Below are 54,633 nucleotides of genomic sequence, written 5' to 3' on the forward strand. Positions count from 1 at the left end.
CCCGGCGCTGCGGCCGCGCCGCTCACCGGAAGCGGTGCTGTCGCCGGTCGGCCCGCCGACCGCGTTGCCGCAGCCGGCTCGCCGGGGTGCCGGCTGCGCATGAGCGTCGACGATCTGGGCTGGCCCATCATGCTCCTCGGCGTGATCGGGGCGGACTTCGTCGTCGAGTCGCCTCCGGAACTGCACGACCGCCTGCGCGAAACGGCCGAGACTCTGCTGCGCGGCGCCGGGACGCCCTGATGCCGGACGCCTGATGCGGGACGACCTGACGTCTGGACGGATCGGCGCCCCCGTGGCGCCGATCCGCAGGGAAGAACCTAGCGGCACCCTCTGACATTTTTCGGGGCCCCGGACCCCACCGAAAAATCCACCGGCGATGTCGGAGGGTGGCGGCATACTGCCGGACGTGGAAGCCATGCCGCGTACCGTTCAGGACCTCATCACGCTCGGGCAGTCGGACGAGCGCGTGAAATACCTCTTCTTCTGGGGCCACCGGCCGCAGCGCGACGGCAGCATCGGCGCCGGATGCCTGAGCCAGTGGTGGCCGTCCACGTTCACCGCGGAGGGCGTCACGTTCGCCTCCGCCGAGCACTACATGATGTGGCGCAAGGCGCTGCTGTTCGGCGACGACGAGGCGGCCGGGCGCATCGTGGCGGCGAGCCATCCGCGACAGGCGAAGATGCTGGGCCGCCGCGTCCACGGCTTCGACGAGGAGGTGTGGGCCGCGCATCGCTACGGCATCGTCGTCGACGCGAGCGTGGCGAAGTTCGGCCAACATGCCGAGCTGCGCGACTTTCTCGTCGGCACGCGCCGGCGCGTCCTGGTGGAGGCGAGCCCGACCGACCGCGTGTGGGGCATCGGCCTCGCGGCCGCCGACGAACGCGCCGCCGACCCGGCCCGGTGGCGCGGGCTCAACCTGCTCGGTTTCGCCCTGATGGAAGCTCGCGACCGCCTCAGCCGATGAGCATCGCCGACGCCACCGACCGGTTCGGGCACCAGCGGCGCCGTCGTCCCGCCGGCCGGGCGCCGTCGTCCCGCCGGCCGGGCGCCGTCGTCCCGCCGGCCGGGCGCCGTCGTCCCGCCGGCCGGGCGCCGTCGGGGCGGGCTCACCCGCGGCGCGGCGACCTGCCTGCTCGCGGGACCGTGCGGGGCGGGCTCACCAGCGGGGCGGGCTCACCAGCGGCGTGGCCGTCCCGCCCGGTCGCGGACCGTCGCCCACACCATCTTTCCGTCCGTGACCGGGATCGAGCCCCACGCCGTCGAGTCGGCGTGCACGACCCGCAGCCCGCGTCCTCTCTCGTCGAGCGGCAGTCCCGGCTCGACCGGAGCCAGGTCGAGGATCCGGGGGAGCTGGCGGGTGTGATCGCGGACGACCAGGTGCAGCGCGGTCCCGCGCCGGGAGACCGAGATGTCCATGTCCGTACGCGCATGCTCGACCGCGTTGGCCACCAGTTCGGACATCACTGCCCGGCCGGGGTGCAGCAACGTGTGCAGATCCCATTCGTCGCACGCGTCGCCGACCAGGTTGCGCGCGGTGCACGGCGCCATGGGTGAGGGGGACAGGCTCAGCCGGATGACCTCAGCCGGCGGTGCCTTCTCGGTCAGTATCGCGCGGGCCTCCTCCGGCGTGTCCAGCACCGGCACCTGGCCGGTCGTCCGCAGTGCGGAGGCGAGTGCCGAGTCCGGCGGCAGGCAGAGCGCGAGGAGGACGGCCGGGGATGCCTCGACCGCGGTGCCGGCGGCGGAGACCCAGGTGGGGACGCTCGCGCCGGCCCGGTCCACCAGGCCGTGAAGGTCGATCACGATGCCGGCCGGGCGTTCGGCCAGGCACTTGCGAAGCGTACGGGCGACAGCCGCCTGAAGTGACGCCGTCCAGTGTCCCGTCACGGTGACGTCGACGAGGGAGCCGTCCCGGTCCGCGGTGACCGACAGGGGTGATTCGCCGGGCTCGATCAGGTACGGAGGTTCTTCCCCCATGACACGGCCTCCCGCCGTCGGAAACACCCGGAGTCTTCGTCCGCGGCCGCAACAGGTCAACGGGTACCTCACCCCATCGGATTAGCCCGTTCGGCGGCATTGACATGCAGGTAAATGACTGCATAACTTGGCGTATGGACCTGGTGTTCAAGGCGCTCGCCGACCCGACCCGCCGCTACCTGCTCGACCTGCTCCGCGAGCGGAACGGCCGCACACTCGGTGAGCTGTGCGAACGCCTCGACATGACCCGGCAGTCGGCGACCCAGCACCTCGCCGTCCTGGAGGCGGCCAACCTGATCAGCACGGTGCGGCGCGGCCGCGAGAAGGTCCACTACCTCAACCCGGTGCCGCTGCACGAGATGCAGGAGCGCTGGATCGACAAGTTCGAGCGCCCGCGGCTGCGGGCCCTCAGCGCCGTCAAACGCAGAGCGGAGAACGCCATGAGCGACCGGCCCACGTACGTCTACGTCACCTATATCGAGAGCACCCCGGAGCAGGTCTGGCACGCGCTGACCGACGCCGACCTCACCGCGAGCTACTGGGGGCACGCGAACGTCTCGGACTGGCGACCCGGTTCCCGCTGGGAGCATCGCCGCACGGACGGCTCCGGAGTGGCCGACGTCGTGGGCACGGTCGTGGAGAGCAGTCCGCCCGTACGCCTCGTCACGACCTGGTCCGACCCCGCCGACCTCGGCGAATCGTCGCAGGTCACCTTCGAGATCGAGCCGTTCCACGAGATCGTCCGGCTGACCGTGACCCACGAGAACCTGGCCGGCGAGCAGGACCACGCCGACGTCGCCTCCGGCTGGCCGGCCGTCCTGTCGAATCTCAAGACTCTGCTCGAGACCGGCCGGATTTTGTCACAGGCACCGTGGACGATGGACCGGTGACTGATCTCGGCGCGATCTTCCTGCCCCAGAACCCTCCCGAGCGGCTGCCCGAGGTGGCGCGCACGGCCGACGAAGCGGGCCTCGAGCAGCTGTGGCTGTGGGAGGACTCCTTCCTCGCCGGCGGCATCGCGGCGGCGTCCGCGGCGCTCGCCGTCACCACCCGGCTCAAGGTCGGCATCGGCATTCTCCCCGTACCGTTCCGCAACGTCGCCGTGACCGCGATGGAGGTCGCGACGCTGCACCGCATGTTCGGCGACCGCCCGATCGTCGGCCTCGGCCACGGCGTCCAGGAGTGGATGGGCCAGGTCGGCGCGCGTGCGGCGTCCCCGATGACGCTGCTGCGCGAGTACACGACAGCCCTGAGATCCCTGCTCCGCGGCGAGCCGGTCACCACGGAGGGCCGTTACGTTCAGCTCGACGCCGTCAAACTGGACTGGCCGCCGACCCCGGCGCCACGCCTGTTCATCGGCGCCACCGGCCCGAAGACGCTCCGGCTCGCCGGCGAGCTCGCCGACGGCACGATCCTCACCGGCGGCACCCCGCCGGACGCCCTCCGCGAGGCCCTCGAGCACATCCGCCCGCCCGAGCAGCACGAGGTCGTGGTCTTCATGCCGGCCGCGACCGGCCCCGACGCCGTCGACCGTCTCACCCGCGACCGCGAGCTGTACGGATCCCCCTGGCTGGGCGCCTCCGGCGACGCGGCAGCCATCGCCGCGGTGGTCCAGGAGCTGGCGGCCGCGGGCGCCGACACGGTGATCCTGCAGCCGACGGTGGACGAGCCGTCGCCCGCGGAGTTCGTCCGCTTCGTCGCGGAGGAGGTGCGCCCCCTGGTCAAGTGAGACGACCCGGGTGACTCACCCGCGACACGGCACGCCGGCGGGGCAGTGGGCGGCCCGGCGCCGCCTATCTTTCCGGCATGCCCATTTCGCCGTACCTGCACAGTCTGCGGGAGGTCGTCGGACAGCGGTTGCTGCTCCTGCCCGGCGTCACCGCCGTCGTCTTCGACGACGAGCAGCGGATCCTGCTCGGACAGCGCGCGGACAACGGCCGGTGGTCGCTCATCGCCGGGGTCATGGATCCGGGCGAGCAGCCGGCCGAGACGGTCGTCCGCGAGGTGTACGAGGAGACCGCCGTCCACGTGGTCCCCGAGCGGATCACGAGCGTGTTCACCCAGCCGCCGAACACCTACCCCAACGGCGACCGCACGGAGTACGTCGACATCACGTTCCGCTGCCGTGCGGTCGGCGGCGAGGCCCGGGTGAACGACGACGAGTCGCTGGCGGTGGGCTGGTTCCGGCTGGCGGACCTGCCCCCGATCGGCGACCTGACGCGCCGCCGCATCGAGTGCGCACTCCTGCCCGGCACGGCCGCGTGGTTCGGCGAACCGGCCGGCCACCTCCGCTGACCCGCGGGCGGGCCGGTGGGCCGCCTCCGCTGATCGCCGGCGAACCGGCCGGCCACGTCGGGTGACCGCCGGTGGGTCGGTCACCCGTCTCAGCCGGCCGCCGGCGGCTCGGCACGGCCGCCTCCGCTGACCGCCCGCTTGCGGAGGTCAGAGCCGCCGGGCGCGTACGTGGTCGTCGTGCCACACCTCACCGACGAGGAACCGCTTGGTCCCCACGATCTCGAACCCGTGCTTCGCGTAGAACTTCGCCGCCCGCACATTGCGCTGGTTGACCCCGAGCCAGCAGATCGCCGCCCCGGTCTCCGCGGCCGCCGCCAGGGTCGCAGTCATCAACGTCGACGCCACCCCGGTCCCGTGGCTGTCCGCCGCCACGTAGAACTTGCTGAGCTCGATGCTCGCCCCTTCGCCCGCCCCCGCCACGGTCGCCGCGAGGTCCGGGTCGGTGATCGTCCCGCCGACGAGCATCGCGTACCCGTGCGGTTTGCCGTCGGCCTCCTCCGCGACGAGCAGGATTCTGGCCGGGTCGGCGAGGTATCGCTCGAAGCTGTCGGGTGACAGATGCTGGGAGATGAAGGCATCGATGTCGCTCTGCAGCGTGCCGGGCGGGGTGGCAAGGCCGAAAGTGCGGGCCGCGAGGTCGTGCAGTGCCGAGGCGTCGGCCGGGCCGGCGCGGCGGGTGGTGATCGCCATGTCGTCACCCTAACGGCGGTGCTGTGAGGTGCGGCTCGGCGGAAGGGACGCGGATCGACCGGAAACTGGAAAGAGGGTTTAAAGTTTCCGGCGGGCCGGGGTCCGGCCCCTACGAGAAGGGCGTAGTGGTGACAAGAGAACTGGGCGATGTGATTCCCGCGCCGGGCGAGGTGCGGCCCGATGCGGCCGCGGCTTTCACGGTCGATGCGGGGACGGCTATCAGCGCGGCCCCCGGCACGGAGCAGGTGGCGGCGTACCTGGCCGACGTCCTGCGCCCGGCCACGGGGTTCGACCTGCCCGTCGGCGGTGACGGGGCGGTGGCGCTGAGCCTGGACGCCGGGCTGGCCGCGGAGGCGTACCGGCTGGAGATCGCGACGGACGGGGTCCGGCTCTCCGCCGGCGCGCCGGCCGGGCTGTTCAACGCCGTGCAGACCTTGCGCCAGTTGCTGCCGGCCGAGATCTGCGCCGGCACGCCCCAGCAGGCCGAATGGACCCTGCCGGGCGGGACGATCGTGGACGCGCCGCGGTTCGGCTACCGCGGGGCGATGCTCGACGTGGCGCGGCACTTCTTCACCGTCGCCGAGGTCAAGGCGTTCGTCGACGCGATCGTCCAGTTCAAGATCAACCACCTGCACCTGCACCTCACGGACGACCAGGGCTGGCGGATCGAGATCGACAGCTGGCCCAAGCTCACCGCGATCAGCGGCGGCGACGGCACCGGCGTGGACGGCGTGGGTCCCGGCTTCTACACGAAGGCCGACTACGCGGAGATCGTCGAGTACGCCGCCGCCCGCTTCGTCACGATCGTTCCCGAGATCGACATGCCGGGGCACGTGAACGCCGCGCAGGTCGCGTACCCGGAGCTGACGGCCGACGGGGTCGCCCCGCCGCAGCGTACGGACGTGGAAGTGGGCTACAGCTCGCTCGTGGCCGGCAAGGAGGAGACGTACGCGTTCGTCGCCGACGTGCTGCGCGAGGTCGCGGCGCTGACCCCTGGGCCGTACGTGCACATCGGCGGCGACGAGGCGCAGGCCACCACCGCGGAGGACTACCGCACGTTCATCGAGCGCGTGCTGCCGCTCGTCACCGCGTACGGGAAGAGCCCGATCGGCTGGCACGAGATGGCCTCGGTCGACCTGCCGCCGTCCGCGGTGACGCAGTACTGGCGCATCGAGGCCGCCGACGACGGCACCGCGCGCGCCGCCGCGACCGGGGGCAAGGTGCTGATGTCCCCGGCCGACCGCACCTACCTGGACATGAAGTACGCCGCGGACAGCCCGCTCGGCCTGGACTGGGCGGGCGTGCTCGGCGTCGAGAAGGCGTACGGCTGGGATCCGGCCGAGCGCCTGCCCGGGGTGGGGGAGAAGTCCCTGCTCGGCGTGGAGGCGCCGCTGTGGTCGGAGACGCTGCGGAGCCTGGCCGACGTGCTCACGATGACGTTCCCGCGGCTCCCGGCGATCGCGGAGATCGGCTGGTCGCCGCGGGAGACCCACGACTGGGAGTCCTTCCGCCGCCGCCTGGCCGCCTTCGGCCCGCGCTGGCGGCACCAGGGTGTGGCCTTCCACCCGTCCCCGGAGATCTCCTGGGAGAGCTGATCAGGGCACGACGATCCGGAACCCGCTCGCGACGCGGGCGGGTATCCGGCCCAGGTCGATGGTGAGGTCCTGCGGCGGCACGTAGTGGTCCAGCCGCGCGACCCGCTGCGCCAGCGTGCCCAGCAGCGCGATCGTCATCTTCTCGCCGGGGCAGCGGTGACCCGTGCGCGGCTCACCGCCGCCCTGCGGGATGAGGTCGAACTCACCCGGCTCACGCCCCAGGAACCGAACGCGGTGGTGTAGTCGTCGTCACCGGTCCGCAACGCGGTGCCCGTCGCCGGCCAGTGGTCCAGCGGCCCGCCGTCCTCCTCGAAGAACGCGATCCGCGCGAGGGCGGAGTCCGCCGCCACGGGGACGTGCTTCGCGCGTACCCCGGAGATCAGGCCGGCCAGCCACCGCTCCCGCCGGCGGCGGGCCGCCAGAGCGCGCCAGTGCCGCGGCCCCACGGTCGCGAAACCGTCCACCATCGCGACCAGGTCGGCCGCGAGGCCGTCCACCTCGTCGTCCGCGAGCGGTACGCCGGTCCAGCGCGTCACCGCCCGCGCGATCACCCGGGCCGATTCGTCGAAGAGGGCGACCGGTGGTCCGCCCCGCCACGCGTCCGCGGCCTCGTCGAACGCCTCGCCGGCGAGCTTGGCGACCGCGTCGATGCCGTCGTCCATCAGCAGCGACACGAACAGCGCCTTGCGGACCCGGTGGGCCTCGGCGTCGAGCGTGTGCACGGCGCCCTCGCCGAAGCGCGAGGCCACCACGAGGTGCGGCAGCGCGGTGTGCCGCACGAGGTGAGTGTCGCCGTAGAAGAACTCCGTGGCCCGAGTGCCGCAGATGCCGACCGCGCGCTGACCCATGACCCGCATGGGCACGGGACGCTCGCCGGCGGCCGGCGCAGGTCGGGCAGCCAGGCGTACCCCTTGATCGCAGCGGCGAGAGTCTGATCCAGCTCAACCATGCGGGTCTGCATCCCCGGGCGGGCCGGCCTGAAACGGCCCGCCGCCGGCCCGGCGAAAATCTTCCTTAAATATGTACGGCTTCCGCTGACGAGTTTGAGCACGTCAGCCACGGGTTCAGCGGTACGGCCGGGCGCGCCGGTGCGATGCTGCCCGCCGGGCTGTCGGAGGTCGCCCCTAGGCTTGCCCAGGTGCGGAACAGGGTGTGGGCCTCGACCGCCGCGCTGGCCGGGTTCCTGGCCGTCGCCGCGGCGCAGCTCGCGCTGGTCGTGGTGCCGGTGCTGCTGGTGCTGTCCATGCTGCCCGGCGCGGCGGCGCTGCGGATCGGGCTGCCGGTGTGCATGGCGACGGTCGGCGTCATGGCGTACGCGACCTGGCGGGCCCTGCACACCCGTCGCCCGCAGCCGGTCGGCATCCCGGTCACCCGCGACGACGCCCCGCGCCTGTGGGAGCTCGTCGACGGCGCCGCGGCCGCCGCGGGCACCCGCCCGCCCGAGCGGGTGACGATCGTGGCCGACGCCGCGGCGAAGCTGATCGAGCGCACCCGCCTGCTGGGCCTGGCGGGCGGCCGGCGCGATCTCTACCTGGGGCTCCCCCTCCTGCAGGCCTGGGACACCGCCGACCTCAAGGCGGTCGTGGCGCACGAGCTGGGCCACTTCTCGCCCCGGTTCGGCCGGCTGGCCCCGGTCGCCTACCGCGGCCGCACGGTGGTGGCCCGGGTGGTGCCGCGCATCTCGCGGCGCAACCCGGCGGGTCCGCTGCTGCGGGCGTACGCGACCCTCTACCGGCGGATCGACGCCCCGTTCAGCCGCGCCCAGGAGCTGCAGGCCGACCGCATCGCCGCCGAGTACGCAGGCCCCCGCGCCGCCGCGGCCGTCCTGCGGGATCTGCCGGCGCTGGACGCGCTGCTGCGGGTCTTCCACGCCGAGTACCTCGGCCCCGGCTGGCAGGCGGGCCGCGTGCCGGACGACATCTTCGGCGGTTTCCTGCGGGTCCTGGCGGCGCGCGCCGAGGAGATCGCCGTCCTGCGCACCCGCGAGCCCGGCCCACCGTCCACCTGGGACACCCACCCGCCCCTCCGGGACCGCCTCGCCGCCCTGACCGCCCCGGCCGACCCGGTCTCCGCAGTGAGCCCGGACGCCGCGACAGCCGACGCTGCCCCGGACGCCGCGACAGCCGACGCTGCCCCGGACGCCGCGACAGCCGACGCTGCGACGGGCGGTGGCGAGGCCGAAGCCGGTCCCGGCGCCGCTGGTCAACCCGCGCCGCGGACCGCCGACGGGCCCGTCGGCACCGCGCAAGCGGAGCCGGAGCTGATCCCCGACCTGCCCGGCTTGGGCCGCGCGCTGCAGACGGTCGCCTTCCCGCCGCAGGGCCGCACGAGCGTCGGGTGGGACGACTTCTTCGGCGCCGCGCGCACCGTCGAGATGCAGCGTGAGGCCGACGCCGCCCTCACCACCGTGTCGCGGGCCGCCGGGAGCGTCGTCGCGAACGCCGAGGACGTGCTCGAGCTCGCCGGGGACGGCCGGCTGCGCAAGATCGCCGAGACGGTCTTCCCGGGGCTGCCCGCCGACGAGACCGCGTACCGGGTGATCGACCTGGTCACGCTCCTGCTGGCCCTCGCGGCCCTGCGCAGCGGCGCGGCGCGGTGGCGGCACAGCTGGACGGGCACCGCCGAGCTCGTCGCGGCCGACGGCTCCCATCTGGACCTCGGCGGTCTCGCCGCGATGGCCGTGGACCCGGCGACCGTGGCGACCGCGCGCGAGAAGCTGGCGGCCCTGGGCATCGACGTGGCGGCCGCGCCGGCCGGGGACGGCGAGCAGGCCCGGCCCGAGGTGGTCGGCGGCGTCGTCAACCTCGTCGTGGACGGTGCGCGTACGGACGTGCTCGTGGTCGACACCGGGCTCTTCCTGCTGCCCGGGCTGCCCAGGTCGCAGAACGGCTCCGCGAAGCGGCGGCTGGCCGAGTTCGCCGCGGCCGACGGCGCGCAGCGGGAGTCCGCCGCCCCGGGCACCCGCTTCGTCCCGTACGCGGATGTGGCCAACGCCACCCAGGTGCGCCGCCGGAGCTGGGACCTCGCCCTGCGTGACGGCTCGACCATCGGAGTGCGTACGGCGCTGGACTCCGACGAGCTTCCGGGCGGCTGGACGGCGCTCGACGACGCCGTGGCGTTTCTGTCCCGTACCCGATAGTCACCCCCGGAGGGTGAACCGATCCGCCGCGAAAGGCGTGTAATCGGATGAGGGTCGAATTCCCGACGAAGGCGTAATGGCAAGGTCACTCGCCGTCACACTGGGATCGGCTGTCATTCGCTTACCGTTCGCCGAACTGGGTAGAAGAAGGCAACACGGATCGGCGATGATCGCCACGACAGGGGGGAGGGGCGCTGATGGAACGGGGACCCATGGCGCTCTTCGGGGCCATCGTCGCGGTGGGCCTCGGACCGGCGATGTGGCTGGGCGCGCAGTTCGGCCAGGCGACGCTGACGCCGTCGCGGCCACCCGCGGTGACCGTGCAGCAGAACGTGTCCACCGAGCCCAACGGCGGCTCCGGAGCGGGTGACGCGCCGACCGATCAGACGCAGATCATCCGTACGGAGCCGAAGGCGAAGACGGAGACCCTCCACACCGAGCCCCGGGCGAAGCGGCCGGCCGCGTCGCCGACGCCCTCGTCGCCGCCCGCCAAGGAGCCGGCGACCGACCCGGAGCCGACACCGCCTGCGGACGACGACACCGGCGAGCCGAGCACCCCGCCGGTGGAGGAATCGACCGGGCCGGCCACGCCGCCGACCGACGACGAGTCCGAGCCGCCGACGCCGCCGGACCCGCCGGCCACCGACTCCGCGACCGAGCAGCTCGCCGAGGCCTGACGCCGGTCACGCCCGGTGCAGCTCCACGATCGGGATGCGGCGGCCGCCGGCGCGGTGCTGGTGCTCGATGAAGAACGCGTACTGCTCGGTGATCCGCGCCCACTGCTGCTCGTAGTCCTCGCCGGACAGTGGCGTCGCCCGCGCCGCGAGAGTCTCACCCGGGAGCTCCACCGTGACGGCCGGGTCGGCCAGCAGGTTCCGGTACCACTGGGGGTCCTCGGTGGCCCCGGCGTTCGAGGCGACCACGAAGAGCCGCTCGCCGTCGCGGGCGTACATCATCGGGCTGGTGCGCGGCTCACCGCTGCGCCGGCCGCGCGTGGTGAGCAGCAGCAGCGGCCGGTCGCCCATGGCGGCGCCCCCGTCGGCGCGGAACGTCGCGATGAGGTCGCGGTTGTACGCGAGCACGTCGTCAGGCATGGTCATGACCCCGATCATGCCCCTGATCCGCGCCGTACGTCGCCATCAGGCCGCGAGCCGTCTCCGCGAAGCGTTCCCGCAGCTCCGGCGGCGTCAGCACCTCCGCGTCCGCCCCCAGCTTCAGCAGCTCGATGTGCCCGTGCCGGACCGACTCGATGGGCACGCGCGTCGTCACCCATCCGCTCGCGTCGGGTTCCGTCGCCTCGGCGCGGGCCACGCGGGACATCTCCGGCGGGAAGACGTACGCCATCCGGGCCAGCGCTTCGGTCGTCATCCGTACGGTCGCCGTGTCCGTGTAGACGCTGCTCTCGTACCGGTCGGTCCACTCGCGCCAGAACGCGGCCAGGTCGAAGCCTGCCGGCCGGGTCACCGGCTCGTCGCGGATCTCCGCGTCCAAGATGTTCGCCACCCGGTACGCCGTCACCCGCTCGCCCGCGCCCGCCACGAGATACCAGCGCCCGGCCTTGAGGACCACGCCGAGCGGCGACAGCGTACGGGTCACCTCGCGCGGAGCCTTCCACCTGCGGTAGCGCACCTCCAGCTGCCGCTCCCGCCACACCGCATCCGCCACGGTCGCCAGGAACGGGGTTGGTTCGTCGGCCCGGAACCAGCCCGGCGCGTCGAGGTGGAAGCGCTCGCGTACCCGATCCGCCCGGTCGGCCAGCTCACCCGGCAGCGAGGCGCGCAGCTTGAGCTCGGCGGCGGCCAGGACCGATCCCAGCCCCAGTTCCGCCGCGGGCCCCGGCACGCCGGCCAGGAACAGCGAACCCGCCTCGTCGCCGGTCAGCCCGGTGAGGCGGGTGCGGTAGCCGTCGAGCAGCTGGTATCCGCCCGCCGGGCCGCGGTCCGCGTAGACCGGCACGCCCGAGGCGCCCAGCGACTCGACGTCACGGTAGACGGTGCGTACGGAAACCTCGAGCTCCTCGGCGAGCTCCTGCGCGGTCATCCGGCCGCGCGTCTGCAACAGAAGCAGCAGGGAGACCAGGCGGGAGGCGCGCACCCGCCCAGTCTCCCAGCGTGTGAGTCCTCAGAGTCCGAGGATCCGGTTGAGGATGTCGCGGTAGCCGCGCAGCTGGACGCGCAGCGTCTCGGTGTCGTCGCCGTCGCCCGCGATGCCCGCCTTGCGGGAGCGCAGGCTCGCGGTCAGCCGGTCGACGGCCTCCTCGACGAGCTTGGCGGCCTCGTCGGTGGCCTCCTTGGGGCTGTCGACGAAGCGCAGCTGCACATCGCGCCACCGCTCCTTGAACCCCTGCGCGTCGGCGGCGTCGAAGAACCCCTCGGCCGGAGCCGATGCCGCCGGAGCCGATGCCGCCGGGGCCGGCGCGGCCGTGGTCGCCACGGGTGCGACCACCGCGGGGCTCTCCTGTTCGGCCGGGTTCTCGGCTTCGGCCTTGTCCAGCGGCTCGTCAGTCACCGGGTCCACCGCCTTCGGGTCCTCGAAGCCACCTTCGTCCTTCAGCGCCGGGTTGGCGTCCAGCGGTGCGCTCTGCGCGTCGGTGTCCGTCGAGGTCTCGGCGGGCTCGTCCGTGACCTTCGGGTCGTCGAACGTGCCGCGGTCGTCCAGCGCCACGTCCACCACGTCGTCCTGGCCGGCGACGGGTCCGGCCTGCGGGGTGTCCGGGCGCGTGTCGCCGGTCGCGGTGCTGCTCGCGTACGTGCGGGTGTTGTGCTCGGAAGGCGACTCCACCGACCCGTCGCCGGGGGCGACGCTGCGGTCGTCGCCGACGCCGGAGCCGGCGTCCGAGACGCGGTCGGTCGCATCCCGCCTGTCGTCGATCGGGTTGGCGACCGCCGATGCGGCGACGGCGCCCCCGACGGTCGACGCGCCGAAGGCGGTCGGCTGCGGGCCCGGCTCGTGGAACTCGGGCTGCTCCCGGTCGTCGCGGGCCGGCACGGCGCCGGTCGTCTCGCCCGCGTGCGCCTCGGCGGGCGCATTGGACCAGGGCGACGGCGGGCGCTGCCCCGGCACGGCCACCGGGTCGGACTGCACGCGGTCGGGACGCTCCTCGTGGGCCTGCTCGTCGGCGGAGTCCCGGGAGTCGTTGGAGAAGAAACGCATCGTCGTACTCCTCAGCGGCTCGTGGCGTCGGGACGCGAGCCCGCGACGTCGCTGTCGTGGTCGTCGATCTTCTGGGACGGCACCTTCGGCTCGGTGTCCGGGGTGACCGCACCCTCCGACTTGACCGGGTTCTCCCCGAGCAGGTCGGCGAAGAGCGCGCGGTAGTGCACGAGCGCCTGGCGCAGGTCCTCGGTGTCGGCCTGGCCGTTCTTGCTGCGCTCGCTGATGGCGTGGGCATCACGGTAGTGCCCGAGGGTCCGTGCGTGTGCCACCGACAGGTTGGCGAGTTGGTCGTCGTAGTCGCCGGTGGGGTAGCCGCGCTCCGCGATCAGGCGGGTGACCAGCTCGTCGGCGGTGGAGACGGCCCGCTCGGGGGCGTCCACGAATTGGATCTGCACTTCCTCCCAGGCGACCGAGTACTTGGCCTTCGACTCGGCCGACAGCGGCTTGAGCTCGAGCTCGGCGTGCCGCTTCTGGCGCTCCAGCAGCTCCCGCTCGCCCTCGGCGCGGCTGTCCGCGTCGCCTACCACCCGGTCGTACTCGGGCCCGAACGTCTTCTGCAGCTTCTTGCGGCGGCCGGCCCGGACGCCGAAGGCGATCGCGGCGGCCAGCAGCACCACGAGGACGATGAGAATGATCACGATTGTGGGGGACATCGGTCTCCTCCTTCTTCCCACGGAGGTATTCCCACGTCGGCGGGGTCGTCAATCCGGATCGGGGTACCGAGGTGAAAACCGGTTCTGTCCGGTGCCGGACTTTCGCGCGCTGCTCCGGCGCATGCCAATCTCCCGTACATAAAGGACATACAACGTTCTTACGGTACGGAGCGGAACTGGCCGCGATGGCCGCCATTACGTATTCTTCCCGCCAGGCGCGCAGCTCATCGACGGTCGTTGACGTGTCAAGCATCTTCCGGGGCTGCGCGCGCTGTCCTGCGTACCCCTCGGGCGGAGGCTGATGAGAACCCGCAACTGGTCGATCCGGTCGAAGATCATCGCGCTGGTCGCGGTGCCCCTCACCGCGCTCCTCGCGCTCTGGGCCTTCGCCACGGCCATCACCGCCGGCCCGGCGCTGAACCTGCTGTCGGCGCAGACGCTGCTCGACACGGTCGGCACCCCCGGCGAGGTCCTCATCGGCGAGATCCAGCGGGAGCGCCGGCTCTCCGTGGAGTTCCTCGCCGCCCCGGACGCCGCCGTCGACAAGCTCACCGCCCAGCGCGCCGCCACGGACCGCGCGGCCGCGGAATTCCGGCGCACCGCCGGTGGCAAGGACGCGCGCGACGCCGCCGGCGCGACGCTCGAGTCCCGCATCCGCCAGATCTTCAGCGACCTCGACAACCTGCCCACCGCCCGGGGCTACATCGACCGACGGGAGATCGACCTCGTCGGCACGCAGAACCTCTACAACGGCATCGTCGACTCCGGCTTCCAGATGTTCTCCGCCACCGCCACCTTCGGCGACGAGCGCGTCGACCGCGAGATCCGCGCGCTCACCACCGTGGGCCGCGGCCAGGAATACCTGAGCCGCACCGACTCGTTGCTCGCCGGCGCGCACGCGGCCGGCAAGCTCGGCGAGGCGAGCCGCACCGAGATGCTGCAGGCGATCGCCACCTCCCGGTTCCTGTTCGTCCAGGGCGTCAACGACCTGCCCGAACGCGACCGCTCGGCGTACCAGCGGCTCAGCCGGGGCGCCGCCTTCAACCGGCTGCAGGAACTGCAGGACCAGCTGCTCGCCTCGAGCCAGGTGGGAGTGGCCGCGCCGGTCAGCGCGGAGGCGTGGCAGCCGGCGTACGACACCACGTCGCAGCAGCTGCGCGCCTTCGAGATCAACGCCACCGACTCGCTCGCCGAGGACGCCCGGCCCGTGGCGGTCGACGTGCTGCTCCGGCTGGGCATCGCCGGTCTGCTCGGTCTGCTCGCGCTGGTAGCCACCGTGCTGGTGTCCGTACGGGTCGGCCGTTCCATCGTCGGCCGCCTGATCCGCCTGCGCCGCGAGGCGCTGGAGATGGCCGGCGAACGGCTCCCCACGGTCGTCAAGCGGCTGCAGCGCGGCGAGGCCGTCGACGTGGACGTGGAGACCCCGCCGCTGGAGTACGGCCGCGACGAGATCGGCCAGCTCGGCCGCGCCTTCAACGAGGTCCAGCGCACGGCGGTGCAGTCGGCGGTCGAGGAGGCCGGCGTCCGCCGCGGCATCAACGAGGTGTTCCTCAACATCGCGCGGCGCAGCCAGACGCTGCTCCACCGGCAGCTCGCCCTGCTGGACAAGATGGAGCGTCGCGAGACCGAGCCGCAGGAGCTCGAGGATCTCTACCGGGTCGACCACCTCGCCACCCGCATGCGCCGCCACGCCGAGGACCTGGTCATCCTGGCCGGCGCCGCCCCGGGCCGCGGCTGGCGCAACCCGGTGCCGCTGATCGACGTCGTCCGCGGCGCGATCAGCGAGGTCGAGGACTACAAACGCATCGACATCGTCTCCGTCGAGCCGTCGGCGGTGCTCGGCCGCGCCGTCGGCGACGTCATCCACCTGCTCGCCGAGCTGCTGGAGAACGCCGCGTCGTTCTCGCCGCCGCAGACCCGGGTCACCGTGGTGGGACAGATCCTGCCCAACGGGTACGCCGTCGAGATCGACGACCGCGGCCTCGGCATGTCCGCCGACGCGATCACCGAGGCCAACCGCAAGCTGCTGGAGCCGCCGGACTTCGACCCGGCCGACAGCGCCCGGCTCGGCCTCTTCGTGGTGGCCCAGCTCGCGGCCCGGCACAGCATCCGGGTGTCGCTGCGGGCCAGCGCGTACGGCGGCATCACCGCGATCGTGCTCATCCCCGGCGACCTCGTCACCACCGCGCCGCCCGGCCCCGGCGCCCCGGCCGCCCTGACCGCGGGACCGGCCACCCCGGACGAGTCCTGGGACCGTCCCGTCCTGGGCAGCGGCACCGACGACCCGTCCCGCAGCTCCCTCGCCGCGCTGCAGTGGCAGGGCACCGAGGAACTGCAGTCCATCCCGGTCGCCGGCCCGGCAGCGAAGATCAACGGCGCGGCCCTCGAGGGTACGGTCACCGCACCCGGCGACGGCCTCCCGAGGCCGGCCCACGCCCCGGCCGACCCGACCGGCCCGACCCCCAGCGCGGTCGTCGACGGCCTCAGCGCCGACGGCCTGGTCCAGCGCCGCCGCACGGTCCCGCGCCGCCGCAGGGACGCCCCGGCCGAACCCCCGGCCCAGCTCCCGCCGAACCTCACCGCACCGACCGGCCTGACCGGCATGCCCGGCGCCATCCCACCCGGCCCGACCGGCCCGACCGGCGCCATCTCACCCGGCCCGACCGCCCCGACCGGCCTGACCAGCCTGAGCGGCCCGGCGGGCCCGGCCGGCCCTGTCGAGGCCGGCGCGAACGGGCACCTCGGCAACGGCCGCGTCCTCGACGGCCGGTCCGGCCCCGGCCTGCTGCACGGTGACGCGCCGACGATCCTCCCCGGAGGCCCCGATCCCGGGCTGATCCCGCCGGGCACTCCGATCGGCCCGGCGCCGTCCCGCATCCCGTCACCCCGCAGAGCCCCGGACGCGTCACCCGCAGCTCCGGCCGCGCCACCCACGGCTCCCGCAGCCCCGGCCGTGCCGCCCGTGCCGCCCGCTGCTCCGGTCGCGTGGCCTGCGGCTCCCGTCACGCCAGCCGTGGGTGCGGGCGGCGTGCCGCTCAGCGGTCCCGGTGACGACCCGCAGGTCGCCGCCGAGGCGCTGCTGCCCCGCCGGGTCCGGCAGGCGAGCCTGGCGCCGCAACTCCGCGGGCCGGTCGTCGACCGGCCGGAGGCCGCGACGGTCCGGTCGCCGGACAAGGTCCGGAGCATGATGAGCGCGCTGCAGAGCGGCACCAACCGCGGCCGGCGGGAGGCCGCGGCGCTGGCCGCCGGCCCGCCGCCGGTGCCGCTGAGTGAAGGCATTGCTGCTGGTAGTGAACGTCGAGTAGGCGAGGAGGAGCGGTCGGCGATCAAAACTGACAAACAGCAGACGGCAGGGGGGCCGACGTGGTCCGAGGCGGCTACCGTCACCTTCCCGGCCGTGCAGGATCCCGTGGCCGGAATCGACGGCGGCACGGATCCCGCGCCCGACGACAAGCACCAGGACCACCGGCCGGAGAAGGACGCATAAGTGGCACAGACGACGAACCAGAGCGCCAACCTCACCTGGCTCCTCGACGACCTCGTCGAGCGGGTGCCGTCGGCGCAGCAGGCGGTGGTCCTCTCCGCCGACGGGCTCCTGCTCGGCGCGTCGGCCGGGATGACCCGGGAGGACGCCGAGCACCTCTCGGCGATGGCCGCCGGGTTCCAGAGCCTCGCCAAGGGCGCCAGCCGGCACTTCGACGCCGGCCCCGTACGCCAGACCGTCGTCGAGATGGAGGACGCGTTCCTCTTCGTCACCGCCGCCGGGCTGGGCGCCTGCCTCGCCGTCCTAGCCGCCAGCGACGCCGATCTGGGGCTCATCGCGTACGAGATGGCCATGCTGGTCACCCGGGTCGGCCAGACGATGGAGGCGCCGGAACGGCTCCCCGGGTCCGATGCCCGCTGACCCCATGCGTGCGCCGCACGACTGGCTGGACCACGACGCGGGCCCGGTCGTCCGCCCGTACGCGATGACCCAGGGCCGGGTGGCGCCCGCCGGCGGCGAGTTCGACCTGCTCGCGTTCGTGGTCGCGACGATGCCGGACGCGCCACCGGCGCCGTCGCTGCAACCGGAGCATCACGCTCTCGTCGGCGCGGCGTGGGAGCCCACGTCCGTTGTCGAACTAGCCTCCAAACTGGACCTCGCCATCGGGGTCGTCCGGGTCCTGCTGGGTGATCTACGCTCGGCGGGCCTCATTTCGCTCTACGAGCCACCCGCGGCCTCCCAGCCGCATGACGTCGACGTACTCAAGGCGGTTGTCAATGGACTCCGTGCGCTCTGACCGTGACGGCGCGCGCTCGCGCATCCCGGTCGCGCTCAAGATCCTCATCGCCGGCGGGTTCGGTGCGGGCAAGACCACCATGGTCGGCTCGGTCAGCGAGATCCGGCCGCTGCAGACCGAGGAAGTACTCACCGGTGCCGACGGCGCCGACGACACCTCGGGTGTGGAAAGCAAGCGCACCACGACGGTGACGATGGACTTCGGCCGCATCACCATCACCGAGGACTTGCAGCTCTACCTGTTCGGCACGCCCGGCCAGGACCGCTTCTGGTTCCTCTGGGACGAGCTCTCCCAGGGCGCGCTGGGCGCGGTGGTGCTGGCGGACACCCGCCGCCTCGCCGACTGCTTCCCGTCGATCGACTACTTCGAGCAGCGCGGCACCCCGTTCGTGGTGGCGGTCAACTGCTTCGACGACCGCCGCTTCGGCGCGGAGGCGATCAGCCGCGCCCTCGACCTCGACCCGGACGTCCCGGTCGTCGAGTTCGACGCCCGCGAGCCGGTCGCGGCCCGCAACGTGCTGATCGAGCTCGTGGAGTACGTAGCCCGCCGGCAACTCGCGGCCGCCGGGGCACGCTGAGCCGGACCCCGCCGAGCCGGCCCGGCGGGTGACAGCCGCCGGGCCGCATCGACACCGATCCGGGCAGGTCGGCCGCGCAGCGATCACCGCCGCGGACCCGTCCGCGCACAAACGCGGGCCGAGCCCGCGCACCGACCCGCGCCCGCGCACAAACGCGGGCCGCGCCCGCGCACAGATGTGGGCCGAGCCCGCGCACCGACCCGGATCGCGGCCGCGTGGGCCCGCCGCTCAGTGCTGCTGGTACTGCCCACTCCAAGGCGTCGCGACCGGTCCCGAAACCGGCGGCACACAGATCAACCGCGATCCGATCCGGTGCAGCGTCCGCGACGACAGCAGCCCGCGCACGATCAGTTCCTCCGGCTGCGCGTACGGCCGCTCGAACCGGGCGATCACGATCCGGTGCGCCGCGTCCGGGGTGACCCCGGGCAGCCGGACGAGCTCGTGGCCCGGGGCGTGGTTGAGGTCGACCAGCCCGCCGTCGTCGAAGTGGCGGACCAGGTCGGGCCGGCCGATGCCGAGCTGCCGGGCCCGGCCGGGGTCGAAGGCCGCGAACTGGCGGGCCTGTTCGCGCAGCGTGCGGTTGCGCGGGGTGTCGCCGGGGTGCGCGGCGACGATGCCGCCGTGGATGGCCGCCGCGACCGCGACGAGCGCGAAGAGGTCGAAGCCGATCCATTCGGCGGTGCTCAGGTCCGGGCTGTCGACCGGGGTCGGGTCGATCGCCGCGAAGACGAAGGCGGTCACGAAGAGCAGCGCGTAGCCGGCCGCATACGCGAACTGGCGGTTGTCGCGGCGGCGGACGCCGGCGTACACGAAGTACATCCAGCTGCCGAACGAGCAGACCAGGATCGGCAGCAGCGACGCGAACAAGACCTCGCCGACGGGAAATCGGTGCTTGGGCGGCGGCGGCAAGGGAGGCGGCGGCGAGAACGGCGACGCTGACGAGAACGGCGGCGGCGAGAAGGGTGGCGGCGAGGAAGGCGGCGGGCCCCAGGAGGAGGGCGGCGTCTGCACGGTGACGTCCGGCGGCACGTACTGCTGGATGAAGGAGACCGGCGCCGGGGAAGCCGGCGCGGGCTGCGCCGCGATGTCGTCGCTGTCGGCCCACGGGTCGACCGGTTCGGCGTAGAAGGCCTCGCCGCGCAGGATGCGCCGGTGGGTCTCCTGCATCTTCTCGCCGGGTTCGGCCCCGAACTGCTCGAGGAAGTATTCGCGCGCGTCGCGGAACGCGGCCAGCGCCTCGGCCTGCCGGCCGTCCTGGTGCAGGGCGATCATCAGTTGCGCGCGAAGGCCTTCGCGCAGCGGGAACTCCTCGACGAGGCGTACCAGATCGGGCATGACGCCGGTGTGGTTGCCGCGCGCGACCTCCATCTCGGCCCACTTCTCCCAGGCCGTGGCCTTGGCCTCGGTGAGCCGGGCGCGGGCCGCGTCGAAGACCGGGCCGGTCAGGCCCGCGAGCGCCTCGCCGCGCCAGAGCGCGAGCGACCGGCGCAGAGTCTCCGTCGCCTCGGCGATGTGACCAGCCTTGCGCTGCGCGGACGCCGTGGCGAGCCCGGTCTGGAACCGGTCGGCGTCGACCGCCTCCGGCTCGGTCCGCAGGACGTAGCCGCCGCCGGTGAGGGCGAGCAGCTCGCCCGGGGTGCGCGGGGAGCGGTCCGGGTCGAGTACGCGGCGCAGGCCGGCCACGTATTTCTGGACGACGTTCGCGCCGTTCTCCGGCGGCTCGTCGCCCCACACCGCGTCGACGATCTGGTGGACCGGTACGGGCCGCCCGGCGTTGAGCAGCAGCACGGCCAGCACCGCGCGCTGTTTGGCCGGCCCGAGGTCGAGCGCCTCCCGGCCGCGCAGGGCGCGCAGCTCGCCGAGGAGCTGGAACTCCAGCGTGGGGCCGGGCGGTGTCTCCACCCGCGGCACCCCCTTTGACCAGCGAAGACGTGAAACGGCAGCGAAACGGCAGCCGGCAGCAGCATAGCCACAGCCGTACGGCAGCACTGTCCCTCAGGCTTCAGTACGTCGAGCCCGGCAGGGCCGGCGTAACGGGGCCCTTGTGCGAGGGCTTCAGCACGTCGGACCCGGCAGGGCCGGCGGAACGGGGCCCTTGTGCGAGGGCTTCAGCACGTCGAGCCCGGCAGGGCCGGCGTAACAGGGCCCTCAGAAGAGCGATAGCGATAAGGACGAAGACGATGAACATTCGCAGGATGCGGCTGGCCGCCCCCGGTGCGCTGCTGGCCCTCGGCGTCGCGGTCATGGGCGGGTGCGGTGTCGCGGACGCGGTGCACGACGCCGCCTCGTCCACCCCGGCAACGCCGGAGGACAAGCTGCTGGACGCGCTGCCGGACTTCTCGACCGGCCCGTTCCACTTCACCGTGAAGGGCGGCACGCAGCCGATGACCGGCGTGCTGGACGCCGCGAAGAAGAGCTACCGGATCGACGTCAGCCAGAAGGATCCCGACCTGGGCTTCACCTTGACGATGAAGTTCCTGGTGGTGCGGGAGAAGTCCTGGATCAAGGTCGACTTCAAGGGTACGGAGGGCCTCACCGGTTTCCCGGAGCTGCCGAAGAAGTGGCTGCTCGTGGATCCGGCCAAGGTCGAGGACACCGAGGACGCCCCGCTGACGTACGACGACGAGACCGATCCGGGGGAGGCCGGCGCGGTCCTGCGGGCGATCGTGGACGTCAAGGAGACGGGCACGGGCACGTACGAGGGCACCACGGACCTGACGAAGCAGGGCGAGGCGGGGATCGTGGAGGATTCCACGCTGAAGGCACTCGGCGACAAGGCGAAGGCGGTGCCGTTCGAGGCCACCGTCGACGCCGAGGGCCGGCTGACCCGTACGGTCGTGAAGATCCCCGCGGCCGGCAAAGCGAAGGCCGCCCGGTACGAGGTCGTCTACGACGAGTACGGCAGCGCCGCGTCACCCGCCGAGCCGGCCGCCGCTGAGCAGCAGAAAGCTCCGAAGGCCGCGTACGAGATGCTCAACGCCTGATCGCCGGCGGTGGCCGCGCGGGTCTACGGGGGTCCGCGCGCCCGCCGCCGATCTCGTCGCGCGCGGCCGGGTCGGTGTGGTGGGATCGGGGCATGGGCGCGAACGACGAGTACGTATTCCTCGGCTGCTACACGGGTGAGAGCGGAGGCGAGGGGGAGGGCATCGTGCTGCTGCGGCGCGACGTGACCACCGGCTCGCTGACCCGGCTCGGGGTCGTGGCCCGTACGCCGTCGCCGTCCTTCCTGGCCCAGCACCCCACCCTCCCGGTGCTGTACGCGGTGAACGAGCTGACCGCGGGCACGGTGAGCGCGTTCGCGGTGGCCGAGGACGCCTCGCTGACCCCGCTCGCCGTGCAGCCGACCGGCGGTTCGGCGCCGTGCCACCTCGCGGTCACCGCGGACGGGCGGCACCTTGTGGTGGCCAACTATGTGAGCGGCGATGTGAGCGTGCACCCGCTGGACGCCGACGGTGCTCCCGGCGAGCGGTCGGATCTGCTGGGCCTGGACGGCGAGGGGCCGGTGGCGGACCGGCAGGAGGGTCCGCACGCGCACATGGTCGCGCCGGACCCGAACGGCGCTGACGTGCTCGTCAGCGACCTCGGCTCGGACCGGGTGTGGCGTACCCGGCTGGATCCGGTGTCCGGCCGGCTGACCCTGGTGGGCCCGGCGGTCGTCGCGGAGCCCGGCACCGGGCCGCGGCACCTGCTGCGGACGGCGGACGGCGCGTTGCTGCTCGTGGGCGAGCTCACCGGCGATCTCAGCTGGTACCGGCCGGGCGCCGGCGGCGAGCTGGAACGCGACGGCGGCGTGGTGGTGAGCGCGTCGCGGCCGAACCAGCCGTCGGAGGTGACGACCGGACGGGACGGTCGTTTCGTGTACGTCGCCAACCGCGGCCCGGACACCGTCACGGTGCTCGCGTGGGAGCCGGAGGGCGCAACGGTGGTCGCCGAGGTGGCCACCGGCGGCTCGTGGCCCCGGCACATGGCTTTGCTCTCGGATCACCTCTACGTAGCGAATGAACGTTCACATAGCGTCACAGTGTTCCGGGTGGATCCGGACACCGGGGTACCGACCGCCCAGGGTGAGCCGGTGGCGGAGAGCAGTCCGACCTGCCTCCTGTCCTGGGTGCCGAAGGCCGGCCGGGCGGTCTGACCAGCGAAGCCGGACACCGCCGGAGAGACGTGATCTTCGGCGGCAAACCGGCAAGGCGGTCATCGCGCCGGCCACGCAAAGAGATGACTCCATCACCTACGGTGAAATAAGTATGCGGAATTTCCAATCCGAGTAACTTTCGTCCGAACGTATATGGCATTCGGGTCTCGCGATGCGCAGTATGGAGCGCGTGTCAGGCCGCCATCGCAGAAACTTCAATCTCAGGGGAGCCGGCGTCGTCGCATCCGCGATGGCGATCGTGGTCGTCCTCGTCGGGTCCTGGCTCGGATACCAGCAACTCGCCGACAACGACTGCTCCGGTCAGATCAGGCTGAACGTCGCCGCGGCGACGGAGATAGCGCCCGCCGTCGACCGGGCAGCCCAGCAGTGGTCCTCGAAGGGTGCCGAGGTCAACGGCACCTGCGTCGCCGTCACGGTCACCGGGGTCAACCCGGCCGCGATGGCGTCCACCATCGCGCTCAAGCACGGCGTCACGCTGACCGGGCTCGGCGCGGCCAGCAAGTCGGGCACGATCCCGGACGTCTGGATCGCCGACTCGACCACCTGGCTGATGCGCCTGCGCTCGGAGGCGTCGGGCTTCGTGCCCACCGACGGCAAGTCGATCGCCACCAGCCCGGTCGTCGTCGCCATGCCGGAGCCGGTCGCGCAGAGCGTCGGGTGGCCCGATCGCAAGCTGGGCTGGGGTGACCTGCTCAAGCGGATGACCACCGGCAACTCGCTGCGCACGGGCATCGTCAACCCGACCCGCGACGCCGCGGGCCTGGCCGGCCTGCTCGCGCTCGGCAGCTCCGCCGGCGGCGGCCCGGAGGCCAAGGCCCAGCAGGTGGCCGCGCTGCGCGCGCTCGCCGCGGGCAGCTCCTCGCTGCGCGACGACCTCATGCAGAAGTTCCCGCGCTCCACCGACGCCGCCGACCTGGCGAGCGCGGTCAGCGCCGCGCCGCTGTCCGAGGAGGACGTCGTCGCGTACAACGCGGAGAAGCCGGTCGTGCCGCTCGCCGCGCTCTACCTGAACCCGCAGCCGCCGTCGCTCGACTACCCGTTCGCGGTCATGCCCGAGGTCGACCTGACCAAGTCGGCGGCCGCGACCGGCCTGCGCGAGGCGCTGCAGCAGCAGAGTTTCAAGGACGAGCTGGCCAAGGTGGGTCTGCGCGCTCCCGACGGCACGGTCGGTGCGGGCTTCGCCTCGCCGATCGGCGCGCCGAAGGCCACCCCGGCCGCCACCGGCACCCCGAACGGCACCCAGGGCACCGCCGCGGCGGGCCTCGACGCCGGTTCGATCAACCAGGCGCTCGGCAGCTGGGCGGCCATCACGCTGCCCGGTCGTGCGCTCGCGGTCTTCGACGTGTCCGGCTCGATGAAGACGAAGGTGCCGACCGCCGGCAACCTCAGCCGGGCGGAGGTGACCCGCCGGGCCGCCTCGCAGGGCCTCGCGCTCTTCGACGACCAGTGGGCCGTCGGCACGTGGATCTTCTCGACCGAGATGGACGGGAAGAAGCCGTACAAGCAGATCGTGCCGATCACGCCGCTCACCTCCGGCCGCAGCCAGCTGCAGGCCTCGATCTCGAAGATCGTGCCGAAGGACGGCGGTGACACCGGCCTGTACGACACCGCGCTGGCCGCGTACAAGTCCGTGCAGGACACGTGGCAGGCGGGCCGGGTCAACTCGGTCCTGCTCTTCACCGACGGCGTGAACGAGAACAAGGACGGCATCACCCGTCAGACGCTGATCAACGAGCTGAAGAAGACCGCCGACCCCAAGCGGCCGGTCCGCATGGTGATCATCGGTATCGGCACCGGCGTCGACCGCAACGAGCTCGAGGCGATCACGAACGCCACCAACGCGGGCGGCGTGTTCATCGCCCCCGACCCGGCGAAGATCTCCGACATCTTCCTCGAGGCCATCTCGTCCCGGTCCGGCGCCCGTTGACGCTGAGGCCCGCCGGCGCCCGTTGACGCCGACGGCCGACGGCGCCCGCTGACGCCGACGGCCGACGGCGCCCACTGACGCCGACGGCCGACGGCGCTCGCTGACGCCGGCCGCCACGACGGCAGGGAGGCCGCCCGGATCCGCTGGATCCGGGCGGCTTCTCAGTTTCCGGAGGGGGTCCAGTCCAGGCAGACGGCCACCGCGTCGTCCTCCAGGTCCGAGCTGACGAACGCCCGCAGATCCCCGAGCAGCGACCGTACGGCCTGCAGCGCCGCCTGGCCGCCGGTACGCCGCACGAACCGGTGCAGGGCCGCGTCGCCGTACCGCCCGGAGTGCCCGAGCGCGTCCGACACGCCGTCGCTGACGATGAAGAGGCGGTCGCCGGCCTGCAGCCGGAACGTCTGCGTCTCGTAGTCCGAGGTCTCGAACATGCCGAGTGGGAACTGCGACTCCAGCCGTTGCTCCACGACCTCCCCGGCGCGCAGCACCATCATCCGCGGCGAACCGGCGTCGACGACCTCCACCTCGCCGGTCTCCAGGTCCAGCCCGAGCAGCAGCGCCTCGACGTGCGAGCCGCCGCGGTGCTGGGCGAAGACGGCCTGGTCGGCGAGCGCCGCCTGGTCGGCGAGGCCGAGCCCGGCGCGGCGGGCGTTGCGCAGGGCGTGCACGGTCAGCGCCGTGAGCAGCGCTGCCGTCATGCCGTCGCCCATGCCGTTGAGCACGGTCACGGACAGCCGCCCGTCGTGCTCGGCCCAGTCGAAGCCGTCGCCGCGGATGCCGTACGCCGGCTCGAGCTGACCCGCGAGGCTGAAGCCTGGCCCGACCCGGCTGCGTCCCGGCAACAGCTCCCACTGCATCTCGGCGGCGAGCGTGAGCCGCTGGGCCCGAGCCGCCACCGTGTACCGGTCGGTTCCCGCGGAGGCCGCCTGCAGCTCGTGCCCGAGCAGGGTGGCGATCTCGGCCAGCTCGGCGCGCTCCACCTCAGACGGCGGCCGGGGGGTGAATCTCAGCACGCCCATCCGTTCCCCGCGCGCGGTCACCGGCAGGTACGTGACCTGCCCCGCGCCGACCTCGCTCTGGTGGTCGAAGCAGCGCCACGCGGGATCCCCGGGCCGGTTGACCGGCGGCCCGGTGAGCAGCGGGATGAGGGCGGACAGCCGGTAGTCGACGAGGAGCACGTCCAGGTCGGCGACGGCGTACTCCTTGGCCAGCGCCTCGGCCAGGCACTCCACGACGCGGTCGGCGGGCGCGTCGGCCAAGGCCCGGCGTACGGCGGTCAGCCGCTCCGACACGGTTTCCACCCCCTCGACAGCGAGCACCGTACGGGTAGTCTCTGCTGCACCATGGCCGAATACCATGGGCCGGAAGGGCCACACCTCGCCGCGGCGGTCGATGACGCCGCGCCTGCCCTGCTGGCCGCCTGGGACGCCGCCCGGGAGCGGGCCACGCCCCGGGTCTCCTGGCCACAGCTGAACGCGCTGCTGGTGGTCGAGCGCGAAGAGGGCATCAACCTGCGGGGGCTGGCCGGCCAGCTCAAGATGATCCTCTCGTCGGCGAGCCGGCTCTGCGACCGTCTCGTCGCTTCCGGCATGGTGGAGCGGGTGCCGGGCCGCGCCGACCGCCGCGAGATCGCGCTGTTCCTGACGCCGTCCTCCCGGCAGTTGCTGCACGACCTGCGCGCCACCCGGCGGGAGATCCTGGCCGAGGTGCTCGACCGCATGAGCCCGGCGGGCCGCTCGGCGTTGATCAGGGGGCTCGCGGAGTTCAGCGCGGCAGCGGCCGCGGAGACGGACGGCAACCAGGCCCGCACGGCTTAACGGCCGGCCCGGGAGCGCGCCAGCCACCCGGCGGGGTCGTCGAGCACCGTACGGATCACCGCGCCCGCCGCGCCCCGCATCGCCGCGTCCGGCCCGAACGTGGCGGCCCGCAGGGTGACCGGAGACCAGTCGGCGGTGAGCACCCGCCGTTCGATCTCCCCGGCGATCGCGTCGCGCAGCCGGGGGAGCAGCGGCGCGTAGATGCCGCCGAGCACCACCGTGTCGACGTCCAGCAGGTTCACGACCGTGGCGATCGCCGTGCCGAGCGCGCGCCCCGCGACGGTCAGGTCGGCGCCGGCCAGGTCCGTCACCGCGGCGACGCCGGCCGTGCGCAGCATCGCCTCCTGGCCGGCGTACTGCTCGAGGCAGCCGCGCGCGCCGCACCGGCAGGCGGGACCGTCGGGGTCGATGGCGATGTGCCCGATCTCGCCGCTCCAGCCGCGTACGCCCCGGAACAGCGCGCCGTCGAGCACGATGCCCGCGCCGATGCCGATCTCGCCGGAGATGTAGACGAAGCTCGGTGGAAGGCCGCCGCTGCCGAGCTCGCTGAGCGCGGCCAGGTTCGCCTCGTTGTCCACGGTGACGGGCAGGCCGTCCACGAGGTCGCCGACGGTGACGTCCTGCCAGCCGAGGTTGGGCGCGACCCGGACGATGCCGTCGGCGGCGACCAGGCCGGGGACCGCCAGCGCGGCCCCGGCGAGGGTGAGTCCTTCTCCCTCGGCCAGGTCACGGGCCCGGCGGGCGAGCCGGGCGAGGCCCGCCAGCGCGGTGGCGGTGTCGACGGGACGCTGGTCGCCCGGCTCGACGAGGCGGTGCCGGACGGCGCCGGTGAGGTCCACGACGCACGCCGCGCGGTAGTCGACGTTGATCTCCAGCCCGAGCCCGGCCGGGCCGTCGGGCGTGGTCCGCAGGCCCGCCGCCGGCCGCCCGGCGCCGTTGCGGGGCGCCGGGTCGACCTCGGTCAGCAGCGACCCGGCGATGAGGTCGTCGACCAGCGCGGAGACCGTGGCGCGGGTCAGTCCGGTCGCGGCGGCGACGGCGGCCCGAGATATCGGATCTGTGCTGTTCGCCACGGTTTGCAGCACCAGCGCGAGATTATGGGCGCGAACGCTCGCTTGCCGGACGGGGGCGCTGGAGGCAGTCATGAGCCGGGCCGTCACGCCCTTGACAATGCCACACCGCGCTCAAATAATTCAACCAATAAACAAATCCGTGCTGTTACGTGGAGGTAACCGTGTCGGTCCAACCCACGCGCGATGACAAGTTCTCCTTCGGCCTCTGGACGGTCGGCTGGACGGCCCGCGACCCGTTCGGCGAGGCCACCCGCGCCCCGCTCGACCCGGTCGAGGCGGTGCACAAGCTCTCCGAGCTCGGGGCGTACGGCATCACCTTCCACGACGACGACCTGGTGCCGTTCGGCTCCGACGCGCACACCCGCGACGGGATCATCGCCAACTTCAAGAAGGCGCTCGACGAGACCGGCATGATCGTGCCGATGGTGACCACCAACCTGTTCACCCACCCGGTGTTCAAGGACGGCGGCTTCACCAGCAACGACCGCACCGTCCGCCGGTACGCGCTGCGCAAGGTCCTGCGCAACATGGACCTCGCCGCCGAGCTGGGCGCCAAGACCCTCGTGCTCTGGGGCGGCCGGGAGGGCGCCGAGTACGACGCCGCCAAGGACATCCACGCCGCCCTCGACCGTTACCGCGAGGGCCTCAACCTCCTCGCGCAGTACTCCGAGGACAAGGGCTACGGCCTGCGCTTCGCCATCGAGCCGAAGCCGAACGAGCCCCGCGGCGACATTCTGCTGCCCACCGCCGGGCACGCCATCGCGTTCATCAAGGACCTCGAGCGTCCCGAGCTGTTCGGCATCAACCCCGAGGTCGGCCACGAGCAGATGTCGAACCTCAACTTCACCCAGGGCATCGCCCAGGCGCTGTGGCACGGCAAGCTCTTCCACATCGACCTGAACGGCCAGCACGGCCCCAAGTTCGACCAGGACCTCGTGTTCGGCCACGGCGACCTGCTCAGCGCATTCGCCACGGTGGACCTGCTCGAGCACGGCTCGCCCGGCGGCGGCCCCGCCTACGACGGCCCCCGGCACTTCGACTACAAGCCGTCGCGCACCGAGGACTACGCGGGCGTGTGGGAGTCGGCCAAGGCCAACATGCGCATGTACCTGCTGCTCAAGGAGCGGGCGCAGGCGTTCCGGGCCGACCCGGAGGTGCAGGCCGCGCTGGCCGAGTCGAAGGTGCTGGAGCTGTCGCAGCCCACGCTCGCCGACGGCGAGACCTACCAGGACCTGCTCAACGACAAGAGCGCCTTCGAGGAGTACGACGTCGACGCGGCCGGCGCCCAGGGCTACCACTTCGTGAAGCTGCACCAGCTCGCCATCGACCACGTGCTCCGCGCACGCTGATCAAGCAAGCGGACCGGGAGAGGATGAGGGCATGACACTGGTCGCCGGGATCGACAGCTCCACGCAGTCCTGCAAGGTCGTCATCCGCGACGCGGAGACGGGAAAGCTGGTCCGGGAGGGCCGGGCGAGCCATCCCGACGGCACGGAGGTCCATCCCGACGCCTGGTGGTCGGCGCTGCAGCAGGCCATCGAGGAGGCGGGCGGCCTCGACGACGTCGCCGCCGCCTCGGTGGCCGGGCAGCAGCACGGCATGGTCGTGCTCGACGAGAACGGCGAGGTGGTCCGCCCGGCGCTGCTGTGGAACGACACCCGCAGCGCCGGCGCGGCCGCCGACCTCATCGAGGACCTCGGCGGCGGCGACGCGGGCCGGCGGGCCTGGGTGGACGCGGTCGGCATCGTCCCGGTCGCCAGCTTCACCCTCACCAAGCTGCGCTGGCTCGCCCGCAACGAGCCGGAGAACGCGGCCCGCGTGGCGGCGGTCTGCCTGCCGCACGACTGGCTGACCTGGAAGCTGTCGGGCGCCCGCGGCCTCGGCACGCTGCGGACCGACCGCAGCGACGCCAGCGGCACCCTCTACTGGTCCGCGGCGACCAACGAATACCGGCCGGACCTGCTCGAGCTCGGCTTCGGCCGGCGCATCCTCGTTCCCGAGGTGCTCGGCCCCACCGGCATCGCCGGGCACCTGCCCAACGGCGCCCCGCTCGGGCCGGGCGCCGGGGACAACGCGGCCGCGGGGCTCGGCGCCGGCGCGCTGCCGGGAGACGTGGTCGTGTCCATCGGTACGTCGGGCACGGTCTTCGTCTCCTCCGACGTCGCGCCGGACGACCCGAGCGGGACGGTCGCCGGGTTCGCCGACACCACCGGGCGCTTCCTGCCGATCGTGGTGACGCTCAACGCCGCCCGGGTCCTCGACGCCGCCACCAAGCTGCTCGGCGTCGACCACGCGGAGCTGTCCCGGCTCGCGCTGTCCGCGCCCGCGGGGGCCGACGGGCTGGTGCTCATCCCGTACCTGGAAGGGGAGCGCACCCCCAACCGGCCGAACGCGACCGGGGCCGTCCACGGCCTGACGCTGCGCACGTCCGACCCGGCGCACCTGGCACGCGCGGCGGTCGAGGGCATGCTGTGCGCCCTCGCCGACGGGCTCGACGCGCTGATCCAGCAGGGCGCCACCGCCAACCGGATCGTGCTCGTGGGCGGCGGCGCGCGCAGCGAGGCCGTCCGGCGCATCGCACCCGCGCTGTTCGGGCTGCCGGTCCTCGTCCCGCCGCCCGGCGAGTACGTCGCCGACGGCGCCGCCCGGCAGGCCGCGTGGGTCCTCGCGGGCGGCGACCTCCCGCCCACATGGACCGCGGAAACCCCCGAGGTGTACGAGGACACGAGCGTGCCCCTGATCCGCGAGCAGTACGCGGCCGCCCGTGACAGGGTCGTCGACCGGGGCGCCCGCTAACCTTTGGCGCGTGAGCAAGGGCGGCCCGGCGCACCGCGCCTACAGCGTGGTCGTCTTCGTCGTCCTCGCCTCGCTCGACAACGTCGCCATCGGCCTCGTCCCACCCCTGTACGGCAGCATCGGCGCCGACCTGGGGGTGGGCGAGGGCCACATCGCGCTGGCCACCACGGTCATGTTCCTGTTCAGCGCGGTGGCGGCGGTCGGGTTCGCGTACGCGGGTGACCGCACCGACCGCAAGCCGATCCTCCTGCTCGGCACCGCGATCTGGGTGGTCGGCACCGCGTGGTCGGGGCTGGCCGGCAGTTACCCGTCGTTCCTGCTGTCGCAGGTGCTCGCCTCGATCGGCCTGGGCGGGGTGGCCAGCGTCAGCTTCGCCGTGGTCAGCGATCTGATCTCGCCGCGGCGCCGGGGCCTCGCGATGAGCTTCTGGGGGCTGTCCCAGGGCGTCGGCACGCTGGCCGGGACGATGGTCGGCGGGCTGCTCGGCTCCGCCGACTGGCGGCGGCCGTTCCTGGTGGTCTCCGCCGCCGGCGTGATCGCGGGCATCGCCTATCTGCTCACGTACGACGTCCCGCGCGGCGACAGCGAGCCGGAGCTGGCCGAGGTCGAGTACGACGAGCGCATCCACCACGACGACCTGCCGAAGATCCTCGCCCGGCGTACGAACGTCTGGCTGATCCTGCAGGGCTTCTCCGCGCAGGTGGCGTTCGGCTCGCTGGTGTGGCTGCCGGTGCTGTTCCGCGCCCGGGCCGAGGCCCAGGGCTACTCCACGGCGACCGCGATCGTGGTGGGCAGTGTGTTCGCCACCCTGTTCCAGGCCGGCGGCGCGCTGTCGATCCTCGGCGGGCTGGCCGGAGACAGGTTGCAGCGGCGTACGCCCAGAGGCCGCGCCCTCGTCGCGGCGGTCGGCGTGCTCGCGGCCGTACCGTTCTATGTCGTGCTGTATTTCGTGCCGTTCCGCATCGACGTGCCGGACGGCGGCAGCACGGGTGCGGTCATCCGGGCGATCCTCGCCGACGTCGTGACCGAGCCGTCGGTGGGCCTGAGCCTCGCCACGGCGATCTTCGCGCTCGCGCTGACCTCGGCGAACTCGCCGAACTGGTACGCCCTCATCGCCGACGTCAACCCGCCGGAGCACCGCGGCACCGTCTACAGCCTCGGCAACCTGGTCAACGGGGTGGGCCGCGCCGGCGGGAACGCGCTCGTGGGGGTCGCGTTCCGCAGCCTCTCCGGCGCCTTCCCGCCCCCGCTGAACTACGCCGTGGGGCTGGCCGCGTTCCAGTTCTTCTTCATCCCGACCGGCGTCATGTACTGGCTGGCCAGCCGGACGGTGGCCAGGGACATGGCGGACACCCATGCGGCCCTGGCCACCTACGCGGACCACGAGCAGGAGGCTATCCGCGCGCCCAGACCGTGACGTCCTGCGGCACCCGGCCGTCGCCGGTCAGCGGCTCGCTGGTCAGCAGCACCTCCGCGCCGGCCGGCAGCTCGGCCGGCGAATCACCGAAGTTCGTCACCACCAGCACGCCGCCGTTGCGGAACGCCAGCACGTCGGGCCCGCTCTCCAGCCACTCGAGCGAGCCGTCGCCGAGGTGGTGCTCGCGGCGCAGGCGCAGCGCCGAGCGGTACAGCTCGTACGTCGAGCCCGGCACGTCGCGCTGGCGGTCGAGCGCGTACTCCGCCCAGGACGACGGTTGCGGCAGCCAGCTGGCGTCCGTGGGGCCGAAGCCGTACGACGGCGCGTCGGCCTCCCACGGGATCGGCACCCGGCACCCGTCCCGGCCGCGCTCGGCGTGCCCGGACCGCTCCCACGCCGGGTCCTGCCGGTACTCGTCGGGCATCGTCGTGTGCTCGGGAAGCCCCAATTCCTCGCCCTGATACAGGTACGCCGACCCGGGCAGCCCCAGCATCTGCAGCGAGGCGGCCCGCGCCCGGCGCAGCCCCAGCGGCGCGTCCGGCTGCGGGTCGTCGGCGCCGATGCCGGGCCGGCGGCGCTCACCGACCGGGTAGCCGAGCCGGGTGGCGTGCCGCACGACGTCGTGGTTGGACAGCACCCAGGTCGTGGGCGCTCCGACGGCGGCGTTCGCGGCGGTGGTCGAGTCGATGACCTTGCGCAGCCGCTCCGCGATCCAGGGCGTGTCGAGGTACTCGAAGTTGAACGCCTGGTGCATCTCGTCCGGGCGGACGTACCGGGCGAGCCGGTCGGCGGGCTGCACCCACGCCTCCGCGACGAGGATCCGCTCACCCTCGTACGCGTCCAGCACCGCCCGCCATTCCCGGTAGACCTCGTGCACCCCGTCCTGGTCCCACATCGGCGGGGGCGGGGCGCCTTCCGGGGCCATGCCGCCGAGGATCTCCCCGGCGTACTGGTAGTCGCTGAGCGTGGCCTCCTTGATGAGGCCGTGGGCGACGTCGACCCGGAAGCCGTCCACCCCGCGGTCCAGCCAGAACCGCAGGATGTCCGCGAACTCGGCCCGCACCTCCGGGTTGCCCCAGTTGAGGTCGGGCTGGGAGACGTCGAACAGGTGCAGGTACCACTGGCCGTCGGCCACCCGCTGCCACGCGGGACCGCCGAAGACGCTCTGCCAGTCGTTCGGCGGCTCGCTGCCGTCGGCGCCGCGGCCGTCGCGGAACACGTAGCGTTCCCGCTCCGGGCCGCCGGGCGCGGCCTGCAGCGCCGCGCGGAACCAGGCGTGCTCGTTCGACGTGTGGTTGGGCACGAGGTCGACGATGACCCGCAGGCCGAGCGCCTTCGCCTCGGCGATCATCTTGTCGGCGTCGCCGAGGTCGCCGAAGCGCGGGTCCACCGAGCGGTAATCGGCCACGTCGTAGCCGGCGTCGTGCTGCGGAGAGGGATAGAACGGGGACAGCCACACGGCGTCCACGCCCAGGTCACGCAGGCCGCTCAGCCGCGCGGTGAGGCCGGGCAGGTCGCCCATGCCGTCGCCGTTGCCGTCGGCGAAGGAGCGCGGATAGATCTGGTAGATGACGGCGCTGCGCCACCAGTCAGTGGGGGAGGGCATGCCCCCAGGCTATCCGTCGAGGATCGCGGCGAACCGCTCCTCCGCGAGGTCCAGCTGATCGAGGATGTGGTCCTTGGCGGTCACCGACAGCGGGGTGTCCGGGCGCCCGATGAGCTCGCGCAGCTTCGGCACCAGCGGGCGGTACTTGATCGCCGAGCTGCGCGCCTTGTCGTACGTGGTGTGGATGACGCCCACGCCGTTGTCGGTGAAGTCGCTCACCTTGATCACCCGGGCCCACGGGTCGCGGTCGAGGCTGTCCGCCACGTGGGCCCGGTACTGCTCGTGCCGGTCGCGTTCCGGGTCGTACTCGGGGTTGGTGACCGAGCGGACCAGCTCGGCGACCCGCGGGTTGAACCGCCGGGCCAGCTCGGCGATGGCCGCGTCGGTCAGCTCCCGGTGCCCCAGGCCGGCGGGCAGGCCGGCCAGCTCGGCGGGATGGTCCTCGACCGCGTCGTGCAGCAGGGCGGCGGTCAGGACGTCGACGTCCCGGATCCCGTAGTAGCGCAGGATCCGGATCGCGACCCGCAACAGATGATTCAGGTACGGCTCCCGCACCCGCCGGTCGTCGGCGTGCAGGCGCGAGGCGAGCTCCAGCGCCTCCTCCAGCTGCTGCCGGTCGGCGGGCGGGAGCGCCTGCAGCTCCAGCCGGAACCTGTCCCGCAGGCCCGCCTCGCCGTACACCTCGGTGATCGCGTGCAGCGGCATCGACAGCAGCATCCTTGGCGCCATGCCGAACAGGTATACCGGACCGGGCCGCCGCGCGCGCCCGTGATCAGGATCGGGCGTCGATCAGTGGCTCATCCGTGACCGTGGTGGCGGGCCGGGGCGGCACGGGACGCGGCGACGGCCGGTTGCCGGACGTCCGCCGGCCCGCCGACAGCGACGCCTGCTTGAGCGACCACGGGTGGGGATTCTCGGCGTGCACGCCCCGCTTCGGGATGCCGGCGCCGTCGGTGAACTCCTCCTCGGTCATCGCCTGCAGCGCGCTGAGCGCGACGCCGAGGATCGTCGCGGCGCTGAGCAGCGTGAGCGGCACGATCATCAGCAGCGGCCGCAGGCCGGTGAGCCCGGTGCGCACCGGGTTGCTGAGCTCCACGGACATCGCGGCCATGCCGGTGTAGTGCATGCCGCAGACCGCGACTCCCATGATGGCTGCCGCGCCGACCATGGGCAGCAGGCCGCGGACCGACACGGTGAACCACAGCGCCGCCGTCGACGCCACGACGGCGATCAACGCCGACGCGATCACCAGCGGCAGGTTGTAGTGGATGGTGCCGGACAGGTGCATGGCGGCCATGCCCGTGTAGTGCATCGCCAGCACGCCGGCGCCGGTCAGCACGCCGGCCACGACGACCCGGGGAAGGCTGCGCCGGCCGTGCCCGACGGCCATCAGCCCGGCGCCGACCGCCACCACGGCGAGTCCGAGGCTGATCATCGTCATGCCGGGGCTGTACCGCACCGGGCTCTGCGGCACATCGAAGCCGAGCATCGCGGTGAAGTGCATCAGCCAGATGGCGCCGCCGATCGAGAAGGAGCCGATGATCAGCCAGCGGTTGCGCCGTCCGCGGGACCGGGCGCTGCGTGCCCGTCCGGTGGAGAGCAGTCCGAGGAACGAGCCGAGGACGGCCACCAGGTAGGAGGCGACGGGATTGAACGCACCGTAGGTGAAGTGATGGACCTCGGCCACAGCCGGACACCTCGCGAGGATCGGGGGGATCGATTCGCTGAGGATTCAGCCAGAAGTCCGATCTAGGACATCGCACCTCGTGTGCGGGTCACTACATAGAGAACCGGGGCCACCGTATCGCTGCCTGCGAGAGGTAGCGATACGGCAGCCCCGGTGCGGTCGTAGGAGACCGGTCAGGTAACTGCCGGGGGGATGTGGGCTAGACGTTGAAGATGCTGACGCCACCGGGCCCCACGAGGAGACCGACGACGATCAGCACGACGCCCCAGAGGATCTGCCGCCGGAACAGCGCGAGGATGCCGGCGACCACCAGTACGACTGCGAGAATCCAGAGCAAGAAAGCCATGCACAGCTCGTACCCGACCGCGCGAAATCGAAAACCTGTGATCCGGCCGCCGGCGCCGGGAAATGTCCACGAACGAGCGAGACCCCGTCACCCACCTGGGGATGACGGGGTCTCGCGCGAGACGGTACGCCGCTCAGGCGTTGACGAGCCCGGCCCCGGCCTCCTCGGACAGCAGCTGGTACACGTTGTACGCCTGCTTGATGACGGGATGCGCGACGTTGCGCACCGGCACGCCGCCGGGCGTACGCCCCCGCTCGGAACCGTGGTGCGCGTGCCCGTGCAGGGCCAGCGCCGTGGGCGCCGAGTCGATCGCCTGACCCAGCAGGTACGACCCCAGGAACGGATAGATCTCCAGCGGCTCCCCGGTCAGCGTCTCCGGTACGGGCGCGTAGTGCGTGAGCGCCACCAGCGCGTCGCACTCCAGCCCGCGCAGCGCGGCGCCGAGCTTGTCCGCGATCGCCTCGGTGGTGCCCACGAAGTTCTTCATCTCGCGTTCGCCGAAGGAGCTCGCGCACGCCCCGGCGAACCCGCCGCCGAAGCCCTTGGCGCCGGCGACCCCGAGCCGGTGCCCGTTGAGCGTGAGCACCGTCCCCTCGCCCTCCAGCACCGTCATCCCGGCGTCCCGGAGCACGTCCATGACCTGCAGCTCCTGGTCGCTCTGGTGGTCGTGGTTGCCGAGCACGACGACCACCGGTACGGCCAGCCCTCCGAACTCCTGCGCCATGCACTTGGCCTCGTCGACCGTGCCGTGCCGGGTGAGGTCGCCGGCGATCAGCAGCACGTCGGCGACGTCCGGCAGCTGCTCCAGCGCCGGCCGGTAGCGGCCGAGCACGTCCTTGTCCACGTGGACGTCGCCCACGGCGGCGATCCGGATCATGAAATCTCCTCCACCTCGCTGGGCGCCGCGGCGCGCACGATGCCGATGTCGCAGGCGATCTCCACCTCGGGGAACCGGGTGGTGATCTGCCGGCAGATCTCGTCGCGGCGCTGTGCGCTCTCCACCTCGCCGCCGAGGACCAGCAGGTGGTCCCGGCGCTGCAGGGTGATGCCCTGCTCGGCGACCGCGCCGTTCTCGGTGAGGAGGCGCTGGATCTCCGCCTCCACGTACTCGTCGAGCTGTGCCATCTCATCCCCCCACGGTCAGGTGCGCACCGGGCTCCGGGACCACCTCGAGGCGGTCCAGCAGCATCAGGAACGCCTCGGCGTACGGCGACCGCGCGGTCTCCTTGCGGACCCGGTCCCAGTCGATCTGCTCGCGCAGCGAGCGGGCGACCGGCAGGCCGGTGGCGAAGTCGCAGTAGTGCTGGGTGTAGCTGAGCAGTTTGTGGATCATCAACTGGGTGGCCGAGAGCACCGGCATGTTGATCGCCTCGACCGGGCGCATCACGGTGTCGCGCAGCGTCTCGTCGGTCACCGGTGACTCGACCGGGCGGTAGATGAGGTCCACCATCCGGCCCTCGTCGAAGACCTTGACCAGCCAGTCCTCCGGCGGCTGCTCGACCTCGAAGCCGACCGCGGACAGCTCGGCCAGCGCCCGCTCCCGGTCCTGCTCCCGGATCAGGAAGTCCACGTCGTGGTCACTGGAGTGCCCGCCGTGCGCGTACACCGCGAAGCTGCCGCCGAGCGCGAACGGGATCTCGGCCTGCTTCAGCACGGCGGCCACCCGCTTGAGCGTGTTGACCAGGCCCTCGTCCACCCGGTACGGCATGGCGTCCCCCTGTGTCGGTGTGATGTCCGTTTTCCCGTCGGAACGACTACCCCTCCGGCCTGCGCTTGTAACGCGAGGGGCTCCGGGCGCAACGGCAATACGACCCATTTTGTACGGGTCCAGCCGCGCGGTGGGGTGGAACGGTCCGTGACAGCTCCCGTTACCGTCGGTGGGTATGGTCCCCGGCCTCGCCCCGCGTCCCGCGCCCGCCCTCCGCCGCCGTCCCCGCACCATCGCCCTCGTCGGCATCGACGGCTCCGGCAAGACGACTCAGGCGCACCTGCTGGCCTCGGCCCTCGCCGATCGTGGTGTCCCCGCGCGTTACCGCCGCAACGCCGGCGGCCGGCGGTGGTTCGGCCGGCTCGCCACCGCCCTGGGCCGTGGTGACGGGGAGCAGCTGCTGGGCCGCAGGGCGATGCTGTTCGTCGAGTCCGTGCTGCGCTGGCTGGCGATCCTGCGCACCCTGCTGCGCCGGGTCCTCACCCGTGAGACCGCCGTCATGGACCGCTACGCCGTGTGCCAGTACGCCAGCATCCGAGCGCACGCCGAGAACCCGCGGCCGGAACGGATCAACCGGGCCGAACGCCGGGCCCGCCTGGCGTACCGGATCTTCCCGGAGCCGGACGTGACGTTCCTGCTCGACGTCACGCCCGAGGTGGCGTACGACCGCATCGAGCGGCGCGGCTACGACCACGAGGAGATGTCGTACCTGCGCGCGGCGGCCGCGGCGTACCGGGCGCTGCCCGAGCACGCCGGCTTCGTCGTGATCGACGCGAACGGCGCCCCGGAACAGGTGCAGGCGGCCCTGCTCGCCCACCTGAAGTCTCCTGAGCGGCTCCGGGCGCCGCGGCCGGTCGCTGCGGTGGTCACGCACGCCCGAGCGCTCGTGGTGACGGTGGCCACGCTGGTCGCCGCGGCCACCGCGCTCACCCTGCAGTGGGCGGAGGTCTTCTAGGCCCGCCCATAGACCGGGATGCTCGCCCCGCTGGTGGGCGCGGACGCGTCCCCCACGAGGAACGAGATCACCCGGGCGATCTCCTCCGGCGTGACCCAGCGGGAATGGTCGGCGTCCGGCTGCTCGCGGCGGTTGGCCGGGGTGTCGATCACGCTGGGCAGCACGGTGTTCGCCCGTACGCCCTGCTTGCGGTACTCGACCGCGACCGCGCCGGCGAACGCGAGCACCGCCGCCTTCGCGGTCGCGTACCCGGCCGCGCCGGGGAACGGGGCCACCGCCGCCCGGGAGGACACGCACACCACCGAGCCGCCGCCGGCCGCGACGAGATGCGGCAGCGCTGCCGCCGTCACCAGGTACGTCGGCCGCAGGTTCAGCCGCAGAATCGCCTCGAAGTCGGCCACGGGGGTCTCGTGCACCAGCCCGCCCATCGCGAAGCCGCCGACCAGGTTCACCACGGCCCGCAACGGCGCGGACGGCTCCCGAGCGGCGAGCGTCACAGCGTGTTCGACGTCCTCGGCGACTGTGACGTCCGCCTCGATCCCGACCGCACCTTCGGGCAGCCGCTCAAGGCCTCCAGCCCGTACGGGCGCCACCACCCGCCATCCCTCGTCCAGCAGGCTGCGGGCGACCGCTCCACCCAGCCCACCGGTCCCACCGGTCACAATCGCGCTGCGCTCCACCATGCCGTCACCGTAGTGCTGTGTTTTCTGTCACTGCAGGCGACGGTTCAGCGGATCATCCGAATGTCCGACAGTCACCCGGACGGGCTAGTGATCTGCGGCTGGATCTGCCGCAAGGTGACAGGGTGTCCGGCGCCACGAGTGTGCCGGATCTTTGCCGTGGCGTTTGTTTCAAGCCTGGCGGGAACCTGTCGATGCAGGGCATGAACCCAAGTGGCTGCCCGGCCGTACTGGGTAGTGACGAGCATCGCACGGCTGGCCGTGATGCCCGTCGCTGTGACGGATGAGGGGCTGATGGTGTCATTGCAGCAGGCGACGGGTATGCGTCACAGGACGCATCCACCGCCGGGTGCGGCTCCGAATGCCTACCCAGAGAGCCTCTTCAGAAAGTATCCACTCGGCTCTCAGGTGACGCTCAGGCATACGTGACACTTTCGACCCACCAGCCGGAATCAGCGCAGTGCGCCACTTGTTGTGTAGGTGCAGCACCGCAATGCATGAACTGCGGACGTTACGGGGAGGGCCGATGGACGCAGGAATTACCCGTAACAGGGTTAGTGAAGGCAATGAGGGGACCGTGGGCAACGTGGAGAAGAACACCGTGATGCGGACGGACGAAGTCGCCGAAGAGCGCGACCTTGTCGGCGTCTACCTGCACGAGATCTCCCGCACGCCGCTGCTGGACGCCGCCAGGGAGGTCGACCTCTCCAAGGCAATCGAGGCCGGCCTCTATGCCGAGCACCTGCTCGAGAACGGTGACGTCCGACGCGGCGTGAGCCGGGAGGAACTGGAGCGGCTGGTCATCGAGGGCGAGCGGGCCAAGGACCTGTTCATCCGCGCCAACCTCCGCCTGGTCGTCTCGATCGCACGCCGGTACGTGCGCTCGGGCATGCCGATGCTCGACCTGATCCAGGAGGGCAACACCGGCCTGGTCCGCGCCGTGGAGAAGTTCGACTACGAGCGGGGCTACAAGTTCTCGACGTACGCGACGTGGTGGATCCGTCAGGCGATCAGCCGGGCGATCGCGCAGCAGGAGCGCACCGTGCGCCTGCCCGTGCACCTCGTCGAGGACGTCAACCGGATGCGCAACGTCACCCGCCAGCTCGTGCGCGAGCTCGGCGCCGACCCGGAGCCGGAGCAGATCGCGACCGCGCTGGGCGTGACGGTGGAGCGCGTGAACGAGCTGACCCGCTGGGCCCAGGACACCGTGTCGCTGGACACCCCGGTGGGCGACGACGGCGACACCAACCTCGGTGACCTGGTCGCCGACAGCGACGCGCCGTCGCCCGAGGAGATCGTGCTGACCGCCCTCGAGCGGCAGCGCATCGAAGGCCTGCTCAACCACCTCGACGACCGGTCGGCGGGCATCATGCGCGCCCGCTACGGCCTCGAGGACGGCCGCGAGCACTCGCTGACCGAGGTGGCGTCGCGGTTCTCGCTCTCCCGCGAGCGCATCCGTCAGCTCGAGATCCAGGCGCTCGGCCGGCTCCGCGAGCTGGCCCGCGCCGAGGGCCTGCAGGCCGCGTAACAGCGTTCGGAACGCGAAGAGGGCCGGTACCCGTGCGGGGTACCGGCCCTCTTTCGTGTCGCCGGACGGCGGCTCAGGTCACGTCACGCGGCCGTAGCCGTACGGGGTCATGATGTCGATCGTGCGATGCTTCACGGGCTCACCGGCGCGGGAGGCGTCGATGATCTTGCCGTCGCCGACGTACAGGGCGACGTGGCCCAGGCTGCGGTAGAACACCAGGTCGCCGGGTTCGAGCTGGGATCGGCTGATCCGCTTGGTCGCGCTGTACTGGGCCGCCGCGTTGTGCGGCAGTGACTTGCCGGCCTGACTCCAGGCGCGGGAGGTCAGCCCGGAACAGTCATAGGTGGAGAGGCCGTCGGCGCCGAACTCGTACATCTTGCCGACCTGGGCGAACGCGAATCGGACGACCACCCCGGCGCTGCCGGAGACCGACGGGACGGTGCCGGTGTACTTCGAGCCGGGTTCGGTGGCGCGGCCGTATGCGGCGGTGCGCATCGCGTACAGCTTCTTGAGGTCCGCCTGGATCTTCTTCTTGCGGGCCTCGAGTTCCTTCACCTCGGCGGTCTGCTTGTCCTGCGTGGCCTTGAGGGCGGCCTGGCGCTCGGTGTAGTTCTGCGTCGTCGCCGTGTACGTGTCGATGTCACGCTGCCGGCTGCGGGAGAGCTGCTCCAGGATGGACATCCGGTCCATCAGGTTGTTGCTGCCCTCGAGCACCACGTTGACGGCGCCGATCTTGCCCGTCTTGTACGCGGACTGGGCCAGCAGCTGCATCTGCGAGCCGGCGACCTTCAGCGCCTCCCGGGCCGGCCCGATCGACTCGGCGAGCTTCTTCTCGTCCGCCTTCGTCTTGTTCAGGCTCAGCTTCATCTTGTTGTACGACTCGACGACGTCCTCGAGCTCGTCGGACGCCTTCTGGATCTTCTTGTTGAGCTCACTCGTCGAGGGTGCCGCGTGCGCGGCCGGCGCGACGGCGCCGGTGATCGCGATCGCGAGGGCGGCGACCACCAGGGCGCGGAGCCTCGTGCGGGGGTGTGGCAACGGTACGTGCCCTTTCTTCCGCTGCGCCGCCTACCGGGTTAGCTGACGGATTCGGGCGGGAAGAAGGCCCTACCGCTCGCGCGGATTCACCCCGGATGCTGATTCGGTGGTTCCCCGGTTCACCGTGGCGCCCGCGCCGGGCCCGGGGGAGGGGCTCGCCGTGCGCGCCGCCGGAGATTCGGCGGCGTTGGCCGGTGCCACCGAGTCGTGGCTGCCTACCGGACCAACCGCATCAACTTATCGGCGATCTCGGCGAAAACAAGAGCCAGAAGAGTGACGTGGGCCGATTATCACATTTATGCGAATGATCCCGATAACGGAAAGCTATTCACCGGGTGCGGCGCGTCACTGTCCTCATTACTCCGCCATCGCGGCCGGAGTGTCCATCGGCTGCACGGCCCATTTGCGGGTGACCGTACGCTCCGCCCAGAAGGAGAGGAATGGAATGGTGCCGGCGAGCATCACGAGCAGCATCCGGCCCAGCGGCCACCGCGCGCGGCGGCTCAGGTCGTAGCTGGCGGCCAGATAGACCATGTAGAGGAAGCCGTGGAACGGGCCGACCGCCGCGACCACGCTGTCGTTGTCACCGGCGTACTTGAGCGGCATGCCCACCGCCACGAGCACGATGAGGACCACGCCGACGATCCACGCGATGATCCGGTAGCGGGTGAGGGCTCCCTGCACGATGCACGTCCTTACTGAGTCTTGCTCTGCCGTCCGGGGTAGTCGCCGGGCCGCGCCCCGGGATGGGCGTTCAGCCAGGCCAGGTAGTCGTTGTACGCGTCCAGCTCGGGATCCTCGCCCGCGGGTACAGCCGGCGTGGAGGCGGGCACCCGGACGGGGCGGCGTACGGTCACCGCGGCCGGGTCCTGGGTCGCCGGCTCCTCCGCCGGGGCGGGCTTCTCGGAGCTCTTGCGTTCCTGCTGGACCTCGCGGAACCAGATGAACGCGACGAACGCCGCGAAGACCGGCCACTCGAAGGTGTAGCCCCAGCTCAGCGTGTTGCCGCCGGTGGCCCGGCTGAACTGCCACCAGCCCAGGCCGAGAAAACCGGTGATGAGGACCAGCGCGACCACGTGACGCGCGATCCACGCCGGGGTCCACAGCCCTTTCATGTCGTCGAGCGTACCGGCGCGGGTTTGACGCCCAGGCGCACGGGCAACCCGTTGCGTGCAACGACGATAAGGAGGAGAGCCATGAGCGACTCCGAGGTCGACGCTCCCGTCGGCACCGAGAACGGGATCGACCCCGCCGCGCTCGCCGATGAGGACCTCATCCGAGAGCTCGGCAGCCTGCACCGTACGCGGCTGCAGACGCTGCGGCACGGTCCCGACGCGGCGCTCGCCAACCACCTGCGGCGCACCGCGGAGCTGGAGACGGAGTACCTCGCCCGCCACCCCGGCCGCGAGGTCGACCCGCACCGGCTCACCCAGGACTTCTGAGAGGACCTTCGCGCATGACCCCCTCGGTACGCGGGCGGCTCGACCGGCTGCGACGGCAGTACGCGCCCCACGAACACCGGCCGCTCGACGGGTACGCGGTGACGATGGGCGCCTTCGGCGTGCTCGCCGGCAGCCTCGCGGCGGTCGCCAAGCTCACCGGGCGTGAGGTGCCGGAGCGCCCGGCCGTCCAGGACGTGGTGCTGATCTCGCTGGCCACGCACAAGCTCAGCCGGCTGATCGCCAAGGACTCGATCACCAGTCCGCTGCGCGCGCCCTTCACCCGCTACGCCGAGCCCGCGGGCAGCGCGGAGCTCAACGAGGAGGTACGCGACGAGGGCAGCACGATCCGGCACTCGATCGGCGAGCTGATCAGCTGCCCGTTCTGCCTCGCGGTGTGGGTGGCGACCGGGCTCACGAGCGGCCTGGTGTTCGCGCCCCGGCTGACCCGGCTCGTCGCCACGGTCTTCACGGCGACGGCGGCGTCGGACTTCCTGCAGATGGCGTACTCGATCTCCAAGGAGGCCGCCGAGGGCGACCCGCAGGTCGACGAGGAACCCGCAGTCAACGGTCGCGCGGTCGCACAGGCCTGAGACGGACGACGACGGCCCCGGCATGTCGATGCCGGGGCCGCGGTCGGGTGTGCCGCGGTGCTACACCGGGCCGTCCTTCTCCATGCCGGACCAGCCGCGCGGGCTCTCCCGCTCGCCGCTGTCGCTGTCGTCGATCACCTCGGGCGAGACCGCGGTGTCGCCGTGCTCGTTCGCGAAGTCCGGCTGGTCCTGCGGGTCGAGCTCCGAGTTGCCGAAGGCCGGAAGGCGCTCGTTCTGCTGGGTCATGTCAGTGCTCCTCAGACATCGAGAGTGCGGAGGGCCTCGGCGGCCTCGTCCTGGGCGTACTCGCCCTCGGGCAGGGCGTCGATGCGGGTCAGCGCGGACGCCGGCAGCTCGGCTGCCACGGCCCCGCGCTGCAGGTCGGCGCTGCTGAGCCGCTCCTGCGCGGCGTACGCGTCGTCCAGATACTCGTCCAGCACGCGGAATTCATCGCTCACGGCAGTCGTCTACCCGGTCCGCGGCCCGGCAAACGGTGTGGTCCAGGTCACAATTCCTGCCGGAATGGGGCGGGGCGGCCGACGGTTGAGGACAGATGTCGGTGTGCCCAGTGTCCCCGGGCCTCACCCTTTGCCTTCGCGGAATACCGTTCGGCTGGAGCCGCGTTGAGCCTTTCGCCGCGAGGCGACCTGCACACCGGCACCTACGTCCGCCGCCCCCGGCCTCGCCGGGGGCGGCGTTTGTCTGCGCGGCCCGCCGGTCCGCGCACCCGCCGCTCCCGGCCTCCGCGTGTGTCTGCGCGGCCCGCCGGTCCGCGCACCCGCCGCTCCCGGCCTCGCCGGGGCGGCGTTTGTTTTCGATCCCCGACTCGCCGGGTACTCCCCGATCATGAGTGATGATCGCGTCGAGCGGCGCGCCGCCGATCTGCTGCCCGAGGAGCGCGCCGCGGGCAGTGCCGACCCGGAGCTGCAGGCCGAGGCCATCCTCGCCGAGTCGGACGAGCGGGAGCACGTACCCGACGGCGCGCCGAGCACATTCCTGGAACATCGTCCGGCGGACCGCACGGTTACGCCCGCGGACGGCACCCGATAGAGGACACCACTTTCGTGTTCGCCGCCACGCATGGCAATATCGGGCAAATGTCTGCCCCGCAACGGAGCACCGGGCGGCGGGTGGTCAACACCTCGGAGATCACGATCTCCGTCGCGTCGCCGTCCGACCCCAGTGGCTCCCCGCGTACCGCCGCACCCGGTGACGTCGCCTCCGCCGATTCGCCGGTGGGGGAGGGACGGCGCCGCCGAGGCCGTCGCGGACGTAAGAACCGCAGGCCCGTACGGGCGAAGGGCGGCCGCGAGGGCGCCGGCAGACCCGCATCCGGCCGCGATGAGCCGCCGGACGGGCCGCACCCGGTCGAGGTGGCGGGGCTGCTGCACGAGCTGTCGGCGCGCCTGCTCAGCGCCGACGATCTCAAGCAGGCCCTGGACCGCCTGGCCGTCTTCGCCGCCTCGGCGGTGCCGGGCACGCTGCGCTGCTCGGTCGCGCTCATCGGCGAGGGTGGTCCGCTGACCCTGGCCGCCTCCGGGCCGCGGGCGCAGGCCCTCGACGACGTCCAGTACGCGTCCGGCGACGGGCCCGGGCTGGAGGCCGCCCGTACGCGCGCGGTCGTCAGCGTGGACGACCTGCCCGGCGACACCCGGTGGCCCGAGCTCGCCGAATGTGCCGGTGAGGAGGGTGTACACGGGGTCGTGTCGATCCCGGTGGACGTGCAGCGTTCGGCGGTCGGCTCGGTCAGCTTCTTCGTCGGCCCGCCGGGTGGCGTCGGGGCGGAGCGGCTGCTCACCGCCATGGCCCTGGTGAACCAGGCCGAGATCCTGCTGGGCGAGATGTGCCGCCGCGAGGGCCTGAGTCAGGGCGCGATCGTGGACCGGGCGGCCGGCGTCATCATCGCGCAGCGCGGGTGCGGCGTGCGGGAGGCGTACGACGTGCTGCGGGACACCGCGCAGCGGCTCGGCATGCCCTGGGAGGACGTCGCCGAGCGGCTCATCGCGGCCGCCGCGCGCAACGCCGACGCCTGAGACGCCACAGGGGTACGAGCGCGTGCTGCGCCCGTACCCCTGTGTGGTTCGTCCGTCAGGAACGGCCCGGCGCCGCCGGAGCCTCCTGGGCCGTGCCGGCAACCGGCTCGCCGGCGGGTGCGGCCGCCGCCGCGGCGTCCTCGGCGCGCTGTGCCTGCGCCGAGCGCTGCGAGAGCGGGATCTCCGGCAGGAAGAAGACCACGATCAGGCCGATCACCATGACGGCGAGCGCCAGCAGGTAGACGACCTGGATGCCGTCGGAGAAGCCGACCTTGAACGGGTGGGCGAGCGCCTCCGGCAGCTTGTTGATGAACGACGTGTCGCTGAGGTCGCCGCCGCCGGACTGGCCGGGCGGGAGCTGGACCCCGGCGTCGGCGTACGCCCCGGAGATCTTGCCCGGCAGCACGTTGAACAGCACCGACAGGAAGATCGCGGTGCCCAGCGTGCCGCCCATCGAGCGGAAGAACGTCACCGAGCTGGTGGCCACGCCGATCTCGCGCGGGGAGACCGCGTTCTGCACCGCCGTGATCATCGGCTGCATGTTGCCGCCCAGGCCGAGGCCCATCAGCACCATGATCAGCATCGTGCGCCACAGCGGGGTGTCCGCGCTGACCAGCGAGAACAGCGCCAGCGCGGCGGCCATCAGGATGCTGCCGACGATCGGGAAGATCCGGTAGCGGCCGGTCCGGGCGATGAGCTGGCCGGCGACGATCGAGCCGGTCATGATGCCGACCACGAACGGGATCATCTGCAGGCCGGCGACCGTGGGCGAGCTGCCCTTGACGATCTGCAGGTACAGCGGGACGGTCATCAGGCCGCCGAACATCGCCATGCCCAGGATCGTGCTGGAGGTCGCGCCGACCGCCACCGTTCGGTTGCGGAACAGCCGCAGCGGCAGCAGCGCCTCGTCCTTGTACGCCCGCTCCGCCAGCACGAAGGCGACGAGGCCGACGGCGCCGATGACGTAGCAGGCGACGGCACGCCCGGAGTCCCAGCCCCAGTCGCGGCCCTGCTCGGCCACGGTCAGCAGCGGCACGAGGCCGACGATCAGCGCGACGGCGCCCGGCCAGTCGATGCGGTGGTCGGTGCGCTGGTGCGGCAGGTGCAGCACCCGCGCGACCACGATCATCGCCGCGATGCCGATCGGCACGTTGAGGTAGAACACCCAGCGCCAGCCGTCGACCCACAGGATGCGGTCCGCGCCGGCGAAGAAGCCGCCGAGGATCGGGCCGATGACGCTGGCGGTGCCGAAGACGGCGAGGAAGAAGCCCTGGTACTTGGCGCGCTCGCGGGGCGGCACGATGTCACCGATGATCGCGAGCGCCAGCGACATCAGGCCGCCGGCGCCGACGCCCTGGATGGCGCGGAACGCGGCCAGCTCGTACATGTTCTGGGAGAGGCCGCAGAGCATGGAGCCGACGATGAACACGCCGATCGCGAAGAGGAAGAACGGCCGCCGCCCGTAGATGTCGGACAGCTTGCCGTACAGCGGGGTGGAGATGGTCGACGTGATGAGGAACGCCGTCGTCGCCCACGCCTGCAGGTTGAAGCCGTCCAGGTCGTCGGCGATGGTCCGGGTCGCCGTTGCCATGATCGTCTGATCCAGGGCAGCCAGGAACATGCCCATCATCAAGCCGATCAAGACCGTGATGATCTGCCGGTGGGTGAAGTCCGCGGAGGCCTGCGGGCCTCGGGCGCCGCCCCCCGGACCGGCCTCCGCCGGTGCTGTGGTGCTCGAGTTACTCACGCGTTCTCCCGTGCTGGTACGGCTGGGTCGCTGCGCAGGAGCGCCTCGACGGAGCTGTTGAATTCTTCGAAGAGGCCGGCGAACGCGGCGACGCGCTCGGCCGGCCAGTCGCTCAGCGCCTCGCTGAGCAGCGCGTGCCGCGCCTCGTGCAGGCGGGCACAGGCCGTGTGGCCCGACTCGGTGATGGCCAGGCGTGAGGCGCGGCCGTCGGCCGGATCGGCCTCGCGGCGGGCGAGCCCGGCCTTGACGAGCTGGGCCGCCTGGCGGCTGATCGTCGAGGGGTCCGCGTGCTTGACCTCCGCCAGGTCGGTGACCCGCAGGGGGCCGAGGTGACGCAACGGGAACAGCAGCATCAGCGCGGAGGTCTCGGCGCCGAGATCTCCGGCATTGAGCATGCCCTTGATGCGAGCGCCCACGCGGAAGAACCGCATGAGTTCGTCGGCCAGCCGGCCGGTCGCGTCCGATGTCACGCTGCACCCCTCTCAGATGCATGCAGCGTACAACTGGTTGGTTGGTGAAAGCATTTCTATTCGGTTAACGGAGCGTGAGTGTGGCGCGCATCTCCCACACGCCGGTCACCAGCGACTCCGTCTCCTCCAGGGAGGCGGGCACCGGCACCGTGTATTCGGCGCGCCGGACGAAGAACCGCTCCGGGAAATACCCGCGGCCGGGGTCGCCAACCAGGATCGCCGCGCCCTCGGCGGCGGCTCTGCGCAGCCCGGCGGTCATCCGGTCGGCCACGCTGCGGGTGTAGAAGACGTCCCCGGCCAGGATGACGTCCGCCGGCCCGGCGTCGCCGACGTCCGCGGCGCGGGCGTGCACGGTCACCCCGTTGGCCTCGGCGTTGCGGGCCGTCGCGGCCGCTGCGGCGGGGTCCAGGTCGAGGGCTTCGACCCGCGCGGCGCCGGCCCGGGCCGCTGCGATCGCCGCCACCCCGGAACCGGAGGCGGCGTCGAGGACGTGCCGTCCCCGGACCACCTCCGGATGATCGAGCACGTACCGCGCGAGCGCCTGGCCGCCGGCCCAGACGAAGGCCCAGAACGGCGGCGGGACGTCGCTGCGGAACTCCCCGTCGGTCGCGTCGAACAAGCCGACGCGATCCCCGGCCAGGTGCAGCGAGATCTCGGGAGCCAGGGGTACGGGCAGCAGCGCGGTTCGCACAGCCCCGATTCTTCGTCGCCGTCCTGCGGGCCGCCGCCTATTTACCTCGCGTCTCGCGGCTTATGCGGCGAATTCGGCTGCTCGTAGGAACAGAGCGTGACGAGCCTCACCGTGAACGTCCTGCGTCAGCTCGGCCGCTTTCCGGCGGATCGCCGCCAGTCGCTCGCGATGATGCGCGCGGGCCCGGTCCGCCCACTCCGGCCCGGTCACATCCTCCAGTAGCGGGCGCGCGGCCAGGTGCGCCGCCGCCGTGAGGGGGCGCAGCGCGCTGCGGGCGGGCCGGCCCGCGGCGGCGGCCACGAGCTCCTCGAAGCGAGCCACGTCCACCCGGACGCGGTCGGCCATGAGGACGAATTCGTCCTTGCTCCTCGTGATGGGAGAGTCACCGACGTCGGTGCCGAGGGTCAGCCGACGGCACAAAAGGGACAGTTGACCCTCCATGATGGTCAGATGTCCGGCCGGCGGCCGGCCCGGCCACAACAGCTCGGCCAGCTCGGCCTTCCGGACCTTCCCGCGCAGCGCCAGCAATGCCAGGATGTGCCGGGGCGCGTCGCCACCGAAGTCGGCGCCGGAGAGGCGTACTCCGCGCGTACGGACCTCGAGCGGGCCGAAGAGCTGGATTTCGTACATGGGTTAAGACCTTGGACGGGGGACGGTCGCGCGACAAGCCCCCGGCGCGACGGTCGGCACCCCGAAAGCGAGGGGGCGGACCGGCCGAAGATACGAGTCACGCCGAGCCGCTCGGCCTCATCCGCCCGGCGGGTGGCCACAGCGATCGGCTTGGCTTGGATGCGCTGTCAGACTGTTGGTACGCCTTGGCTTCGCTCGAGGGACACATAGACTTCCAGCGCTGGCGGATCAGGAGGCGTGAATGGTGGGCGAGGCGATCACGGTGCTCGTGGTGGACGGGCATCAGACGTTCGCCGAGTTGCTCGGCGTGGCGCTGGCCGGGCAACCGGAGCTGCGGTACGTGGGACAGGCGCGCACGGGCGAGCAGGCCATCCGGATGGTGCAGGAGCTGCGCCCGAACGTCGTGCTGCTCGACCCGGACCTGCCGGACGCGGACGGCATCGCGATCGCGGAGCTGCTGCGGCACCGCCTGCCCGACACCCGGTTCGTGATCCTCACCGCGAACAACGAGTCCGCGCTCGTCGGCCGGGCCACCGCGGCGGGCGCCTCCGGCTTCCTGTCGAAGAACGGGCCCCTCGGCGACGTGATGAACGCGATCCGTACGGCCCACGGCGGCGGCATGACCGTCTCCACCGACATCCTCGCCCGGCTCCTGCGCAGCACCGCCCCGGTGGTCGGTCCGCGCGCCGGTGGGCTCACCGCCCGCGAGCACGAGGTCCTCGTGCTCATGGGCTCCGGGCTCGACCCGCGCGCCATCGCCCGGAGGCTGGGCATCAGCGTGCACACGTGCCGCGGATATGTGAAGGCTGTGCTGGGCAAACTCGGCGCGCACAGCCAGCTGGAGGCGGTCGCGGTCGCCACCCGTCGAGGCCTGCTGCGCCCCGACGGACATAACGCAGAGTAATTCACGTCTGCACTCATCCGCTACGGCGCGGGATCCGTACCACTCGCCGGAACGCCGGAGGTTTACCGGTGCCGGCGCGAGTGGGAAGGACTTCGCGTGGAACCGCCATTCGCTGATTCGTCCGATGTGTCCCTCGCACTCGTCGGCCCGTCGAACTCCGGCACCGATTGGGCGAACCGGGACCGGGAATCGCTCTACCGCCGGCCGGGCGCGTCCTCGGCCCCCTACCGGCGGCCGCCCGCGGCGACCCCGTTGCGCGACGAGAAGGAAGACATGTCCGACACCGGAAGCTGGAACGCCTTCGCCGCACCGTCCACGGGCAGACGCGAGCCGGCGCCGGACGTGTCCCGGCCCGGCTGGGAGACGGAGCGGGACCGGTCTCAGCCGGACCGCTCTCCGCTCGACTTCTCGCAGGCGGACCGCTCTCCGCTCGACTTCTCGCGGCCGGACCGTTCGCAGGCGGACCGTTCGCAGGCGGACCGTTCGCAGGCGGACCGCTCGCCGGCGGACCGCTCGCAGCCTGTGCGGGAGCCCGAGTTCGGTCCCGCTCCGCCGGCCACCGGCGGGCGGACGGCGTTCGGCGTCAGCGCGGGACCCATCAGCGGCAACTGGCGCAACGAGGCTCCGGCGTCCCCGGCCGGCGGCGGTCTGCCCATCCGGAGCACCCCTGCTGCTGAGGCGGGCCATGCAAGCCGGACCGTCCCGGCGGCCGACGCCGGTTACCCCGGCTGGACCACGGCGAGCCACGCCGCCGGTGCTGGACGGCCCACCTCGGGTCACCCGTACGGGGCCGAGGCGGCACCCGAGCGGTCCCGGCACTCCCGGCCCGCGCCGCCCGCCGAGCACGACGACGGCGTGGGCGACTTCATCGGAGGGCCGGGACGCGAGATCCGGCCGCACCGGGCCGCCAAGCACCCCGCCCCGCCCGCCGCCCCCGCCGGACTCGAGCCTCCCCGGCGCAGCCGCGGCGTCATGCTCGCCGGTCTCGCGCTGACCACCGCCGTCCTCCTCGGCGCGACGGTTGCGGGCGTGGCGTACTTCTCCGGGCCGGACAAGGACCTCACGTCCGTGCTGGAGCTGGGCGCGGGCGACAAGACGGACAAGCGTACGGCCAGCGCCGCGGTCGAGGGCCGTACGGCGGCCGGCTTCGACCTCGTGAGCGCCGTGACGCGGGTGACCGTACGCAGCGAGGACCTCGGCGACCGGCTCTTCAGCGTCACCACCGCGGACGACTCGGGGATCCTTCCGAAGCCGGTGCTCGCGCAGGACAAGGTGCAGCTCTACCTGACCCCCGACGGCGGGGACAACGCCACCGGGGCGGTGGACGTCGTGCTCACCACGCGCGTGACCTGGATGCTGCGCTTCTCCGGCTCCGCCGACGAGCAGATCCTCAACCTGCGGGGCGGCCGGGTGGCCGGCATCGAGATGCTGGGCGGGGCCCGGCGGACGGCGATCCAGCTGCCCGCGGCGGCCGGGACCGTGCCGTTGACGGTCACCGGCGCGGTCGACGAGCTCGCGATGACCTCGCCGGCGGGCAACCCCGTACGCGTGCAGGTCAAGGGTGGCGCCAAGACGGTCGCCGCCGGTGCTCGCACCCTGCGCGACGTGGCGCCGGGCTCGACGCTGACCCCGAAGAACTGGGCGACCAACGACCGCTACGACGTGAACGCGGAAGCCCGGGTGACCCTGCTGTCGGTCGAGACCGTCAAGTAGGGCACCCGGGCTCTCGGGGAAACTGCTAGGACAGCACCCGCAGCCGGACCGTCTGGCTCATGCTGCGCAACTGGTCGAGCACCTCGGCGCTGTAGTGGCCCCTGATGTCGGTGATCAGGTAGCCATAGTCGCCGCGGGTGCTCAGCAGCTGGCCCTCGACGTTGACCTGGTGCTCGGCGAGGATGCTGTTGACCTGCGCGAGAACGCCGGGCGTGTTGAGGTGCACGTGCACGATACGGCTCGTGTCCGTCTGCGCGGGCAGGGCGATGCTGGGCAGGTTCACGCTCAGCGTGGTGTTGCCCTCCTCCACGAAGTGGACAAGCTTGTTCGCCACGAAGTCGCCGATGTCCGCCTGCGCCTCCTCGGTCGAGCCGCCGATGTGCGGGGTGAGGATGACGTTCGGCAGCCCGCGCAGCTCGGAGACGAACTCGTCGCCGCGGCCCTTCGGCTCCTTGGGGAACACGTCCACCGCGGCGCCGGCGAGGTGACCGCTGGTCAGCGCCTCGCGGAGCGCGACGTGGTCGACCACGATGCCCCGGGACAGGTTGAGGAACAGCGCGCCCTCGCGCATCTTCGCGAACTGCTCGGCGCCGAAGAAGCCGGCGTTGCCCGGGCGGCCGTCGACGTGCAGCGTGACCACGTCCACCGACTCGAGCAGCTCCTCCAGGGTGCTGCACCGCTGGGCGTTGCCGAGCGCGAGCTTGTCGGCGGTGTCGTAGAAGGACACGTGCATGCCCAGGTTCTCCGCGAGGACCGACAGCTGGGTGCCGATGTTGCCGTACCCGACGATGCCGAGCCGGCGGCCGCGGACCTCGTGGCTGCCGACGGCGGCCTTGTCCCAGACGCCCTTGTGCATCAGGTCGTTCTTCTCGGTGAGCCGGCGGGTCATCGCGATGATCTCGGCGAGGGCCAGCTCGACGACCGAGCGGGTGTTGGAGAACGGCGCGTTGAACACGGCGATGCCGGCCTGCGACGCGTGCGCCAGGTCGATCTGGTCGGTGCCGATGCAGAACGCCCCGATGGCGACGAGGCTGTCCGCGGCCTCCAGCGCCTTGGCGGTCACCTTGGTCTTGGAGCGGATGCCGAGCAGGTGCACGCCCGGGATGCGCTCGATGAGCTCGACCTCGTCGAGGGCGTTGCGGACGGACTCGACCTGGTAACCCTCTGCCTCGAGCCGGGACACCGCGTCGGGGTGGATGCTCTCGAGCAGCAGAACTCGTACCTTGGCTTGGTCGATCATCACTTTCCGTTTCCTATGAAGAGTCGATCGTCCGGGCCGCCACGCCGAAGCCCAGCTCACAGGCGTCCCAGCCTAATGCCCCGGATTGCCCGGACCCCGGGGGTGTGCCGGAGGTCCCACCAGCCGGGCGGCCAGCCACGGGAGCAGGGCGTCGGCCTGGGCTCGCTGGAACTCCCGGACGTGCGGGATGCCGGGTGCGGGTAGCCGCGAACGGTGCAGGAAGTAACCGGTGAAGCCCGCCAGCACGTCGGTGGCCTGCGCGTGGTCGACGCCGGTCAGGAGGCGGTCGCCGGCGCCGCCGTACACGGTGATGTTCATCGCGAGCAGCAGGGTGTCCAGCCACTCCGGCGCCACGCAGGCCCACGGCCAGTCGACGACGGTGATCGCGCCGTCCGGGCGTACCAGAAGATTGTCGGCGCGGATGTCGCCGTGCGCGACCGTCTCGCCGGTCCGCAGGACCGCCAGGCCGCGCATCGCGGCCGCATCCAGGTCACTCAGATGGGCCACAGCCCAGGGATCGAGGTCCGCGACCGGGTCGGCCGCGAGGGCGGCCCATCCGGCGAAATAGTCCGCGAGCACGTCGGCGGCCTGCGGCACGCCGGAGATGGGCGACGGCGTGAGCGTCCCGGCAAGGTCGCGCAGCGCGGTCACGGCCGCGTCCACCTCGTCCTCCACCCAGGGGGTACGGGGATGACGGCCGGCGACATCCTCCAGGACCAGCACCATCCACTCGCCGTCGTCGAAATCGCCGAGCAGCCGCGGCACCGGCGCGTCCCCGGGCATCTGCCGGCTGATGTCCGCCTCGCGTCGGGCCATCTCGACCGACGTCGGGTTCAGCCCCGTGCTGACCGCCTTGACGAACGCCCGGCCGCCGGAAGCGGTCAGCACGCGGTCGGCGGTACCGGGGGAGAAGCCACCCCGCTGCGACTCGGCGGCCACGACGCGGTCGCCGAGCAGGTCCTCGACCCGGCCACGGACGGCGGCCGGCAGGTCCTCCCACCCGATGCGGACGCCGCCCGCACGGATCGTCGTCATGGCATCGTCCCCGTCTCTCGAGATCGAGATCACCTGTGAGGATCCTGGCAGCCGGGTCGCGGTTCGGAAACGGACTTCCCGGGTGGCGGGGTGCGACCAGGGAAAATGTCACACCGGTGCGGCACGATGCCGCCATGCCCAACGGAGGGACATGAGATGAGCGCACCGGCCATCGAGACATCCGGTCTCGTGAAGACGTTCGGCGACAACCGCGCGGTCGACGGCATCGACCTGACCGTTCCGCACGGCACCGTCTACGGGCTGCTCGGGCCCAACGGCGCGGGCAAGACGACGCTCGTCCGCGTCCTGGCGACCCTGCTGAGACCCGACGGCGGCCACGCCCGGGTCTTCGACCACGACGTGGTGCACGAGGCGGACGCAGTCCGGAGCCGGGTCAGTCTCACCGGGCAGTACGCATCCGTCGACGAGGACCTCACCGGCACGGAGAACCTCGTCCTGCTCGGCCGCCTGCTCGGGCACGGCAGGAGCGCAGCCCGGGCCCGCGCCGCGCAACTGCTCGAGGCGTTCGGGCTCACCGACGCCGCCGGCCGTCAGGTGAAGAAGTACTCGGGCGGCATGCGCCGGCGCATCGACATCGCCGCCAGCATCCTCAACACCCCCGACCTGCTCTTCCTCGACGAGCCGACGACCGGCCTCGACCCGCGCAGCCGCAACCAGGTCTGGGACATCATCCGGGTGGTCGTCGCCCACGGCACCACCGTGCTGCTCACGACGCAATATCTCGACGAGGCCGACCGGCTCGCCGGCCGGATCGCCGTCATCGACCACGGCCGGGTGATCGCCGAGGGCACCCCGGGCTCGCTGAAGGCGTCGATCGGCGCCGGCACCGTCCACGTACGACTCCGCGACGCGGCGCAGCGGCCCGAGGCGGAACGACTGCTCACCGCCGTCCTGGGCACGAGCGTGCAGGCCGGGACCGACCCGGTCGCGCTCACGGCTCGCGCCGGCGGTGCCGATTCCGAACGCGGTGCGGCCGAGCACGCCTCCCAGGCGCTGGCGGCCCTGGCCGGCGCGGGGATCC

Annotated in this window: 58 protein-coding genes and 1 riboswitch (1 of these 59 cut by a window edge); of the genes, 28 read left to right on the forward strand and 30 right to left on the reverse strand. The window is 72.3% G+C overall.

Annotated elements, in window-relative coordinates; translation table 11 throughout:
• Window positions 1–99: 99 nt before the first annotated feature.
• Together AB0K03_RS24520 and AB0K03_RS24525 are read left to right on the forward strand one after the other, a co-directional pair.
• Entirely contained in the window at window positions 100–240 is a 141-nt protein-coding gene (locus AB0K03_RS24520) for a hypothetical protein (RefSeq protein WP_364688612.1), read from the forward strand.
• A gap of 175 nt (window positions 241–415) precedes the next feature.
• Entirely contained in the window at window positions 416–964 is a 549-nt protein-coding gene (locus AB0K03_RS24525; protein ID WP_364688826.1) for an NADAR family protein, read from the forward strand.
• A gap of 209 nt (window positions 965–1,173) precedes the next feature.
• On the opposite strand, the gene AB0K03_RS24530 is transcribed toward AB0K03_RS24525, so the two are convergent.
• On the reverse strand, window positions 1,174–1,977 hold the full coding sequence (locus AB0K03_RS24530) for an ATP-binding protein (protein ID WP_364688615.1): 804 nt from the start codon (window positions 1,975–1,977) through the stop codon (window positions 1,174–1,176).
• 134 nt (window positions 1,978–2,111) lie between these two features.
• Here AB0K03_RS24530 and AB0K03_RS24535 point away from each other — a divergent pair, with 134 nt between their 5' ends.
• From AB0K03_RS24535 to AB0K03_RS24545, 3 genes are all read left to right on the forward strand, one after another.
• The gene (locus tag AB0K03_RS24535; RefSeq protein ID WP_364688617.1) at window positions 2,112–2,867 is read left to right on the forward strand and encodes a metalloregulator ArsR/SmtB family transcription factor; all 756 of its coding nucleotides are present in this window, start codon (window positions 2,112–2,114) and stop codon (window positions 2,865–2,867) included.
• The gene (locus tag AB0K03_RS24540) at window positions 2,864–3,706 is read left to right on the forward strand and encodes an LLM class flavin-dependent oxidoreductase (protein WP_364688620.1); all 843 of its coding nucleotides are present in this window, start codon (window positions 2,864–2,866) and stop codon (window positions 3,704–3,706) included. Before AB0K03_RS24535 ends, AB0K03_RS24540 begins: the two co-directional genes overlap by 4 nt.
• A gap of 77 nt (window positions 3,707–3,783) precedes the next feature.
• Window positions 3,784–4,272 carry an NUDIX domain-containing protein gene (locus AB0K03_RS24545; protein WP_364688623.1) on the forward strand — a complete coding sequence of 163 codons (489 nt, stop codon included), beginning with the start codon at window positions 3,784–3,786 and terminating at the stop codon, window positions 4,270–4,272.
• A 147-nt stretch (window positions 4,273–4,419) separates the two neighbouring features.
• Here AB0K03_RS24545 and AB0K03_RS24550 read toward each other — a convergent pair whose 3' ends face one another.
• Window positions 4,420–4,962 carry a GNAT family N-acetyltransferase gene (locus AB0K03_RS24550; RefSeq protein ID WP_364688626.1) on the reverse strand — a complete coding sequence of 181 codons (543 nt, stop codon included), beginning with the start codon at window positions 4,960–4,962 and terminating at the stop codon, window positions 4,420–4,422.
• 125 nt (window positions 4,963–5,087) lie between these two features.
• Here AB0K03_RS24550 and AB0K03_RS24555 point away from each other — a divergent pair, with 125 nt between their 5' ends.
• Window positions 5,088–6,557, forward strand: a complete 1,470-nt coding sequence (locus AB0K03_RS24555) for a beta-N-acetylhexosaminidase (RefSeq protein ID WP_364688629.1) — start codon at window positions 5,088–5,090, stop codon at window positions 6,555–6,557.
• Here AB0K03_RS24555 and AB0K03_RS24560 read toward each other — a convergent pair whose 3' ends face one another.
• Complete coding sequence (locus AB0K03_RS24560; protein ID WP_364688632.1) at window positions 6,558–6,695, reverse strand: hypothetical protein; 138 nt, start codon at window positions 6,693–6,695, stop codon at window positions 6,558–6,560.
• Window positions 6,692–7,420: a hypothetical protein gene (locus AB0K03_RS24565; protein WP_364688635.1), complete on the reverse strand. Its 729-nt coding sequence runs from the start codon at window positions 7,418–7,420 to the stop codon at window positions 6,692–6,694. Before AB0K03_RS24565 ends, AB0K03_RS24560 begins: the two co-directional genes overlap by 4 nt.
• A gap of 275 nt (window positions 7,421–7,695) precedes the next feature.
• On the opposite strand from AB0K03_RS24565, the gene AB0K03_RS24570 reads away from it, so the two are divergent.
• Both AB0K03_RS24570 and AB0K03_RS24575 read left to right on the forward strand, forming a co-directional pair.
• Complete coding sequence (locus tag AB0K03_RS24570) at window positions 7,696–9,696, forward strand: M48 family metallopeptidase (protein ID WP_364688638.1); 2,001 nt, start codon at window positions 7,696–7,698, stop codon at window positions 9,694–9,696.
• Between the two features lie 197 nt (window positions 9,697–9,893).
• Window positions 9,894–10,373, forward strand: coding sequence for a hypothetical protein (locus AB0K03_RS24575; protein ID WP_364688641.1), 480 nt, complete (start codon window positions 9,894–9,896; stop codon window positions 10,371–10,373).
• Between the two features lie 6 nt (window positions 10,374–10,379).
• On the opposite strand, the gene AB0K03_RS24580 is transcribed toward AB0K03_RS24575, so the two are convergent.
• Genes AB0K03_RS24580 through AB0K03_RS24595 form a run of 4 tightly spaced genes read right to left on the reverse strand, consistent with a single transcriptional unit; the run spans window position 10,380 to window position 13,505 of the window.
• Window positions 10,380–10,796, reverse strand: coding sequence for a nitroreductase/quinone reductase family protein (locus tag AB0K03_RS24580; RefSeq protein WP_364688644.1), 417 nt, complete (start codon window positions 10,794–10,796; stop codon window positions 10,380–10,382).
• Window positions 10,783–11,790, reverse strand: coding sequence for a YafY family protein (locus AB0K03_RS24585; protein ID WP_364688647.1), 1,008 nt, complete (start codon window positions 11,788–11,790; stop codon window positions 10,783–10,785). Before AB0K03_RS24585 ends, AB0K03_RS24580 begins: the two co-directional genes overlap by 14 nt.
• 27 nt (window positions 11,791–11,817) lie before the next feature.
• Entirely contained in the window at window positions 11,818–12,849 is a 1,032-nt protein-coding gene (locus tag AB0K03_RS24590) for a hypothetical protein (protein WP_364688650.1), read from the reverse strand.
• Window positions 12,850–12,860: 11 nt separating this feature from the next.
• Complete coding sequence (locus AB0K03_RS24595; protein ID WP_364688653.1) at window positions 12,861–13,505, reverse strand: hypothetical protein; 645 nt, start codon at window positions 13,503–13,505, stop codon at window positions 12,861–12,863.
• A 301-nt stretch (window positions 13,506–13,806) separates the two neighbouring features.
• Here AB0K03_RS24595 and AB0K03_RS24600 point away from each other — a divergent pair, with 301 nt between their 5' ends.
• Genes AB0K03_RS24600 through AB0K03_RS24615 form a run of 4 tightly spaced genes read left to right on the forward strand, consistent with a single transcriptional unit; the run spans window position 13,807 to window position 18,362 of the window.
• Window positions 13,807–16,992, forward strand: a complete 3,186-nt coding sequence (locus AB0K03_RS24600) for a nitrate- and nitrite sensing domain-containing protein (protein WP_364688656.1) — start codon at window positions 13,807–13,809, stop codon at window positions 16,990–16,992.
• Window positions 16,993–17,409: a roadblock/LC7 domain-containing protein gene (locus AB0K03_RS24605; protein WP_364688659.1), complete on the forward strand. Its 417-nt coding sequence runs from the start codon at window positions 16,993–16,995 to the stop codon at window positions 17,407–17,409.
• Window positions 17,410–17,413: 4 nt separating this feature from the next.
• Window positions 17,414–17,785, forward strand: coding sequence for a DUF742 domain-containing protein (locus AB0K03_RS24610; protein WP_364688661.1), 372 nt, complete (start codon window positions 17,414–17,416; stop codon window positions 17,783–17,785).
• A complete protein-coding gene (locus tag AB0K03_RS24615) occupies window positions 17,766–18,362 on the forward strand; it encodes an ATP/GTP-binding protein (protein ID WP_364688664.1) in 597 nt (198 codons plus the stop codon). Before AB0K03_RS24610 ends, AB0K03_RS24615 begins: the two co-directional genes overlap by 20 nt.
• Before the next feature lie 228 nt (window positions 18,363–18,590).
• Here AB0K03_RS24615 and AB0K03_RS24620 read toward each other — a convergent pair whose 3' ends face one another.
• The gene (locus AB0K03_RS24620; RefSeq protein WP_364688667.1) at window positions 18,591–20,264 is read right to left on the reverse strand and encodes a BTAD domain-containing putative transcriptional regulator; all 1,674 of its coding nucleotides are present in this window, start codon (window positions 20,262–20,264) and stop codon (window positions 18,591–18,593) included.
• Window positions 20,265–20,542: 278 nt separating this feature from the next.
• On the opposite strand from AB0K03_RS24620, the gene AB0K03_RS24625 reads away from it, so the two are divergent.
• The 3 genes from AB0K03_RS24625 (at window position 20,543) to AB0K03_RS24635 (ending at window position 24,445) form a co-directional block, all read left to right on the forward strand.
• Complete coding sequence (locus AB0K03_RS24625) at window positions 20,543–21,346, forward strand: hypothetical protein (RefSeq protein WP_364688670.1); 804 nt, start codon at window positions 20,543–20,545, stop codon at window positions 21,344–21,346.
• 92 nt (window positions 21,347–21,438) lie between these two features.
• Window positions 21,439–22,497, forward strand: coding sequence for a lactonase family protein (locus AB0K03_RS24630; RefSeq protein ID WP_364688672.1), 1,059 nt, complete (start codon window positions 21,439–21,441; stop codon window positions 22,495–22,497).
• A gap of 250 nt (window positions 22,498–22,747) precedes the next feature.
• Complete coding sequence (locus tag AB0K03_RS24635) at window positions 22,748–24,445, forward strand: VWA domain-containing protein (protein ID WP_364688675.1); 1,698 nt, start codon at window positions 22,748–22,750, stop codon at window positions 24,443–24,445.
• Between the two features lie 161 nt (window positions 24,446–24,606).
• Here the strand turns inward: AB0K03_RS24635 and AB0K03_RS24640 are convergent, their stop codons facing one another.
• On the reverse strand, window positions 24,607–25,737 hold the full coding sequence (locus AB0K03_RS24640; RefSeq protein ID WP_364688678.1) for a PP2C family protein-serine/threonine phosphatase: 1,131 nt from the start codon (window positions 25,735–25,737) through the stop codon (window positions 24,607–24,609).
• A gap of 51 nt (window positions 25,738–25,788) precedes the next feature.
• Here AB0K03_RS24640 and AB0K03_RS24645 point away from each other — a divergent pair, with 51 nt between their 5' ends.
• Window positions 25,789–26,262 (forward strand): MarR family transcriptional regulator, encoded by a 474-nt coding sequence (locus tag AB0K03_RS24645; protein ID WP_364688680.1) that lies wholly within the window; start codon window positions 25,789–25,791, stop codon window positions 26,260–26,262.
• On the opposite strand, the gene AB0K03_RS24650 is transcribed toward AB0K03_RS24645, so the two are convergent.
• Window positions 26,259–27,407, reverse strand: coding sequence for an ROK family protein (locus AB0K03_RS24650; RefSeq protein WP_364688828.1), 1,149 nt, complete (start codon window positions 27,405–27,407; stop codon window positions 26,259–26,261). The two genes, AB0K03_RS24645 and AB0K03_RS24650, sit on opposite strands and share 4 nt — an antisense overlap.
• Window positions 27,408–27,496: 89 nt before the next feature.
• On the opposite strand from AB0K03_RS24650, the gene xylA reads away from it, so the two are divergent.
• The 3 genes from xylA to AB0K03_RS24665 are packed head-to-tail and all read left to right on the forward strand — an operon-like array spanning window position 27,497 to window position 31,548.
• Window positions 27,497–28,684, forward strand: a complete 1,188-nt coding sequence (gene xylA / locus AB0K03_RS24655) for a xylose isomerase (RefSeq protein WP_364688683.1) — start codon at window positions 27,497–27,499, stop codon at window positions 28,682–28,684.
• A gap of 31 nt (window positions 28,685–28,715) precedes the next feature.
• Window positions 28,716–30,131 (forward strand): xylulokinase, encoded by a 1,416-nt coding sequence (xylB, locus tag AB0K03_RS24660; RefSeq protein ID WP_364688686.1) that lies wholly within the window; start codon window positions 28,716–28,718, stop codon window positions 30,129–30,131.
• A 10-nt stretch (window positions 30,132–30,141) separates the two neighbouring features.
• The gene (locus AB0K03_RS24665; RefSeq protein WP_364688689.1) at window positions 30,142–31,548 is read left to right on the forward strand and encodes an MFS transporter; all 1,407 of its coding nucleotides are present in this window, start codon (window positions 30,142–30,144) and stop codon (window positions 31,546–31,548) included.
• Here AB0K03_RS24665 and AB0K03_RS24670 read toward each other — a convergent pair.
• From AB0K03_RS24670 to AB0K03_RS24700, 7 genes are all read right to left on the reverse strand, one after another.
• On the reverse strand, window positions 31,526–33,154 hold the full coding sequence (locus AB0K03_RS24670) for a glycoside hydrolase family 13 protein (protein ID WP_364688692.1): 1,629 nt from the start codon (window positions 33,152–33,154) through the stop codon (window positions 31,526–31,528). The two genes, AB0K03_RS24665 and AB0K03_RS24670, sit on opposite strands and share 23 nt — an antisense overlap.
• Before the next feature lie 9 nt (window positions 33,155–33,163).
• The gene (locus AB0K03_RS24675) at window positions 33,164–33,883 is read right to left on the reverse strand and encodes an HD domain-containing protein (RefSeq protein WP_364688695.1); all 720 of its coding nucleotides are present in this window, start codon (window positions 33,881–33,883) and stop codon (window positions 33,164–33,166) included.
• A 43-nt stretch (window positions 33,884–33,926) separates the two neighbouring features.
• Window positions 33,927–34,841 carry an MHYT domain-containing protein gene (locus AB0K03_RS24680; protein WP_364688698.1) on the reverse strand — a complete coding sequence of 305 codons (915 nt, stop codon included), beginning with the start codon at window positions 34,839–34,841 and terminating at the stop codon, window positions 33,927–33,929.
• A 199-nt stretch (window positions 34,842–35,040) separates the two neighbouring features.
• Complete coding sequence (locus AB0K03_RS24685; protein ID WP_199515426.1) at window positions 35,041–35,187, reverse strand: GPGG-motif small membrane protein; 147 nt, start codon at window positions 35,185–35,187, stop codon at window positions 35,041–35,043.
• Between the two features lie 133 nt (window positions 35,188–35,320).
• Entirely contained in the window at window positions 35,321–36,064 is a 744-nt protein-coding gene (locus tag AB0K03_RS24690) for a metallophosphoesterase (RefSeq protein ID WP_364688702.1), read from the reverse strand.
• A complete protein-coding gene (locus AB0K03_RS24695) occupies window positions 36,061–36,312 on the reverse strand; it encodes a hypothetical protein (RefSeq protein WP_199515428.1) in 252 nt (83 codons plus the stop codon). The genes AB0K03_RS24690 and AB0K03_RS24695 overlap by 4 nt, the downstream gene beginning before the upstream one ends.
• Window position 36,313: 1 nt before the next feature.
• Entirely contained in the window at window positions 36,314–36,895 is a 582-nt protein-coding gene (locus AB0K03_RS24700; RefSeq protein ID WP_199515429.1) for a nucleotidyltransferase, read from the reverse strand.
• 175 nt (window positions 36,896–37,070) lie between these two features.
• Here AB0K03_RS24700 and AB0K03_RS24705 point away from each other — a divergent pair, with 175 nt between their 5' ends.
• Window positions 37,071–37,850 carry a thymidylate kinase gene (locus AB0K03_RS24705; RefSeq protein WP_364688705.1) on the forward strand — a complete coding sequence of 260 codons (780 nt, stop codon included), beginning with the start codon at window positions 37,071–37,073 and terminating at the stop codon, window positions 37,848–37,850.
• Here the strand turns inward: AB0K03_RS24705 and AB0K03_RS24710 are convergent.
• Window positions 37,847–38,533 carry an SDR family NAD(P)-dependent oxidoreductase gene (locus AB0K03_RS24710; RefSeq protein ID WP_364688708.1) on the reverse strand — a complete coding sequence of 229 codons (687 nt, stop codon included), beginning with the start codon at window positions 38,531–38,533 and terminating at the stop codon, window positions 37,847–37,849. The genes AB0K03_RS24705 and AB0K03_RS24710 overlap by 4 nt on opposite strands.
• A 523-nt stretch (window positions 38,534–39,056) precedes the next feature.
• Between AB0K03_RS24710 and AB0K03_RS24715 the strand changes: the two genes are divergently transcribed.
• On the forward strand, window positions 39,057–40,058 hold the full coding sequence (locus AB0K03_RS24715; protein WP_364688710.1) for a sigma-70 family RNA polymerase sigma factor: 1,002 nt from the start codon (window positions 39,057–39,059) through the stop codon (window positions 40,056–40,058).
• A 78-nt stretch (window positions 40,059–40,136) separates the two neighbouring features.
• Here the strand turns inward: AB0K03_RS24715 and AB0K03_RS24720 are convergent, their stop codons facing one another.
• The 3 genes from AB0K03_RS24720 to AB0K03_RS24730 all read right to left on the reverse strand — a co-directional run bounded on the left by AB0K03_RS24720 (window position 40,137) and on the right by AB0K03_RS24730 (window position 42,211).
• Window positions 40,137–41,063, reverse strand: a complete 927-nt coding sequence (locus AB0K03_RS24720) for an NlpC/P60 family protein (protein ID WP_364688713.1) — start codon at window positions 41,061–41,063, stop codon at window positions 40,137–40,139.
• Window positions 41,064–41,108: 45 nt separating this feature from the next.
• Window positions 41,109–41,236, reverse strand: a riboswitch (cyclic di-AMP (ydaO/yuaA leader).
• A gap of 217 nt (window positions 41,237–41,453) precedes the next feature.
• Complete coding sequence (locus tag AB0K03_RS24725; protein WP_364688716.1) at window positions 41,454–41,780, reverse strand: DUF3817 domain-containing protein; 327 nt, start codon at window positions 41,778–41,780, stop codon at window positions 41,454–41,456.
• Between the two features lie 11 nt (window positions 41,781–41,791).
• Window positions 41,792–42,211, reverse strand: a complete 420-nt coding sequence (locus tag AB0K03_RS24730; protein WP_364688718.1) for a hypothetical protein — start codon at window positions 42,209–42,211, stop codon at window positions 41,792–41,794.
• Between the two features lie 81 nt (window positions 42,212–42,292).
• On the opposite strand from AB0K03_RS24730, the gene AB0K03_RS24735 reads away from it, so the two are divergent.
• Window positions 42,293–42,538, forward strand: a complete 246-nt coding sequence (locus AB0K03_RS24735; RefSeq protein ID WP_364688721.1) for a DUF6158 family protein — start codon at window positions 42,293–42,295, stop codon at window positions 42,536–42,538.
• A 14-nt stretch (window positions 42,539–42,552) separates the two neighbouring features.
• Window positions 42,553–43,128 carry a DUF1360 domain-containing protein gene (locus tag AB0K03_RS24740; RefSeq protein WP_364688724.1) on the forward strand — a complete coding sequence of 192 codons (576 nt, stop codon included), beginning with the start codon at window positions 42,553–42,555 and terminating at the stop codon, window positions 43,126–43,128.
• Window positions 43,129–43,188: 60 nt separating this feature from the next.
• On the opposite strand, the gene AB0K03_RS24745 is transcribed toward AB0K03_RS24740, so the two are convergent.
• Together AB0K03_RS24745 and AB0K03_RS24750 are read right to left on the reverse strand one after the other, a co-directional pair.
• Window positions 43,189–43,374 (reverse strand): hypothetical protein, encoded by a 186-nt coding sequence (locus tag AB0K03_RS24745; RefSeq protein ID WP_364688726.1) that lies wholly within the window; start codon window positions 43,372–43,374, stop codon window positions 43,189–43,191.
• An 11-nt stretch (window positions 43,375–43,385) separates the two neighbouring features.
• Window positions 43,386–43,586: a hypothetical protein gene (locus tag AB0K03_RS24750; protein ID WP_364688729.1), complete on the reverse strand. Its 201-nt coding sequence runs from the start codon at window positions 43,584–43,586 to the stop codon at window positions 43,386–43,388.
• A 388-nt stretch (window positions 43,587–43,974) separates the two neighbouring features.
• Between AB0K03_RS24750 and AB0K03_RS24755 the strand changes: the two genes are divergently transcribed.
• Complete coding sequence (locus AB0K03_RS24755) at window positions 43,975–44,178, forward strand: hypothetical protein (protein ID WP_364688731.1); 204 nt, start codon at window positions 43,975–43,977, stop codon at window positions 44,176–44,178.
• Between the two features lie 47 nt (window positions 44,179–44,225).
• Entirely contained in the window at window positions 44,226–45,161 is a 936-nt protein-coding gene (locus AB0K03_RS24760; RefSeq protein WP_364688734.1) for a GAF and ANTAR domain-containing protein, read from the forward strand.
• A 55-nt stretch (window positions 45,162–45,216) separates the two neighbouring features.
• On the opposite strand, the gene AB0K03_RS24765 is transcribed toward AB0K03_RS24760, so the two are convergent.
• The 4 genes from AB0K03_RS24765 to AB0K03_RS24780 all read right to left on the reverse strand — a co-directional run bounded on the left by AB0K03_RS24765 (window position 45,217) and on the right by AB0K03_RS24780 (window position 48,699).
• On the reverse strand, window positions 45,217–46,908 hold the full coding sequence (locus AB0K03_RS24765; RefSeq protein ID WP_364688737.1) for an MDR family MFS transporter: 1,692 nt from the start codon (window positions 46,906–46,908) through the stop codon (window positions 45,217–45,219).
• On the reverse strand, window positions 46,905–47,378 hold the full coding sequence (locus tag AB0K03_RS24770) for a MarR family transcriptional regulator (RefSeq protein WP_364688740.1): 474 nt from the start codon (window positions 47,376–47,378) through the stop codon (window positions 46,905–46,907). Before AB0K03_RS24770 ends, AB0K03_RS24765 begins: the two co-directional genes overlap by 4 nt.
• A 64-nt stretch (window positions 47,379–47,442) precedes the next feature.
• Entirely contained in the window at window positions 47,443–48,069 is a 627-nt protein-coding gene (locus AB0K03_RS24775; protein WP_364688743.1) for a 50S ribosomal protein L11 methyltransferase, read from the reverse strand.
• Between the two features lie 60 nt (window positions 48,070–48,129).
• Window positions 48,130–48,699, reverse strand: a complete 570-nt coding sequence (locus AB0K03_RS24780) for a hypothetical protein (RefSeq protein ID WP_364688749.1) — start codon at window positions 48,697–48,699, stop codon at window positions 48,130–48,132.
• Window positions 48,700–48,940: 241 nt separating this feature from the next.
• On the opposite strand from AB0K03_RS24780, the gene AB0K03_RS24785 reads away from it, so the two are divergent.
• Both AB0K03_RS24785 and AB0K03_RS24790 read left to right on the forward strand, forming a co-directional pair.
• Window positions 48,941–49,603: a response regulator transcription factor gene (locus tag AB0K03_RS24785; RefSeq protein ID WP_364688752.1), complete on the forward strand. Its 663-nt coding sequence runs from the start codon at window positions 48,941–48,943 to the stop codon at window positions 49,601–49,603.
• A 96-nt stretch (window positions 49,604–49,699) separates the two neighbouring features.
• Window positions 49,700–51,316, forward strand: coding sequence for a hypothetical protein (locus AB0K03_RS24790; protein WP_364688755.1), 1,617 nt, complete (start codon window positions 49,700–49,702; stop codon window positions 51,314–51,316).
• Between the two features lie 25 nt (window positions 51,317–51,341).
• Here AB0K03_RS24790 and serA read toward each other — a convergent pair whose 3' ends face one another.
• Complete coding sequence (serA, locus tag AB0K03_RS24795) at window positions 51,342–52,556, reverse strand: phosphoglycerate dehydrogenase (protein WP_364688830.1); 1,215 nt, start codon at window positions 52,554–52,556, stop codon at window positions 51,342–51,344.
• A 72-nt stretch (window positions 52,557–52,628) separates the two neighbouring features.
• On the reverse strand, window positions 52,629–53,591 hold the full coding sequence (locus AB0K03_RS24800; protein ID WP_364688758.1) for a phosphotransferase: 963 nt from the start codon (window positions 53,589–53,591) through the stop codon (window positions 52,629–52,631).
• 156 nt (window positions 53,592–53,747) lie between these two features.
• Here AB0K03_RS24800 and AB0K03_RS24805 point away from each other — a divergent pair, with 156 nt between their 5' ends.
• On the forward strand, window positions 53,748–54,633 hold the 5' portion of the coding sequence (locus AB0K03_RS24805) for an ATP-binding cassette domain-containing protein (protein WP_364688761.1). It continues 86 nt past the right edge of the window; the window shows 886 of its 972 coding nt (coding positions 1–886); its start codon is at window positions 53,748–53,750; its stop codon lies off the right edge, out of view.

Origin of the sequence: Actinoplanes sp. NPDC049316, assembly GCF_040677315.1 — a bacterium.
In the GTDB taxonomy this organism is placed as follows: Bacteria; Actinomycetota; Actinomycetes; order Mycobacteriales; family Micromonosporaceae; genus Actinoplanes.

Bases quoted from the DNA above. Each gene is read 5' to 3' on its own strand.
- AB0K03_RS24520 (WP_364688612.1), top strand. From the start codon at position 100: ATGAGCGTCGACGATCTGGGCTGGCCCATCATGCTCCTCGGCGTGATC.
- AB0K03_RS24525 (WP_364688826.1), top strand. From the start codon at position 416: ATGCCGCGTACCGTTCAGGACCTCATCACGCTCGGGCAGTCGGACGAG.
- AB0K03_RS24530 (WP_364688615.1), bottom strand. From the start codon at position 1,977: ATGGGGGAAGAACCTCCGTACCTGATCGAGCCCGGCGAATCACCCCTG.
- AB0K03_RS24535 (WP_364688617.1), top strand. From the start codon at position 2,112: ATGGACCTGGTGTTCAAGGCGCTCGCCGACCCGACCCGCCGCTACCTG.
- AB0K03_RS24545 (WP_364688623.1), top strand. From the start codon at position 3,784: ATGCCCATTTCGCCGTACCTGCACAGTCTGCGGGAGGTCGTCGGACAG.
- AB0K03_RS24550 (WP_364688626.1), bottom strand. From the start codon at position 4,962: ATGGCGATCACCACCCGCCGCGCCGGCCCGGCCGACGCCTCGGCACTG.
- AB0K03_RS24560 (WP_364688632.1), bottom strand. From the start codon at position 6,695: ATGACGATCGCGCTGCTGGGCACGCTGGCGCAGCGGGTCGCGCGGCTG.
- AB0K03_RS24575 (WP_364688641.1), top strand. From the start codon at position 9,894: ATGGAACGGGGACCCATGGCGCTCTTCGGGGCCATCGTCGCGGTGGGC.
- AB0K03_RS24580 (WP_364688644.1), bottom strand. From the start codon at position 10,796: ATGACCATGCCTGACGACGTGCTCGCGTACAACCGCGACCTCATCGCG.
- AB0K03_RS24590 (WP_364688650.1), bottom strand. From the start codon at position 12,849: ATGCGTTTCTTCTCCAACGACTCCCGGGACTCCGCCGACGAGCAGGCC.
- AB0K03_RS24595 (WP_364688653.1), bottom strand. From the start codon at position 13,505: ATGTCCCCCACAATCGTGATCATTCTCATCGTCCTCGTGGTGCTGCTG.
- AB0K03_RS24600 (WP_364688656.1), top strand. From the start codon at position 13,807: ATGAGAACCCGCAACTGGTCGATCCGGTCGAAGATCATCGCGCTGGTC.
- AB0K03_RS24610 (WP_364688661.1), top strand. From the start codon at position 17,414: ATGCGTGCGCCGCACGACTGGCTGGACCACGACGCGGGCCCGGTCGTC.
- AB0K03_RS24615 (WP_364688664.1), top strand. From the start codon at position 17,766: ATGGACTCCGTGCGCTCTGACCGTGACGGCGCGCGCTCGCGCATCCCG.
- AB0K03_RS24625 (WP_364688670.1), top strand. From the start codon at position 20,543: ATGAACATTCGCAGGATGCGGCTGGCCGCCCCCGGTGCGCTGCTGGCC.
- AB0K03_RS24630 (WP_364688672.1), top strand. From the start codon at position 21,439: ATGGGCGCGAACGACGAGTACGTATTCCTCGGCTGCTACACGGGTGAG.
- AB0K03_RS24635 (WP_364688675.1), top strand. From the start codon at position 22,748: ATGGCGATCGTGGTCGTCCTCGTCGGGTCCTGGCTCGGATACCAGCAA.
- AB0K03_RS24645 (WP_364688680.1), top strand. From the start codon at position 25,789: ATGGCCGAATACCATGGGCCGGAAGGGCCACACCTCGCCGCGGCGGTC.
- AB0K03_RS24650 (WP_364688828.1), bottom strand. From the start codon at position 27,407: ATGACTGCCTCCAGCGCCCCCGTCCGGCAAGCGAGCGTTCGCGCCCAT.
- xylB (WP_364688686.1), top strand. From the start codon at position 28,716: ATGACACTGGTCGCCGGGATCGACAGCTCCACGCAGTCCTGCAAGGTC.
- AB0K03_RS24670 (WP_364688692.1), bottom strand. From the start codon at position 33,154: ATGCCCTCCCCCACTGACTGGTGGCGCAGCGCCGTCATCTACCAGATC.
- AB0K03_RS24675 (WP_364688695.1), bottom strand. From the start codon at position 33,883: ATGGCGCCAAGGATGCTGCTGTCGATGCCGCTGCACGCGATCACCGAG.
- AB0K03_RS24685 (WP_199515426.1), bottom strand. From the start codon at position 35,187: ATGGCTTTCTTGCTCTGGATTCTCGCAGTCGTACTGGTGGTCGCCGGC.
- AB0K03_RS24690 (WP_364688702.1), bottom strand. From the start codon at position 36,064: ATGATCCGGATCGCCGCCGTGGGCGACGTCCACGTGGACAAGGACGTG.
- AB0K03_RS24695 (WP_199515428.1), bottom strand. From the start codon at position 36,312: ATGGCACAGCTCGACGAGTACGTGGAGGCGGAGATCCAGCGCCTCCTC.
- AB0K03_RS24700 (WP_199515429.1), bottom strand. From the start codon at position 36,895: ATGCCGTACCGGGTGGACGAGGGCCTGGTCAACACGCTCAAGCGGGTG.
- AB0K03_RS24705 (WP_364688705.1), top strand. From the start codon at position 37,071: ATGGTCCCCGGCCTCGCCCCGCGTCCCGCGCCCGCCCTCCGCCGCCGT.
- AB0K03_RS24710 (WP_364688708.1), bottom strand. From the start codon at position 38,533: ATGGTGGAGCGCAGCGCGATTGTGACCGGTGGGACCGGTGGGCTGGGT.
- AB0K03_RS24715 (WP_364688710.1), top strand. From the start codon at position 39,057: ATGGACGCAGGAATTACCCGTAACAGGGTTAGTGAAGGCAATGAGGGG.
- AB0K03_RS24730 (WP_364688718.1), bottom strand. From the start codon at position 42,211: ATGAAAGGGCTGTGGACCCCGGCGTGGATCGCGCGTCACGTGGTCGCG.
- AB0K03_RS24735 (WP_364688721.1), top strand. From the start codon at position 42,293: ATGAGCGACTCCGAGGTCGACGCTCCCGTCGGCACCGAGAACGGGATC.
- AB0K03_RS24740 (WP_364688724.1), top strand. From the start codon at position 42,553: ATGACCCCCTCGGTACGCGGGCGGCTCGACCGGCTGCGACGGCAGTAC.
- AB0K03_RS24745 (WP_364688726.1), bottom strand. From the start codon at position 43,374: ATGACCCAGCAGAACGAGCGCCTTCCGGCCTTCGGCAACTCGGAGCTC.
- AB0K03_RS24755 (WP_364688731.1), top strand. From the start codon at position 43,975: ATGAGTGATGATCGCGTCGAGCGGCGCGCCGCCGATCTGCTGCCCGAG.
- AB0K03_RS24760 (WP_364688734.1), top strand. From the start codon at position 44,226: ATGTCTGCCCCGCAACGGAGCACCGGGCGGCGGGTGGTCAACACCTCG.
- AB0K03_RS24780 (WP_364688749.1), bottom strand. From the start codon at position 48,699: ATGTACGAAATCCAGCTCTTCGGCCCGCTCGAGGTCCGTACGCGCGGA.
- AB0K03_RS24785 (WP_364688752.1), top strand. From the start codon at position 48,941: ATGGTGGGCGAGGCGATCACGGTGCTCGTGGTGGACGGGCATCAGACG.
- serA (WP_364688830.1), bottom strand. From the start codon at position 52,556: ATGATCGACCAAGCCAAGGTACGAGTTCTGCTGCTCGAGAGCATCCAC.
- AB0K03_RS24800 (WP_364688758.1), bottom strand. From the start codon at position 53,591: ATGACGACGATCCGTGCGGGCGGCGTCCGCATCGGGTGGGAGGACCTG.